The organism is Bacteroides sp. 43_46 (genome assembly GCF_001915455.1).
Taxonomy (GTDB): domain Bacteria; phylum Bacteroidota; class Bacteroidia; order Bacteroidales; family Bacteroidaceae; genus Bacteroides; species Bacteroides caccae.
The window spans coordinates 1-51470 of record NZ_MNQN01000101.1 but is presented as its reverse complement, the minus strand read 5'-3'; the positions used below and the strand labels follow the sequence as shown (position 1 = coordinate 51470).

The window sequence follows — 51470 nt, the reverse complement described above, 5'->3', positions numbered from 1 at the left end:
ACAGGTGAATCACCGCCTGAGAAAAATCAAGGAAAGGGAACGTGAAAAGCTCCTGTCACCGGAAGGTCTTAAATACCGCAGTCAGCGGCCACAGGATGTGGAAGCCGTATTTGGAAACCTCAAGAACAACAAGCACTTCAAGAGGTTCCACCTTCGTGGACTTAAGAAGGTGGAAATTGAGTTCGGCCTGCTGGCCATAGCACACAATCTTGCAAAAGTAGCCTCTTAGGAGGCTTATGGCAACGAAAAAAACTGTTTGAAAGAATGAAATCTTCAAAAAGAAGCTTGTAAACTCCTTTTTTTTGAGAAGAATCCAAATAACTTCAATCTGAAATGAAACAACAGAGGCCAGCTCAAGTTTATTTTGAGACGGCCTCTGTTTTGGAAATCTTTGTTGTGAGAGTATTGACCGCTTATTGTTTTATGAATGCTATTTGGCTAATCATTAGGTTACCTCCTTGTTTCGTATGGGTTTTGAGAACTATTTTTCCGTCATTTGTATCTTCCCGCATGATGAATAGTTTCACCCACCGTTCTTTTCCTTTCTGATTTTCTAAAATGGACTCTCGTCCTTCGATTGATAAGAGCCCTGCTCTATTTTGGTGATTCCAGTCTTCAAATTTTACATATAAGTCTCCAATAATACCTTCCGGAGTTTGTATTTCAATTGTCATATTTTTGCCTGTCCAGGCTGTCCCTTTCTCATCTTTCCAGATATTATCACAAGTAACTTTGTATTTACAACGTTCGTCTTGTATTTCAGTATGGTCGAGCGTGGCTGTCCAAGGAGCAGAACCGGAATTCTTCATTTGCTTCCCGCATGATATATAAAGAATTGAGTTTTCAAATCCTTTAGGAACGGAAACCATTGCTTTAGGAGTATATGCAAACATCTTCTTCAGTGTATCAATTTCCATTGAATAAGAAGGATTGAAGTTCGATTGTGTCATATAATGTAATAAGCTGTATTTTAGTTGTCGTGCTACCGGTGAATCCAAATTCAGGTTGTAACCGCAGACTAATAATTTGCCTTTGCTCACTTTACATTCGAAGATAGAAGCTAGTTTGTCGTTGATATGGAAGTCGCTTACCGGTTGTACAATGGGGTGTAATTGAGGGTGTTCGTTGATGATAAACGAACGGCCTTGTGTTATTTCTTTCCATTGCCAGTCAGTATAATTGTCGGTTGGAAATTGCGAGAATGCAGGGTGAGCTTTGTCTATCCATGCCCCTAGGGTGGTGTTGCTTTGACCGGGAAAGAAAGAAGTAGACCAGAACAAAGGTGTGAAGTAAAGAGGGGTGGAGTTATCCTTTTTCCCGAGTTGATCTGCCACTAACAATACTTTCTTTCCTTGTTCCAAGGCACTAATGACAGTCGAATCAAATTTGTCGTGGATGATGATATTGGTTTGTGGCATGTTATAAGGGGGATATACCCAAATACTCCAACGGTTGTGATAAGGTGTGCCGCTAATGGTGACATCGAGGTAATATTTTCCCGGTGATGTAATTTCGGAGAGATCGATAGATAAAGAATCTACCTGATTTACTTTTCCGGATGATAAGGGCACTTCTCTGCTGCCTTGCTGTTGCAGTTTGCCTGTTTCGTCGGTTAAAGTCCATATCGTAGGTGTAATTAGAGTTGTATCACTGTAGTTTGCCACTTGGATTTGAGCTTTGAACGTCTCGTCCGTTTGCCAGGTATATTTGTGGAAACGTGCCAGAGGGACAATGTCGTTGGAATAACATCGGAATTGTTCGGGCGTGATGATTCCTTTGGAATCCCAAAATGAATCTAACCAACCGACTAAAGCTTCTCCCTGTCCCGAATAATCAGTCATACTTAACATTTGGAATCCGGCACATGAGGGGGTACGCAGTAAATTTTCAATCAAACCTTTATATAAGATTGTTTGTAATGCTCCACTGGCTTCATGGAATTTTCTGTCCTGGTGTTCTATATGATTTTTTACGGCTTGTTGGCGTAAGCTTTCAAGATTTCTGGCTTCCAATACACCGGTATATTTATCTATCTCGTTCCAAAGAGGGTAAACTGGATATTGACCGACTTCATGGGCGATGACCGGGATTGTTGCCTTAGAGTAGATAGATTCTCGGTCATTGTCAGTGCCGGAACCGTTTATGCCATAAGTACCGCCTGTCTGGGGTATGTTGTGAGTGACCATATATTGATCTGCCGGCATAATCTTTCGGGCGGTAGAAATAGCGTAAAGTCTGCGTGGATCTTTTTCTTGCAAAGATTTAATCCATTGTTGCATGATATCAAAGTTTGAGTTGCCTAATTCATTTCCAATACAAAGCATAGTGAAAGAAGGGTGATTACCGTAAGCCTCAATCATACGTTGCAGTTCTTCCGGTACAAATTTATCTGCACTTGGATTATGCCCCAATCCTTTCGGCAGTCCGCGTGTGGTCATTTCAGGGCGCTCTTTTCTTACGACGGACATCCACCAGTCAATCCATAATACTTCTGCCTGAATATAAATACCAATCCGGTCGGCTGCCGTAAAAGCTGCCTCGGGAGGACACCATGAGTGGAAACGCACATGATTGAGTCCGTATGATTTGTAAATACGGAAAATACGTTCCCATTCCTGAATGTCGCAAGAGGGATAACCGGTAAGGGGAAAATGGAGGCAATCCAGATTACCTCGCATGAATACGGGTCGGTTGTTGATTAGAATCTTTGATCGGGAAGCAGTAACATTACGAAATCCGAAATCAACCGTTTTAAGTTGGGATTGTCCTTTTTGCGTGATACATATCTCCAACCGGTATAGGTTTGGGTGTAGGTCGTCCCAGTGTTTCACGGCTTGCCGGATATTCAATGTTTCCCGGTGATGTTGTATTCCTTTTTCTCCTTTTATTTCTTTTTTGTATGCGTATATTTTCTTTTTGCTTCCAATTTCTTTCAATGTATAGGAAACCTCTCCTTTCAATGTCTTATTTGAATGATTTTGTATATCGAAGGAAATATCCAAGCGATTGTCAGATGTATGGGGATATACTTTGATCCGGTCTATTGAAAGTGTGGGTGAAGATTGTAGTTCTATTTTTCCGAGGATACCATTCCAGATAATCTGAGTGTATTCTCCGTATGAATGGCCCTTATCACCTATATTGTATATCATGTCGTTGTTGATACGGATTGCTATTCGATGTTTTCCGGGATTTAAAGTTCCTAAACGATGATAATGTGGAGTTCCTAATCCTTCCTGTGTATCAATGAAACGTCCGTCAATCCAGACTTTTGACTCCCACAGCACACGTTCCAGATAAAGTGTTATTTCTTTTCCCTGCCAATTTTGAGGAATGACAAACTCACGTGTATACCAGGCCGGACCTATGTATTTGTGTCGGCGGGTGAGGATACCATAATCCGAACCGACTGTACGAGTTCCATAGCCGGCTTCATCAAGAGTTCCGGGTAGCTGAATCGGCATGGTTGTATGACCGGAATTGAAATAGTTGTGCTTTTCACCGATACTGTCCGGATCCAACTTTACACCCCATTGTCCGGTAAGAGATAGTATATCATCCTGAATGTCTTTATTTGCAATATTCTTGATTAGTGAGGACAAGTCATTGATTATATTATATTGGGGCAATTTGCTTGAAGGATGTGCTTGTGCTGTATAAAATAAAATACAGACTAAGGATGATAATAGATATTTGTTTATCATGGCGTTTATGGTTTTGTTTAATACACAATTTATTCGTTCGCAATTTCCTTTAAAGTTCAGTTATTTGGCTTGAATTGAACTATTTAAGCTGTCTTTATTACAATGACGATTGTGTATTGGGTTACTCCTCAGTTTTAACAAAAAAAGAGAATGAGTTATTGAGATTTTTTATGATAGTGTTCCATTTTTAATATTTTGATGAGAACTTATCGTTTCATAATCGGTGTACGTCGCTCCTTTTCTCACCAAGGAAGCTCTTCTTACTCGGTGAAAAGGAAAAAACAAGTGCTTTTTGAGCTGTTTTTTTCTATTTGATATCAAAAAACGGATAAGAAAGGAGTAGTAAAATGATAGTTTATATATCCAAATAGTGTTTATTAGTAAATAAAATATCTAGATGTGAATCATACTGATCGATAAAGTCGTTTAGTGTTGGAAATACGTATTTCTGTATTAGCAAATGCCTTCATTTTTTCTTTTTCCCTTATAAGCTGATATTAAATACAGCTCTTTTTATAATTTGAATGTCCCTTTTTTAAAAAAGGTATATCTTTAGTATTGAGTGATATGAAGAAGGTGAAAAAATGTAGTAAAAAGTGAGGAGTAATCAATTGTCTATTCGTCATAGTAATAGAACTGTTTTGGAGAGATGAATTGAAGAATTTCGATTCGCCGTCTAAAACGCAATATAAAGCAGCTTTATTTTATGAAAAGTCAACAAAAACAAGAATTGGATGGAATAATCGATAAAATCATCGGTTATTTTAGATTTCATGACCGTAAAGAACGGGATGATGAGACGGATATGTGGGAACGAATCAACCGTGAAATAAGACAACAGGAGAAGAAAACACGAGTAAGAGAATATATAAAAAGATTTTTAATACCTGTATCGGTAGCTGCTTGTTTGTTGTTGGCATATGTGATAGATAAAGGAGAGTTTTCGGATAACAGTTGGACTTTGGATGCCTATGTAGGCCAGTTGGCAGATGTAGCGGAAGCAAGTGGTCAAGTACAATTATTGCTTTCAGACAAGCGGAAAGTACAGATAGATAAGGACACAGTCGGTATTGTTTATTCTTCTAATGGAAAGATTCAAATAGAACAGGAAGAACATACTGTTAGTGAAACGAGTGAAAATACAGATGAGGCAAAAGGGTTTAATCAAATTATTGTTCCTAAAGGGAAATATAGTCAATTAACGCTTTCGGACGGAACACGGATGCATGTCAATTCCGGTACACGGGTAGTGTATCCGAGAGTCTTTGCCGATAACCGAAGAGAAATATATGTAGAAGGAGAAATTTATCTGGATGTAACTCCTGATAAAAGTAGACCATTTGTAGTAAAGACACATCAATTTAATGTAGAAGTATTGGGAACTTCCTTTAATGTCAATGCTTATAAAGGAAAAAAACAGTCAGAAGTAGTTTTGGTGGAAGGCTCTGTGAGGCTTAGCGACAAATATCAAAAAGAAGTTTTGATGAAGCCTGATAACCTGGTTGTTGTAAGTGAAGGACGTGCTAGCCGGATTAAGCGCGTGCGTGCAAAAGACTATACGGCTTGGATTAATGGTTTGCTTATCTTGCACAACGAACCATTGATGAGTGTGTTCGAGAGGCTGAACCGTTTCTATGATATCCCCATTGTTGTAGCACCCGCTATACAAACTGAAATTGTAGATGGAAAGTTGGATTTACGTTTACCCTTGTCCGAATTGGTTAGGATGATTTCAGTAGTGGTGCCGATTGATTGTCAGATAATTGATGGAACCTATTATATAAGTCCGAAGCGACAGCAATAAAAACGGATGGTACCGCAAATACCATCCGAATTGAAAAAAGGGATAATAACCAATTACCGATGATTAAAATCCTTAATAATACAAATTTATGGATAATTTATTAACCTGCAACGTGGATTGCAATAAAATAATAAGAGGTGGGTAGCTTTAAGTTTTTTTATGACACAAAATTATGGACAGTGCTTGGTAATTAATGGTTGGACTGTGGTCTATTGTTTATTTGTAAGTTTAAAGTTTATAAACCTATTGTTGTTATGAGAAAGATTATATTTGTTTTGTTATATGGTATCTTATGGGGAGTACTCCCCTTAAGGGCGCAGAAACTTGTTCCGGCTATCAAACCCAATGCAACGCAACAAGCGATGCAAAAGCGTGCTTATGGTATGTTTATTCACTTTGGTATTAATACATTTTGTCAGCAAGAGTGGTCCGACGGCAGTATACCAGCTTTGACTTATAATCCTACTAATCTAGATTGTGAGCAATGGGTTCGTGTGGCTCGGGATGCAGGCTTTCGCTATGTGTTGCTTGTAACAAAGCATCATGATGGTTTTTGTTTATGGGATAGTCCCTCTACGACATATGATGTTGCTTCTTCTTCTAACACGACAGATATTGTGGCTGAAGTTTCAAAAGCTTGCCGTAAGTATGGACTTCAGTTTGCTGTCTATTATTCGTTATGGGATCGTAAGGAGCCTTCATTCCATGACAAAGATAAGACAAAGTATATTGATTTTATGTGTAGTCAACTTACTGAACTTTTGACAAATTATGGTGAGGTATGTGAACTGTGGTTAGATGGAGGTTGGGCACGTAGTGTAAAGGACTGGGATTTACCACGTGTGTATAAGTTGGTAAAAGAACTGCAACCTTATTGTGCGGTAGGTGTCAATCATACCATTGAGACAAAGCCGAGAAGTAGGAAAAATGTGCTTCCGGACTCTATGACAATTGACAACTGTTATACATTTCACTATTTCCCTAGTGACTTCCGTTTGTGGGATCCGAAGATTGCTCATCAAAACGATGCCAAGCAATATTTGCATAACGGACAGTCCTATTATCTGCCATTTGAACATACGGTATGTTTGAGTAAGGCATGGAATTGGTTTCAGAAGCGTGAGTTGTTACCTGTACGGGATTTAGATGAACTGGAAGAATTATTTTATTGGTGTACGAGTAACGGGAATACGTTGGTCATAAATATACCACCCGACGAGTCTGGTCGCATACGTGAATATGAGGCAAATGCTGCCATTGAGTTGGGAAAACGTTTAGGGTTGAAGAAAGGAAAACCGCTGCCTAAAAATGGGACGTGTATTTCAATGAATCAGGTTGCTGAAGCGACATCAGTATCAGGTGACGATCCTCATTATGCTGCTGGTCATGCTATTGATGGTGGTATGCAGACTCGTTGGGCTGCTGCAGTGAATGATACATTGTCAACTCTTACTGTAACATTGGATAAGACAAAATCGTTTAATAAAATAACTATTTTTGAATATTGTGATTCTCACAGTGGGAATGATGGCTTTTCGAACTATCGGAAAAATAGAATCCAAGGCTATCAAATTGAGATTATACAAAAAGGTAAGTGGATACCTATCTATGTGAGCGATGAGCCAATGGGAGACTGTAAAGTTATTCGATTTCCATATAATTATTATACGTCAAGTATTCGACTGAAAGTCACTCGAGCTACCGCTCCTCCTTCTATTTACGAGTTTAATATAATCTATGAGCAAAATAAAAAAAGGTAATTACTCAGTTCTCTTGCATTAAAGTGAAAGAACGCTTGGTAGTTACGTTGGTCTGAAAACTATATAAATTTAAAAAAATCAGTCCCCTTTCTTATATAGAAAGTCGGGACTTTTTCGGAAAAAACTGTGGAGGAAGATATTAATTAATAGAAAAAAGCTACATTTGTAAACCTTATCATTAATTGCAAGCTATTTAAAAGACACATGACGGATATCGAGCTATGGACACGAATACTGAAAGGTGATAAAGTTGCTTTTGAGGAACTATATCATCGTTATTATTCTCCTTTGTTTGGGTATGCCCTTCGTCTGAACTTTGATGAAGAAACAATTAAAGATTGTTTGCAGGATATGTTTGTTAAAATATACGTAAGTCATTCTTCTCTTCCTACCTTATCTTATGTGAAGTCTTATCTATATCGTACTTTATTAAATGCTCTGTTAGATTCCTCCAAAGCTGCCCGTAACCGTAGCTTGCCATTGGATGAGTACGTTGATATTCCTATCGACGACACAGGCTTGATGCAGATTTTTGAGACAAATGATTCTGACCTAAAGAAGGTCCAATTATTGAAAAAGGGTTTTCAGCAACTGTCTTCCAAACAAAGAAATGCCATATATTTTCGATTTGTTCAAGAATTTTCGTGGGATGAACTAGCAGACATGTTTGAGATGTCTTCTCATTCGTGTATGAATCTGGTAGGACGCTCGGTAGCTAAATTGCGTCAGATCGTTTTGGCTGGAGGGCAATTTCACTAAAAAAATCTTTTGCACATTTTTTCCTGATAAATTGAGGAGTAATAAAGAGCTCGTTCGTCTTATCAATAGAATGAACGAGAAAAATAACTAATATTTATGAACTTATAAATGAGAAACACTATGGGACCATGATTTTTTATGTTTTTCCCTATTCGTTGATGATACCGCAAATATCATTCGGATGCAGAAAGGGGCTTAATACACAATTACCGATGTAACATTCTTAAACATTTAATTCTATGATTAACTTTATGGCTAAGGAGGATTCTGTAGCTAGGAAAAACGGCAAGTATCTCCTTCTATTTGTTTTTTGTTTTTTGGTCGCTGCTTTGCAGGCTAAATCTCCGGTTTATGGGCAGGCCAAAACGTTTACGGTATCGCTGAAAAATGTAACTTTGAAAGAAGTTATTTCTTATGTGGAAAAGAATAGCCAATATGTATTCTTTTTTAAGCCGGAAGTGATAAATCAGTCAACACAAATCAGTGTGAGTTTAAAAAATGCAACTGTTAAGCAACTGTTGGATAAGGTCTCGGAGCAAGCTAATATTGTATATGAAATGAAAGAACGCCAGATAGTTCTGAAAGAGAAAAAAGTATCAGAGCAAAGCGTTTCGCAGAAAAAACGTTTGCTTCAGGGGCTTGTGAAAGACGAACAAGGAAATCCGATTATTGGTGCCAGCATTCAGTTAAAAAATACGGGAACAGGGGTTATTACAGATCTAGATGGCTTATTTCAGATACAAGTAACCGATAAAAATTCCGTAATTGTCATATCTTATATAGGATATGTGACTCAGGAAATTTCAGTAGGAGATCGTTCTTCGATAACTGTTCAGTTGAAAGAAGATACGAAGTCACTAGAAGAAGTTGTAGTTACAGCATTTGGTGCTACACAGAAAAAAGAAACAATGGTTGGGTCTATCCAGCAAGTACGCCCTGCCGAATTGAAAGTTCCTTCTTCCAGTTTAAGTACCAGTTTTGCCGGACGTATGGCCGGTGTGATTGCTATACAACGTAGCGGACAGCCCGGTGCTGATGGAGCTGATTTTTGGATTCGTGGTAAATCGACCTTCGGCGATGCTACAGGCGTTTTAATTGTATTGGATGGGGTAGAAATCAGTTCGAGCGATTTGAATGCTTTGGATCCGGAAGTCATTGAAAGTTTTTCTATCTTGAAAGATGCTACGGCTACGGCTATGTATGGAACCCGCGGAGCAAATGGTGTGATGATTGTCACTACTAAATCCGGTCAGGACCTTTTAAAGCCGATAATTAATTTCCGCTTGGAAACGTCTATGTCCCAACTTACTTCTGTTCCCGAAATGGTAGGAGGAGTTGACTATATGAAGCTTTATAATGAAGCCTTGACAACTCGTGGCATCACAACCGGATTATATGATGATACTAAAATCAGGGCTACGGAACAAGGGTTGAATCCATTGGTTTATCCGAATGTAGACTGGTATAATGAAATGTTTAATAAGAATGCTTTTGCGCAGCGTTTTAATTTTAATATTCGTGGAGGTAAAAAGGCGGTTACCTATTTTATGAGTGCATCGGTGAAGCATGATGCTGGTAATCTGAAGTCATTGAGTAAGGATTATTTCTCATACAATAACAATATCAATGTGATGCGTTATGATTTTGTTAATAATCTGAGTATAAAAGCAACAAACACTACCAAAATATCATTGGGATTAAATGTAAGTTTACGGGATTGGAAAGGGCCTTCAGCAGGTGTTGATGGAATATTTTCTATGTCAAGAGAAGCTTCTCCCGTTGATTTTCCTATTGTATATCCGGCTCGTAATGATAAAGAGATTTATACGCTTTGGGGAGGTATGAGTGGTGGTATTTATAACAACGGTTACCGTAATCCGGTAGCTGAGTACGTTGTCGGTTATAAAAAGCAATTTGCCAGTACGGTAAATGCAAATATTCGTTTAGACCAGGATTTAAAAATGGTAACTAAAGGATTAAAACTCCATGTATTGGCTTCTTTTAAAAACTGGTCAAAGACGGAAACTACACGTAAAGCTGGTTATAATCAATTTGAGATTGATCAATACAATGAAGCTACGGGAGAATATACATTAAGTAGAGTGGGTAATGAACAAAAAACGGCTTTAAATACGGAGGGAGCTGCCACAGGTGACCGTAGAATATTTATTCAAGCCTATTTGGACTATAAAAGAAAGTTTGGCGTACATGATGTCAATGCAATGCTTTTATATAATCAGGATCAGTTAGACAATAATAAACCGGATAATCTCTTATCTTCTTTACCACGTCGGAAACAAGGAATTGCCGCACGTCTGTCTTATGCTTATGATGACCGTTATCTGGCTGAAGTCAATTTTGGATATAATGGTTCGGAGAACTTTGCGAAAAACAATCGTTTCGGTTTTTTCCCTTCAATAGCTTTGGGATATAACATCTCACAAGAAAAGTTCTGGGAACCGATTTCAAATGTGATATCTCATTTCAAATTGCGTGGTTCTTATGGCTTGGTTGGTAATGATGGTATCAATGAGCGTTATGCTTATTTGGAAGATATTGTTTTATCTAGTGATAAATGGAAATATACGACGGGAGTAAATCAGAATGTTAATTTACAGGGTCCCGTATGGAACCGTTATTATAATCCGAATTTAACTTGGGAGGTAGGGAAAAAACTGAATGTCGGATTTGATATGCAGTTATTTCATCAAGTCAATTTGAATTTTGATGTATTTAAAGAGATTCGTAGTAAGATCTATATGCAGAAAGTAAATACTCTTCCTGATTTCATAGGAACTGGTGAAACGAAAATTTATGAGAATAGCGGTAAGATGAAGAATGTCGGATTTGATATAGCGTTGGATTACAATAAACAGATAACAAAAGATTTCTTTTTATCATTTAAGGGGACACTTACTTATGCGCATAATACGATTTTGGAGCGTGACGAACCTCCGTTCCAGTTGTATCCTAATTTGTCCAGTGTAGGATATTCCAGAGGGCAGCATTTGGTTTATGTAGCGGATGGATTATTCCGTGACCAGGCTGATGTTGATTCACATGCCGAACAAACATTGGGGTATATTCCTCAGCCGGGCGATATTAAATATGTGGATCAACCAGATGCAAATGGCAATTGTGATGGGATTATTAATACCAATGACTGTGTTTATATGGGCTATCCGGAAGATCCTGAGATTGTATATGGTTTCGGTCCTTCAATGAAATATAAGAATTGGGATTTTTCATTTTTCTTCCAAGGGGCAGCTCGCACTTCTATTCTAATGTCGGGTTTTCATCCGTTTGGGAAAAATGCTACTCGTGGTGTTATGAAGTTTATCGCTGATGATTATTGGAGTGAAAGTAATCCGAACCCGAATGCAGCTTATCCACGCTTGACTCGTGATACCAATGCTAATAATACAGTAAATTCTTCATATTGGTTGCGGAATGGTGCTTTTCTTAAGTTGAAGAATGCAGAAATTGGCTATACATTCAAGATGTTCCGTGCTTATTTGAACGGTTCGAATCTTTTGACTTTCTCACCTTTTAAGCATTGGGACCCGGAAATGGGTGGTGGTAGTGGTATGAAATATCCTACTCAAAGAGTATTTAATATTGGAATTCAATTCACCTTTAAGTAAAAAGCTATGAAAAAGTTTGCAATTATATTATTAATGGGAGGAGTACTCCTTTCTGGATGTAATTATTTGGATATTGTTCCGGATGAGCGTAATACACCGGAAAACACTTATCAGAATCCTCAGGCAGCAAAGAATTATTTGTATTCTTGTTATTCAAAAATGCCTGATCCGCGAGTGAGTGAAGCGCTTGATAAATATTCGGCAGCGGAGATTATTAATGTGATCGAAAAAAGTGAATGGGTTACTTTTCCGCGTGGTTATTATTCACCGAGTTCGCCACAGTTGACAAAAGGATATTATGATAATATTTGGACAGGTTTGCATCAATGTTATCAGTTTTTGAGTGTGGTGGATTTTACACCTGACATAGAACCGGATGATTTACAGTATTATAAAGCAGAAGCTACCTTGTTGATTGCTTATTATCATTGGTTGTCTTTCCGAGCCTATGGTCCTTCGGTAATTATGAGAGAGAACATAGATCCGCTTACCCCTATTGAAGAACTTCCCGAGCGTTCGAGTGTAGATGAAGTAGTTCAATTTATTGATGAAAAGATTACTGAGGCGGAAACAATAGGGCTAGCTGAGAAACATGATGGAGATGATTACGGGCGTTTTACGAAGTATGTGGCAGAAGCTTTACGTGCGAAAGTACATTTGTATGCTGCTTCTCCTTTGTTTAATGGCAACTCTGATTTCTTTGCAGGCTTTAAAAGTCCGTTGGATGGCCGTTTTCTAATATCTCAGACGGTTGACATAGAAAAGTGGAAAACTGCAGAGACGGTGACACGTAAGGCAATTGCTGATTTGGAGAATGCCGGTTATCGTTTATATAATGAAGTAGGACATGATGATGCTGGTACTCCTTCGGCTAATAAACCGGGGCCCGTGAATAAAGCTCAACGTGCTGTACGTTATACTTTTATGGATAATGTAGGTGGCACAAATCCAGAAGTGATCATGGTTGATACTCGTAAAGAAGGGACGTATGCTCTTCAGAATCAGTCTACTCCAAAACAAAAGGCATCTAATGGATATAAAAATTCATGGGGTATTTTGGCTCCGACATTACAGACTGTTGAGATGTTCTACACAAAAAATGGTTTACCTATTGATGAGGATAAAGAATTCGATTATTCAGGGAGATATAAAATTGTGAATATGCCGGTAAATTATGATGGAAATAATTATTTTGCTCAATCAAATGGAAGAACTTTGAATTTACATTTAAACCGAGAGCCGCGTTTCTTTGCGTGGATTGCATTTCATAATGGAAATTATGAGATCATGAAATATAATGGAAAAGTAGTTAATACGAATAATGCAAAAAAGGCTATAGTAGTGAAATTCAGAAAAAATGATGCTAATGGCTGGGAAGATGGACAAACAGGTAATTACACAGGTACCGGATATCTGAATAAGAAGTTCGTTCATCCTGCGTTTCAGAATGGTCCGGTTCATTACCCCTATCCGGTGATTCGTATGGCAGAAATGTATTTGAATTTAGCTGAGATTTTAATAGAACTGGATGCTTTGGAGAATACGACGGGACGCTTGGAAGAAGCTAAAGATTTAATTGATAAAATTCGTGTTCGTGCAGGTATTCCTACTATTGATGAGGCATGGAAAAAGGCGAATCATCCGGAGAAAGCGAATACTGCTGAGGGACTTAGAGAGATAGTACGCAGAGAACGGCAGATAGAATTTTATTTGGAGAACCAACGTTTCTGGGATTTACGCCGTTGGAAAGATGCAGGCATTTTGGGTGAGAAAGTATGGGGTATGAATATTGAAGGAGATACAGATGAGACATTCTTTGTGCCAACTGAATTACAGAATATTCGTACTTTTAAACAGGCACAATATTTGATGCCTATTCCTATGACAGAAACCAATAAGGTTCCTCATATTGTCCAAAATCCGGGATATTAATCATAATTATTGTTTGAAGGAGGCTTATATTGATACTTCTTGGGTTCGTATAAGCCTCTTTTATTTATGTTTGTCTAGTTCTAGAAAGCATTACACCTTAAAAAGAGATTACTAAAAGTATGAACTTGCTAAAGTATATATGTCTTCCCGGATTGTTAGCTTCCGGCGACATTCAGACCGTCTCGGCGGTAGAAAGTAAAACTGATAAAAATCCGAATATATTGGTGATCTTGATTGATGATGCGGGTTATAATGACTTCGGATTTATGGGATCAAAAGAGATGCAAACTCCTAATATTGATGCTTTAACCAGTGAGGGAGTCGTATTTACCGATGCTCATGTGGCTGCGACAGTAAGCAGTCCCTCAAGAGCTTGTCTTATCACAGGGCGTTATGGACATCGGTTCGGCTATGAATGTAACTTATCGGACCGTACTAATGGCCTTCCTTTGGAAGAAGAAACGATTGCGGAAGTATTTAAAACGAATGGATATCGTACTGCTGCTATTGGTAAGTGGCATTTGGGAAGTAGGGATGAACAACATCCTAATAATCGTGGATTTGATTTGTTTTACGGTATGAAAGCGGGGGGACGTGATTATTTTTATAATGAAAAAAAGAGTGACCGTCCCGGTGATGAACGTAACCTGTTATTGAATGACAGGCAAGTGAAATTTGAGAAGTATTTGACTGATGCTTTCAGTGAAAAAGCGGTTGAGTTTATAAATGAAAGTTCTCAGCCTTTCATGATGTATTTGGCTTATAATGCGGTGCATACTCCAATGCAAGCAACCGATGAAGATATGGCTAAGTTTGAAGGGCATCCGAGACAAAAACTTGCTGCAATGACCTATGCACTCGACAGGGGCGTAGGCACTGTAATTCGTGGACTGAAAGATAGTGGGAAATTTGATAATACATTGATTTTTTTCTTAAGTGATAACGGAGGAGCCACTACCAATCAGTCTTCAAATTATCCTTTGAAGGGTTTTAAAGGAAATAAATTTGAAGGTGGACATCGTGTGCCTTATTTTGTAGTATGGAAGAATGGAATCCCTGCCGGCAAGCCTTATGATGGTTTGGTTTCTTCTTTGGATATTTTTGCGACAGCTATTGATGCGGCCAGTATATCGAAAACACGTAATAGATTGGACGGTGTATCATTACTACCTTACCTGAAAGGTAAAAAAGGGGAACCCCATAAAGTGTTATACTGGCGTAAAATGGATACACGTGCTATTCGTTCGGGAGATTATAAATTAATCATCACTCATGGGGTTGATTCTGTATTGTATAATATCCGAAGAGATCCTGAAGAGATGAATAATTTGATAAACAAAGAGCCGGATTTGTATCGTAAACTGGCGAAAAAATTGGCTAAATGGGAGAAAAATGAGTGTATTGAACCCTCATGGCTGGAAGAAGGCTGGCGAAAAATAACCAATAGGTATCATCAGCAGTTGATGCATAATGAGATTAAAACAGCTCAGGATTTATATAAGAAAAAATAGATAACTTATTAAGTATCCATAAAAAAAAGAGACGGATGAGACATTTATATTTTCCGATATTGGCTGGTGGGTGTATGTTTGTATCAGCCTTACATGCACAGAACGAACGTCCCAATATTGTATTTATCATGGCTGACGATTTGGGTTGGAATGATCTTGGCATAACCGGAAGTGATTATTATGAGACGCCTAATATTGATAAACTGGCTTCTGAAGGGGTTTTCTTTGATAATGCTTATGCAGCGGCAGCCAATTCGGCACCGAGCCGTGCCTGTTTTATGACAGGTCTCTATACTCCGAGACACGGAGTATATACTGTGAGTCCTTCAGCGAGAGGAGATAAAACCAAGCGTAAATTGATTCCTATTACAAATACGGAGGATGTGCGGACAGACCTTGTTACTTTGGGAGAGGCATTAAAACAGCAGGGATATGTGTGCGGGCATATCGGGAAATGGCATTTGGGTAGTGATCTTGATGGCAGTAAAACCGGTCCCCTATCACAGGGATTTGATTATAATATAGCCGGCGACAGGGCTGGTTCACCTTACTCTTATTTTTACCCTTATTGTAGAAAGCAAAAGTGCCATTTGGGATTGGATGAGGGGAGTGAGGGAGAGTACCTGACAGATCGTTTGACAAGTGAAGCTATTAAATTTGTAGAACAGACAAAAGACAAGCCTTTTTTCCTCTATATGGCGCATCATGCGGTTCATACGCCTTTAAAGGCTCCCCAGACTTTGGTCGATAAATATCAGAAAAAGACTAAGGGGAAGTATCAGACGAATGCAATTTATGCGGCTATGGTAGAAAATCTGGATTGGAATGTAGGCAGGTTATGTCATGCTATTGACTCATTAGGACTTTCGGAAAATACGCTTATTGTCTTTTATTCTGATAATGGAGGTGCTGCGGCAGCAACCAATAATTTCCGGCTTAGAGGAGCCAAAGGAATGCCTTATGAAGGAGGAATCAGAGTTCCGCTTATAATGAAATACCCTCGTAAGATAAAAGCGGGAACAGTAGTTTCAGAACCTGTAACAGGAGTTGATTTCTATCCTACTTTAGTAGCATTGACTGGTGGAATACCGGATAACGGGCTTGATGGCGAGAATATTTTTGATCGGATGAAGAAAGGTACATCGAAAGTTCAAAGAGCGCTTTTCTGGCATTTTCCTGCTTATTTGGAAGGTTATCAGGGGCTTGGTAAAGATTTTAGAGCAACTCCATATTCCATCATCCGTTCGGGAGACTGGAAACTGATTTATTATTATGAAGATAAGTCAATGGAGCTTTTTAATTTGAAAAATGATAGAATGGAAAGGAATAATTTAGTTAATTTGCAACCGACTCTCGCAAAAGAACTGTATACCAGACTGATGAAATGGCTTATAGATACCCGTGCAGATATTCCGACAGAACTGAATCCTGCATATATAAAGGCGAAAAAACAATAACCCAATAACAATTATATTATGAAGAACTTTGATTTATGGATGAGTATCAGCGGCTCTTTGTTGATCGCAGCGCCGATTCAGGCACAGAAGAAAGCAAAAGAAAAACAACCTAACGTAATCTTTATTATTGCTGATGATTTAGGCTATGGAGATATGAGTTGTTATGGTGCCCATCGCGTTCAGACTCCTCATGTAGATGCATTAGCCAGTAGTGGTATTCGTTTTACGGATGCGCATGCGGTAGCTTCAACGAGTACACCGTCACGTTATTCTTTATTCACCGGACATTATGCCTGGCGTAGAAATGATACGGGAATTGCCCGTGGTGATGCAGGTATGGTTATCCGACCGGAGCAAACTACGATTGCAGATATGTTTAAGTCTGCCGGATATACGACCGGAGCTATCGGGAAGTGGCATTTAGGCTTGGGGGATAAAACGGGTACGCAGGATTGGAACAAGAAAGTTAGTCCGGGGCCGGAAGATTTGGGATTTGACTACTCTTGCCTAATGGCTGCTACCGGTGACCGCGTGCCTTGTGTATGGATGGAAAATCAACAGGTGCTTAATTATGATCCATCGGCTCCTATTGAAGTAAGTTATACAAAGCCTTTTCCCGGTGAACCTACCGGAAAGAATAATCCGGAGTTATTGACAAATTTGAAACCGTCTCCGAATCATGGTCATAATCAGGCTATCGTTAATGGAATTTCCCGTATCGGATATATGAAGGGAGGAGGTAAAGCACTTTGGAAGGATGAAGACATTGCTGATACGATAATTGCGAAAACGGTAGGTTTTATCGAAAGAAATAGTGATAAACCTTTCTTCCTGTATGTAGGAACCAATGATGTACATGTCCCTCGTTTTCCGCATCCTCGTTTTGTAGGCAAAAGCGGAATGGGGTATCGGGGAGATGCCATTCTTCAGTTTGATTATACGGTAGGTAAGATTCTGGAGGCATTAGAGAAACAGGGATTGCGGGAAAATACTTTAATTGTATTGAGTAGTGATAATGGTCCGGTGGTGGATGATGGCTATCAGGATCAGGCGGTAGAACTGTTGGGCGACCATCGTCCTTGGGGAAACCTGCGTGGAGGTAAATATAGTAATTTTGAAGCAGGTACTCGCGTTCCGTTTATTGTCAGCTGGCCTGATAAGGTGAAAAAAGGTAAAACTTCGGATGCTTTGGTGTCTCAGATTGATTTATTTGCTTCAATGGCTGAATTGGTGGGACAAGAGATGCAGTCGGGTGCCGGAGTAGACAGTCAGAATCAGTTGAAAGCCTTTTTGGGAACTGATCGTAAGGGACGTGATTATGTGATCGAAGCTTCTGGTTCTTTGTCTGTTTCAGACGGAGCCTGGAAATATATTACTCCGAATAAAGGGGCAGCTTTTATGAAACTGACAAGGACTGAGACTGGTAATGCTCCGGTAGATCAACTATACAATCTGAAAAAGGACAGAGGTGAGAAAGAAAATCTGGCTGAAAAATATCCGGAGAAGGTGAAAGCTATGAAAGCCATATTGGAACGGGAAAAAGCGAATACTAAGTAAGATAGGATATTCGGATGTTTAGGGATATGGCAAGGTGTAGGTAGAGAACCGAATTTTAATCATTGAATGTAATTATGTTTTTATTAAATCTTTTAGTAGCAGCCTCGGGAACGGTAGCAGGTTATCAGGAACGTCCTAATATTATTGTTTTTCTGGTAGATGATATGGGACTTATGGATACTTCCGTTCCTTTTCTGACAGACGGGAGCGGAAATCGGGTGAGGCATTCTTTAAATAATTGGTATCATACTCCCAACATGGAGAGGATGGCCGAACAAGGGATCTGCTTTTCTACTTTTTATGCGCAAAGTGTGAGTTCCCCTTCCAGAGCCTCATTGTTGACGGGGCAAAACGCAACAAGACATCGCACTACGAACTGGATTAATGCGGAAAGTAATAACCGTACTCCTTTCGGGCCTCCTGATTGGAATTGGAAAGGGCTGACGAAGGATATTCCGACCATGCCGAAAGTTCTGCAACAGGCTGGATATAAGACGATTCATATAGGAAAAGCTCACTTCGGCTGTATGGATAGCGAGGGTGAAAATCCGTTGAATCTTGGTTTTGATGTCAACATTGCGGGGTCGGGAATAGGACATCCCGGCAGTTATTATGGTGAGTGGGGATACGGTCATATTAAAGGTTCGAAAGCCAGAGCAGTACCCGATCTGGAGAAATATCATGGTACGGATACTTTCCTGAGCGAAGCCCTGACGATAGAGGCTAACCGTGAGATAGCTAAAGCTGTGGAAGAAAAGCGTCCTTTTTATTTGAATATGGCTCATTATGCTGTCCATGCACCTTTCCAGGCCGACAAACGTTTTCTGTCCCGTTATACAGACCCAAATAAGAAGGAACAGGCCAAGGCCTTTGCTACATTGATAGAAGGCATGGATAAGTCTTTGGGGGACATCATGGACCAACTTGAAAAATTGGGAATTGCGGAAAACACTTTGATTTTCTTTTTGGGAGATAACGGTGGAGACGCACCTTTAGGAGAAGAACGGGGATATGGTTCTTCCGCGCCATTGAGAGGAAAAAAGGGTACGGAGTTTGAAGGTGGTATGCGTGTGCCTTTTATTGTGAGTTGGGCAAAGCCCCGGAAAGGTAATAAATTTCAGAAGCGGTTACCTATTGAAGCCGGAGGTATGCAAAGCCAACTGGGAACGATCATGGATATTTATCCGACAGTTTTATCGGTAGCCGGATGTAAACTGCCTGCCGATTATGCAATAGACGGATTCGATCTAAAGAAGCAGCTAAGTGGAAAAGTCAATAGAAAACGTCTTGAAACGTTCCTTATGCACTTCCCTCACGCTCATCGCGGCAATTACTTCACAGTATATCGCGAGGGAGATTGGAAGCTGATTTACTATTATTCGCCGGAGACTCCGAAGCAACCGAAAGCGGTACTTTATAATCTGAAAGAGGATCAGGAAGAGAAAAAAGAACTTTCTTCTGTATTTCCTGATAAATGTAGGGAGATGATTCGTAATATGTCGTCTCGGTTGGAAAAAGAAGGCGCTCTTTATCCTATTGATAAACAAGGAAATGAGCTGAAGCCTTTTGTTTATTTTTAAGATTCTCTTTTGTTTACCTCTAATTTTAAGTAAGTGAAAAATAATGAGTTATCGAAAGTTGTTGTTTGCTATATTGTTTCTATTGGCTATTGATTCATATGCTTCGGTAGTAACTGTTTCTACTCATGTGCATGATATGGAATTTCGAGACTTGGCAAGAAAATGGGATGAAGCAATACCGCTAGGAAATGCGACTATTGGTTCTTTAATCTGGCAAAAAGGAGAACGTTTGCGTATGTCCATAGATCGCAGTGATTTGTGGGACTTGCGGCATTCTAAAGAATTAGAAGGAGAAGGCTTCTCTTTTCATTGGTTGTACGAACAGCTTCAAAAAGGAGATTATACACCGGTACAGAGGCGGTTTGATAATCCATATAACGCTTATCCCGGCCCTTCAAAAATTCCGGGTGCGGGTTTGGAGTTTCCAATAGAACATTTTGGAAAGGTTGAAAAAGTGCATTTATATCAACGACAAGCTGTATGTGAAGTTGTATGGAAATCAGGAGTATCCTTACGCTGTTTTGTCCATGCCCAAAAACCTGTGGGTTGGTTTATATTTGAAGGGGTAGAAGCTGATTTTGAGCCATTATTAATTCCTCCTTCTTATAATGAAGAAGTAAGACATACCGCTGAAGATCATAGTCAACATAGTCTGTTCCGACTCGGATATGAACAAGGAAAAGTTGAACGGGCATTATCCGATAAATTTGTTTATAATCAACCTGGTTGGGGGGATTTTTCTTATTCGGTTGCAGTAAAATGGAAGCGGTTTGGAGAAAAAATAATAGGTGTATGGAGTGTTACCTCTTCTCTTGTAAAAGAAGAAGCATCACAAATTGTGGATGAGGCTATGAATGCCGGAATAGAGGCTTATTATCAGACTCACCAAAATTGGTGGAATATATTTTATAGCCGTTCGTCTGTCACATTGCCGGACAAGGTGATAGAAAAGCAATATTACAATGAAATTTATAAAATGGGGAGTATCTCTAGAAAAGACTCGTATCCGATATCTTTACAGTCTGTGTGGACAGCTGACAATGGGCAATTACCTCCTTGGAAAGGTGATTATCATCACGATTTGAATACACAATTGAGTTACTGGCCTTTTTATACTGGCAATTATCTGGAAGAAAGTTACGGATATTTACATACTTTGTGGAATCAACTGAAGGAAAATAAGAGATATACGAGAACCTATTTTGGAACTGAGGGGTTGAATGTTCCGGGAGTTTGTACTTTACTGGGACAACCGATGGGAGGATGGTGTCAATATTCATTAGGCCCAACTGTTTCCGCATGGCTTTCCCAGCATTTTTATTTATACTGGAAATATTCACAGGACCGTCAATTTTTAATAGACAGGTGTTATCCCTATTTGAAAGAAGTTGCTACTTATTTGGAGCAGTTTACTATAGTGAAAGATGGGATAAGAAGTTTACCTTTAAGTTCATCTCCGGAATTTAAAGATAATAGTATGGATGCTTGGTTTAGAGAGATGACGAATTTTGACCGTGCATTGGTTCGTTTTGCTTTTCGTGCAGCAGCTGAATTGGCTAGGGAATTAGGGCGGAAAGATGAAGCTGATCATTGGGAGAAACTGGAGGAAGAATTACCTGATTTTATTCTTGATGCTCAAGGGGGATTGTCTATTGCTGTAGGGCATCCATACGAACATTCTCATAGACATTTTTCTCATTTATTAGCAATTCATCCGTTAGGATTGCTTGATAAATCTTATGGAAAAAGCGATTCTCAAATTATTGATGTTAGTTTGAATACATTAGATAAATACGGGCCTGGCGGTTGGACCGGGTATTCGTATAGTTGGTTGGCAAATTTAAAGGCACGGGCTTTTGATGGCAACGGAGCTGCTAAGGCCTTACGTATATTTGCGGAGTGTTTTTGTTTAAGAAATGGTTTTCATGCAAATGGAGATCAAAGTAGAAGTGGTAAGTCCGGATTTACTTATCGTCCATTTACATTAGAAGGGAATATGGCTTTTGCCTCCGGAGTTCAGGAGATGTTATTACAAAGTCACAGTGGAGTTATCCGTGTTTTTCCTGCTATTCCGTCCGATTGGAAAGATGTTTCGTTTGATAAGCTACGTGCCATAGGAGCCTTTGTTGTAAGTGCCAGTTTAGAAAACGGAGATGTTTCTTTGGTTAAAGTTGTTTCTGAGAAAGGAGGCTTGTTGCGTTTGGTCAATCCTTTTAAAGGAAAATTTAGGATTGCTGGGAAAAAGAAGAAGATTACTGAAAAGAATGGAGTTCTTGAGTTAAAAACACGGGCGGGTGAAGAAATAACGTTAGAAAGAATTGGTTTGTGAAGGCTTTAATTTGAGGAATGCATGAAAAGAAGCTATAATATTAAAAGAACATCATTTGTATGTGTTGCTCTTTTGTTAGTAGCTTTGCCGGGTGTGGCAGAGAAGAAAAGAGAAGCAAGAGGCATATCTCAATGTTGTCGGAGATTATTTTAATGACTACAAAGAGGAAAAAATAGTAAATGAGAAATATCCGGAGGTCTTGCAGAGACTGAAAAACAACTTGAAAACATTTAAATAACTACATAAATAAATATGAAAAACTTGAATTTGACTTTTTATGCGTTCGCAGGCATTTCTTCGATGCCTGTTACCCTGTTGGCCGGACAGTTTCAACCGGAGAAGAAATCTATAGATAAACAACACCCCAATATAGTACTTATTGTTGCTGACGATCTGGGTTACGGAGATTTGAGTTGCTATGGGGCTGATGCAATACAAACTCCCGGTATGGACCGTATTGCTAATGAGGGTATTCGTTTTACTCAAGGATTTTGTACGGCGGCTACTTCTACCCCCAGTCGTTATTCGGTAATGACAGGCAGGTATCCCTGGACAAATCCGGATGCAAAGATATTGCCGGGGAATGCAAAGTTGATTATTGATACAGAGGCAATTACTTTGCCTAAGGTAATGAAACAGGCCGGATACATAACCGGTTCCGTAGGAAAATGGCATATCGGACTGGGGGATGGTAATGTGGACTGGAATAAAAGAGTATATCCGGGAGCCTCTGAGATTGGATATGATTATTCGTTTATTCAGGCAGCTACGAATGATCGGGTGCCTTGCGTTTTTTTAGAGAATAATAAAGTGATAGGGCTTGAGGCGGAAGACCCGCTTTATGTTGACTATCGGAAAAATTTTCCTGGAGAGCCTACGGGGAAAGATAATCCGGAATTATTAAGAATGCATCCCAGTGTTGGGCATGCCGGTTCGATAGTGAATGGAGTGCCCCGTATTGGTTTCCAAAAAGGGGGAAAGGCAGCACAATGGCGGGATGAGGATATGGCACAGTTATTTCTTCAAAAAGCGAAGCAATTTGTCGTAGATAATAAAGAGCGTCCTTTTTTTCTTTATTATGGCCTGCATCAGCCGCATGTGCCTAGAGTACCTAATGAACGTTTTATTGGCAAGTCGGGTATGGGGCCTCGCGGAGATGTTATTCTCGAAGCTGATTGGTGTGTTGATGAGTTTTTGAAAGAACTGGACCGGTTGGGACTGGCAGAAAATACGATTGTAATATTGACGAGCGATAACGGTCCTGTGTTGGATGATGGATATAAGGACCAGGCAGTAGAGTTGGTTGGTAAGCACCGTCCGGCAGGCCCTCTTCGCGGTTGGAAGACGACGATGTATGACGGAGGAGTACGTGTGCCGTTTATGTTGCGCTGGCCCGCTATGGTAAAACCAGGAGTATCCGACGCTTTTGTTTGTCAGATGGATCTGTTGGCTTCATTTGCCGGACTGTTGGGACAAACTTATCCGGATAAACTTGATAGTCGGAACACCTTGAAGGCTTTTCTGGGTAAAAGTAAAAAGGGTCGGGAAGAATTGGTAATTGAAGGTATGTTCAATTATGCCTATCGAAAAGGAGATTGGGCGTTAATACCTCCTTATCGTAAACAGACGGAATATCAACTTTATAATTTAAAAGAAGATATCGGGCAGAAGCATAACTTGGCTGATAAATATCCGAAAAAGGTAAAAGAGCTTACTGATGAGTTTGAAGCGCTGAAGCTGAGTACGGGTAAAAAAACTAGATTTTAATCGTTGAATATAAGTATGCTTTGATAAAAGATAAATAAGCTGAATCTTTATGTTTTTCTCTAAGTCGGTTCCTTTTTTGTATACCATTGTTTTCTTTGTTTAAGTTGGGCAAATAGTGAAAAAAAGTAATAAGAACAAAGAATATTTAAAAAAACGCCTTTTTGAATAGGGGTACAATGAACTGGTGTGTATTTATTATACATTAGCGAAATATTTCCGTAAATAAAGCGGAAGTATTGGAAAAACAAAAGTTGAGATAGAAATAAAAAGCAGTCTTATGTCTAATTCTAAATAAGTAAAACATGATTAAAAACCACTCTTTCTGTTTGCGAAAACTTAGATTTATCGCAGTGTTTTTACTCTTTTATCCGATTTCACTTCTTTCCATACAAGCATCTGAAAAGTCCGATATGAGTAATGTCGTTTCGAACACGGCTCAACAGACCTCGGGTATTCTTAGTGTGAAGAAAGTAAATCCGACAACAGTCGATGTGTTATTCTCCAATAATCAGCGGAGGACAATTGATTTTTACGGAGAGAATATCTTCCGTGTATTTCAGGATAATTCGGGAGGAATCATCCGTGACCCGGAAGCAAAACCTGAGGCACAGATACTTGTAGACCAGCCTCGTCGTCAAGTATCCAATCTGGCAATAGATGAAAAGGACGGCATTATAACATTGGCTACCGGAAAAGTCCGGGTCGAACTGAATAAACAGACAGGGCTGATGAAGGTCATCAATCTGGGAACAAATGCCTGTGTCATTGATGAAACTGCTCCTGTGGTATTCGAACCGAAGAAAGTAACTGTTACTTTGAAAGAGCAGCCGGATGAGTACTTCTACGGTGGCGGCGTACAGAACGGACGCTTCTCTCATAAAGGCAAAGTCATTGCTATCGAGAATCAGAATAGCTGGACCGACGGCAGCGTAGCATCCCCTACCCCTTTCTATTGGTCGACAAACGGCTACGGAATGATGTGGTATACATTTAAAAAAGGTGAGTATGACTTTGGCGCAACGGAAAAAAATGTTGTGAAACTATCTCACAATTCTTCCTACCTTGATATTTTTTATATGGTTAACGATGGAGCCGTTGCGTTGCTGAACGACTTCTATCAACTGACGGGAAATCCTGTTTTACTCCCCAAATTTGGTTTTTACGAAGGACATTTAAATGCCTACAACCGTGACTATTGGAAAGAAGATGAAAAAGGAATTCTTTTTGAAGATGGAAAACGCTACAAAGAAAGTCAGAAAGACAATGGTGGTATCAAAGAATCCCTGAACGGTGAAAAGAACAACTATCAGTTCTCCGCTCGTGCAGTGATCGACCGCTATAAGAGCCATGACATGCCCCTCGGCTGGCTGCTTCCCAACGACGGTTACGGTGCAGGATACGGACAGACCGAAACGCTGGACGGTAACATTGCCAACTTGAAAAGTCTGGGAGATTATGCCCGTCAAAACGGAGTGGAGATCGGACTTTGGACACAGTCAGACTTGCATCCGAAGGAAGGCGTAAGTGCTTTGCTGCAACGTGATATTGTGAAAGAGGTTCGTGATGCAGGCGTGCGTGTACTGAAAACAGACGTAGCGTGGGTAGGTGCCGGATACTCCTTCGGGTTGAACGGTGTGGCTGACGTAGGCCGTATTATGCCTTACTATGGAAATGATGCACGTCCTTTCATTATCTCTTTGGACGGTTGGGCAGGCACACAACGTTATGCCGGAATTTGGTCGGGCGACCAGACAGGCGGTGTGTGGGAATATATTCGTTTCCATATCCCTACTTATATAGGCTCCGGCCTTTCCGGTCAACCGAACATTTGTTCGGACATGGACGGAATCTTCGGTGGCAAGAATGAAACAGTCAATATACGTGATTTTCAATGGAAAACATTTAGTCCGATGCAATTGAATATGGACGGCTGGGGCGCCAATGAGAAGTACCCCCATGCTTTAGGCGAACCGGCCACATCCATAAACCGGATGTTCTTGAAGTTGAAATCCGAATTGATGCCTTACACATATAGTTTTGCCAAAGAGGCGGTAGACGGAATGCCTCTTATCCGTGCGATGTTCCTGGATTATCCCAGTGCTTATACGCATGGAACGGCTACCCAGTACCAGTATATGTATGGTACGGATTTCCTTGTAGCTCCCGTTTATCAGAAAACCCAGGCTGATGAGAAAGGCAATGATATCCGCGACGGTATTTATCTGCCCGCCGGCTCCTGGATTGATTATTTCAGTGGCGAGAAGTACGAAGGTAACTGTATTCTCAACAACTTCGATACTCCTATCTGGAAACTTCCCGTATTTGTGAAGAATGGCTCTATCATTCCGATGACCAACCCTCATAATAACGTTAGCGAGATAGACAAGTCTCTGCGTATTTATGAGTTCTACCCGAACGGGCACACTGAAACCATAGAGTATGATGATGACGGTGTAACGGAAGCTTACCGCCGGAATAAATCAGTATCTACCCTGATTGAATCGGACGTAAACGACAAGAAGAACCGTCTTACTATCACCATTCATCCGACAGCCGGAAACTTTGACGGTTTTGTGAAGGATAAAAAGACGGAATTGCGTATCAATGTTACCGAAAAACCGAAGAAACTTGTCGCTAAGGTGAACAAGAAAACGGTGAAACTTATGGAAGTAACTACGGCCGAAGATTTCCTGAAAGGCGAGAACGTCTACTGGTATGAAGCTACTCCCAACCTGAATAAATTCGCTACTAAAGGCAGTGAATTTGAGAAAGTGGTCATTACAAAGAATCCGCAACTACGCGTTAAACTGGCTTCTGCCGACATTACGGTCAGTCAGGTTGTGCTGAACGTAGACGGTTTCCGTTTTGCGCCTGCCGATCGTTACCGTGTGACTACCGGTACTTTGACCATGCCGCAGAATGCACAAGTGACCGAAGAAAACCGCGAAGCATACACCTTGAAACCGACATGGGATAAGGTCGCTAATGCAGATTTCTATGAAATCGAATTCGACGGTATGCTTTATACGACTATCCGCAATACTTATTTATTGTTTGAAGGGCTGAATGCAGAAACTCCGTACTCTTTCAAAGTACGTGCTGTCAATAAAGACGGCGTTTCCGACTGGGCAACTATTCAGGTAACGACGAAGGCCAATCCGTTGGAATTTGCTATTCACGGAATTGAAGGTGAATCAACTGCCGCTTCTCAGGGAGGATTCGGAGTGAACCGTTTGTTCGACTTTGCCGAATCGGGAGACAACTGGCATACGAAGTACCGTGTGAATGCAATGCCGCTTGATCTGATTATCGACCTCAAGACGGTGAACCAACTGGATAAGTTCCACTACTTGCCGCGTACTGATGCCGGTAACGGTACATTATTGAAAGGTACGGTATATTATAGCATGGATAAGGAACATTGGACAGAGGCGGGTGCATTCGATTGGAAACGCAACGGTGATGTGAAGATATTCAGCTTCGAGTCCCGTCCTACTGCACGCTATATCAAACTTGCCGTTACGGAAGGTGTAGGAAATTACGGTTCCGGCCGCGAATTGTACGTATTCAAAGTGCCTGGAACAGCCAGCTACTTGCAGGGAGATATCAACAATGACGGTAAGATCGACCGCAACGACTTGACTTCTTATATGAATTACACGGGCTTGCGCCGTGGAGATTCTGATTATGAAGGATATATCAGCAAAGGGGATATAAACATGAATGATCTGATAGACGCTTACGATATCAGCGTGGTAGCTACTCAGCTCGAAGGTGGTGTCGGTAGAAAAGATACGCTTAAAGTATCGGGCTCTTTATCAATCAGCACCCCGAAACGCCTCTATCAGAAGGATGAAATCGTTGAAATCCGCGTGAAGGGTAATGACCTGAAAGCTGTGAATGCACTTAGCTTTGCATTGCCTTACGATCAGAATGACTTTGAGTTCGTTGGTGTAGAGCCGCTGAATATGAAAGCAATGGAAAACCTGACTTACGACCGCTTGCATACCAATGGAGTGAAATCGCTCTATCCTACATTTGTCAATATAGGAAAGCAGGAAGCATTGAATGGTTCGGAAGAATTGTTTGTCCTGAAGCTGAAAGCGAAACATAAAGTGAAGTTTGAATTGACTTTGAAAGACGGAATATTGGTTGATAAGGAACTGAGAATGCATCAATTCTAGTGATAGAAGCAGCATTCCTGAATCATTCAATCTATTTTTTCTTGTAAAATGGTTAGGGGAGCAAATAGTAGAGGCTGGAAATAAAAATCCGACTCTACTGTTTGCTCTGTTTTTTTAGAAAAAATAGAATCGGCTCTTTATATCAGTCTAGGATTTATTTCGTAGTTTTACGGACGTATTAGCAAGGAGTGTAACCTCAAATAGTAAAGATTGTATGGAATGTAGAATACGTCGGTGGCGGATAGAAGATGCCAATGACATTGCAGAGACGCTGAATAACAAGAAAGTGCTTGATAATTTGAGAGACGGCATTCCTTTCCCCTATACGGCGGAGGATGCGAAAGAGTTCATACAAGCGATGAATGTTGCCGATCCGGAAACTACTTTTTCATTTGCCATTACTGTAGATGACAAGGCAATAGGAAGTATAGCCGCGTTCCGTCAGAGCAATATACATTCGAAAACGGCTGAAGTAGGTTATTATATTGCAGAACCCTATTGGGGAAAAGGACTTGGAACGAGTGCCATCAGACAGATATGTGAGTATATCTTTCGCAATACCGATATCATCCGGCTCTTTGCGGAGCCTTTCGCACATAATATCGGCTCTTGTCGTATCCTTGAGAAAAGCGGCTTTCAGTTGGAGGGAACGCTGAGAAAGAATGCGGTGAAGAATGGCGTCGTTGTGGATATGAAGATGTATTCAATCCTGAATTGTGATAAGGCATAATCTTATCGTTTTTCTAACGATCGTACCATTTATTGATCCAGTACTGTTGAGAGCGATGTATAAGCGCGGATTATTCTTGAAAGTCTGGTGAAATAATGTTTGATTTAAGTAGCTTGTATGCCGTGTGTGCTGGACATATAGATCCGGCACGTAGGCCATATATACCCAACGCATTGGATCTATATGTCCAATACGTTGGATCTATATGCCCGATATACACGATATATATATCCTGTAATTAGTTGATAAACATCGCTATTTTACAATGCTTTCCGCTCTTTCCAACGCTATATTTATGTTCGGGCAGATGTTTTCTTTTCCCAGTAGTTCATAGAAGCCGGATTTCTCCAGCACTTTATGTACCTTATCATTTACTCCGGAAAGGATAACAGTTGTTTTTTCTTTCTGCGACATTTCACAAAGCACGGTCAGGTTGTGTATGCCTGTGGAGTCAATGAACGGAACTTTTCTCATACGGATGATACGTACTTTCGGGCGGTCTCCCAGTTGTGCCATGGTGTCTTCAAACTTTGTAGCGATACCGAAGAAATAAGGGCCGTTGATCTCATATACCTCTACGCCTTTCGGGATGATGAGGTTCTCTTCGTGCACGGCAATGTCCGATTCTTTGTTCGGGTCAATCTCGTCGGTGATGACAGAGATTTCGGTTGTCTCCATTACGCGTTTCATAAAGAGAACGCAGGCAATAATTAATCCTACTTCGATAGCAACGGTCAAATCGAAAATGACCGTAAGGAAGAAAGTGATAAGCAACACAGTGACGTCTGATTTCGGGTTTTTCAGTAAAGCCTTGAATACGCGCCAGCCGCTCATGTTATAAGATACAATGACTAACACGCCGGCAAGGCATGCCATGGGGATGTATTGTGCCAGCGGCATCAGGAAAAGCAGAATCAGGAGCAGGATTACTGCATGAATAATTCCGGCTATCGGTGTCTTGCCACCGTTGTTGATGTTCGTCATGGTACGGGCGATAGCTCCGGTAGCGGGGATACCTCCGAACAGAGGGGCTACGATATTTGCCGCGCCTTGCGCGATAAGCTCTGTGTTGGAGTCGTGGCGGTCGCCAATCACACCGTCGGCTACCGTGGCGGACAGCAATGATTCGATAGCTCCCAATACGGCAATCGTGATAGCTACCGGAAATAATTCCCTGATAGCTTCCCAGTCTAGGGCGGGCACGATAGCGTCAGGCAATTCCGATTTGATAGTGAAACGGTCTCCTATCGTCTGGATGCAGTCGATTCCTCCGAAGGTTTTCATCAGATAGACGGCAGCAGTGACAACGACAATTGCTATCAGTGAGCCGGGAATTTTTTTTGAGAACTTGGGGGTAATGGCGATGATAATAATGCTGACAACGCTCACGATAGTGTTCCACCAGTTGACCGTATCGAAGTGACGGAAATAAATCATCCACTTCCCGACGAAATCTCCCGGCACTTTCTCCTCTCCAAAAGATAAACCGAAAATATCGGCAATCTGGGTAGTGAAAATAGTAACGGCGATACCGCTGGTAAATCCGACAATGATAGGATAAGGGATAAACTTGATGACTGCACCGAGTTTGAAGACTCCCAGTAATACAAGCAGTACACCTGCCATGAGCGTGGCTACAATCAGTCCGGCTTCACCGTATTGCTGGATAATGCCGTAGATGATAACGATGAAAGCACCTGTCGGGCCGCCGATCTGGACTTTGCTACCTCCCATTAGGGAGATGATAAATCCGGCGATGATAGCGGTGATAATACCTTTTTCGGGCGATACTCCCGAGGCGATACCGAAGGCGATAGCCAATGGAAGTGCCACGATACCTACGATGATGCCGGCCATTAGGTCCGCCATAAACGTTTCTTTCGAGTAATTCTTCAGACAAGAAACCAGCTTGGGTTTAAATTCAAATAGCTTCATTTTTATGAGTTGTTATACGTGTAATCTGACCTTTTTGCAAAGTAGAGGTTGCAAAATTATATAAAATAATCGAAATAAGTATGTTCTCCAGCATATTATTTGTCTGTTGATAGATTTCATCAATGAACTGATAGTTTTTATTCATAAAGAAAAGTCGGTTTATTACGAACAATTCGCTTATATTTGCGTTATAAATAGTACGACAAGTTACGTTTGGTAATTACCAATTTAAAATATAGATTAGAATTATGGCTAAAAGTATTAAAGGAACTCAGACAGAGAAGAATCTGTTGACTTCATTTGCAGGAGAATCACAAGCAAGAATGCGTTACACTTATTTCGCAAGTGTGGCTAAAAAGGAAGGTTACGAACAGATTTCTGCTATCTTCACTGAAACGGCTGATCAGGAAAAAGAACATGCAAAACGTATGTTTAAGTTTCTGGAAGGTGGTATGGTTGAAATTACTGCCAGCTATCCGGCCGGTGTAATCGGTACTACACTCGAAAATCTTCGCGCTGCCGCTGCCGGCGAGCATGAAGAATGGTCACTGGATTATCCTCACTTCGCAGATGTAGCAGAACAGGAAGGTTTCCCGATGATTGCTGCTATGTACCGCAACATCTCTATCGCTGAAAAAGGTCACGAAGAAAGATATCTGGCTTTCGTGAACAATATCGAAAATATGACTGTATTCGCTAAAGAAGGCGAAGTGGTATGGCAATGCCGTAACTGCGGTTACATCACCGTAGGTAAGGAAGCTCCTGAAGTTTGTCCGGCTTGCCTGCATCCGCAAGCATATTTCGAAGTGAAGAAAGAAAACTATTAATCTGCGTCTACCGGATTAATTGGATAAAGAAAAATGAGGCTGACTTGTTAATCAGCCTCATTTTCTATTTATTTCGGATACTGTCTTTGTAAATGGTAATTGTCCGTTCTCTTGTCGAATCATTCTTGATACTAGTTACATCTCCCCGTGTGGTGAAATATACATAGTTTCCCATATCAAAAAAACGGTAGACTTTTATTCCGTCGTGCTCAAACAGATAACTTACTTCGTAGGTTCTGTTGTTCTCGGATTTCCCACTTTTTAGCGGGATGCCTGTATAACAGGAAGCTAATCCTATCATACAGAACAAAGAAATAAAGAGTTGAGCTAATGTTTTCATAATTATTTCTTTGCGTGCGGATAATCTATCGTGTAATGCAATCCGCGGCTTTCCTTGCGTTCCATTGCCTGGCGCATAATCAGATAGCCGACATTCACCATATTGCGCAATTCACAGATTTCTCTGGAAGCGACACTACGTTTGAACAGGCTTTCAGTCTCTTCGTAGATAATGTCCAGTCTGTCCCAGGCACGTTTCAAGCGAAGGTCGCTGCGGACAATACCTACATACGTACTCATAATCTGATTCACTTCCTTCATGCTCTGTGTGATGAGTACCATTTCTTCCGGTGAGCGGGTACCTTCATCGTTCCATTCGGGGATGTTCTCGTTGTAGGAATATTGGTCGATGACTTGCAGACTGTGCTTGGCAGCTGCATCGGCATATACCACGGCTTCAATCAAAGAGTTGGAAGCCAGGCGGTTACCGCCGTGCAGTCCTGTGCAAGAACACTCTCCTACTGCGTATAGACGCTCGATAGAAGACTGTCCGTTCAGGTCTACCAGGATACCGCCGCAGAGATAATGGGCGGCCGGAGCTACCGGGATATAATCTTTAGTGATGTCGATGCCCAGACTCAGGCATTTCTCGTAGATATTGGGGAAATGTTTCTTTGTTTCTTCCGGATCTTTGTGGGTGACGTCCAAATAAACATGATCGTCTCCGCGATTCTTCATCTCGTTGTCAATGGCACGTGCCACGATGTCGCGCGGGGCAAGCGAGAGACGCGGGTCGTATTTCTGCATGAATTCCTTGCCGTCCATAGTACGGAGTACGCCACCGTAGCCGCGCATTGCTTCCGTAATCAGGAAAGAAGGACGGTCACCCGGATGATAAAGGGCGGTGGGGTGGAACTGTACAAATTCCATATCTTTCACCGTACCTTTGGCGCGGTAAACCATAGCGATGCCGTCTCCCGTGGCGACTAGCGGATTGGTTGTGGTCTTGTAGACGGCTCCTACTCCACCGGTGGCCATCAAAGTCACTTTGGCAAGATAGGTATCTACTTTTCCGGTCTTCGGATCGAGGATATAAGCACCGTAGCATTTGATGTCCGGTGTCTGGCGGGTAACGGTGACTCCCAGATGATGTTGGGTCAGGATTTCAATAGCAAACTGGTTCTCGATTACCGTGATATTGGGATGCCGTTGCACGGCTTTGATCAGGCTATCCTGTATTTCAGCTCCCGTATTGTCTTTGTGGTGAAGGATACGGAATTCAGAGTGTCCCCCTTCGCGGTGCAGGTCAAATTCGCCTTTCTCATTTTTGTCGAAGTCCACTCCCCACTTGATTAGTTCCTCAATTTGTGCGGGAGCTTCGCGCACTACTTTCTCCACTGCGGCACGGTCGCTGATCCAGTCGCCGGCGTTCATGGTGTCTTCAATGTGTTTGTCGAAATTGTCTACCAGCAGGTTGGTCACAGACGCTACCCCACCTTGTGCGAAGTACGTATTGGCCTCTTCCAGCCCACTTTTACAGATAAGAGCAACTTTACCTTTGTGCGCCACTTTCAGCGCAAAACTCATACCGGCAATTCCGGAGCCGATAACGAGGAAATCGAATTTTCTTACCATAATTTTGTTATTTCTCACCGCAAAGCTACAAAATAAGTTACTTCGTTGTACTTTTCGTTGTCACTAATTCATAAAATTGCTACCTTGCAGGCAAAAATCTGACAAAATGAATCGAATTTTTCATGCCCGCATCGCCTGGTACCAGTATTTCCTCTTGGCAGTGCTTACTGTAAATGCCGTCGGTGCTTTGTGGTGTAAATATATCTTGCCGGCTGTGCTGTTTATGCTCATGCTGATTGTAGTGATCGAACAGATTATACATACCGCCTATACGGTCACTACGAACGGAAATATTGAAATATCCCGTGGACGCTTTATCCGTAAGAAGGTAATTCCTATTTCCGAAATTACGACTATACAAAGGTACCGTTCTATGAAATTCGGGAGTTTCTCGGTGACCGATTACATATTGATAGAGTATGGGAAAGACAAGTTTGCTTCCGTCATGCCTGTCAAAGAACGGGAATTTGTTGAACTGATTGAAAAGAAAATGAACTAAATAATTTATTTACTATGAAATACCAAGTGATTATTATCGGCGGTGGTCCTGCGGGATATACGGCTGCCGAATCTGCCGGCAAAGCCGGTTTGAGTGTATTATTGATTGAAAAGAACAATCTGGGCGGTGTCTGTCTGAACGAGGGATGCATCCCGACTAAGACTCTGCTCTATTCGGCAAAAACTTATGATAGTGCAAAGCACGCGTCGAAGTATGCGATAAACGTATCCGAAGTCTCTTTTGATTTATCCAAGATTATTGTCCGTAAGAGCAAAGTGGTGCGTAAACTGGTATTGGGGGTGAAGGCGAAGTTGGCTTCGAACAATGTCGCGATAGTATCGGGAGAAGCGCAAATCATAGATAAGAATACAGTCCGCTGCGGTGAGGAGACTTACGAAGGTGAGAACCTGATACTTTGCACCGGTTCGGAAACCTTTATTCCCCCTATTCCCGGAGTGGAAACGGTGAATTACTGGACGCACCGGGACGCGTTGGATAATAAAGAACTGCCCGCTTCTCTGGCCATTGTCGGTGGCGGAGTGATAGGAATGGAGTTCGCTTCTTTCTTCAATAGCTTGGGCGTGCAAGTGACGGTAGTCGAAATGCTGGATGAGATTCTCGGCGGAATGGATAAGGAACTTTCTGCTCTGTTGCGTGCGGAATATGCAAAGCGAGGCATTAAATTCCTGCTTAGTACGAAAGTTGTCGGCCTGTCGCAGACGGAAGGAGGTGCTGTTGTCTCTTATGAGAATGCGGAAGGAAGTGGCAATGTGGTAGCGGAGAAGCTGTTGATGAGTGTCGGCCGTCGTCCTGTGACAAAAGGTTTCGGGCTCGAAAACCTGAATTTGGAAAAGACAGAACGTGGGGCTGTCAAAGTGGATGAAAAGATGCAGACCTCCGTGCCTGGTGTTTATGTTTGCGGTGACCTGACCGGATTCTCCTTGCTGGCTCATACAGCCGTTCGTGAAGCAGAGGTGGCCGTGCATTCTATTTTGGGAAAAGAAGACACTATGAGCTATCGTGCCATTCCGGGGGTTGTCTATACCAATCCGGAGATTGCCGGGGTAGGTGAAACGGAAGAATCTGCTTCAGCAAAAGGCATTACTTGTCAAGTCATAAAGCTCCCAATGGCTTATTCCGGTCGTTTTGTAGCAGAGAACGAAGGAGTGAACGGGGTTTGCAAGGTGTTGCTGGATGAACAGGAGCGGGTGATTGGAGCGCACGTGTTGGGTAACCCGGCTTCAGAGATAATAACCCTTGCAGGAACGGCCATTGAACTTGGGTTGACGGCGGCGCAATGGAAGAAGATTGTCTTCCCTCATCCAACGGTGGGTGAGATATTCCGGGAAGCATTGTAATCCGGTACATACCATAAAAAGATATATATGAGAAAATATATAATTGTTCCGGTTTTATTGGCGGTGGTGCTGGTGATGATGTGTCATTGTACATCCGACCGGAAAGCAACAGTTCCGGCAAACGAATATTTGATTCAGGGAGAGCTGGCAAATCTTTTGGATAGTATAGTGATAGGGCTGTATGTGGATGAAGGAAACATTTTCAACCTTGTGGCGAGAGATACGCTTCTGAATGGCAAGTTTTCTTTCCGGGATACTGTCTCTGTTACAAAGAAAATGCTGATAATGTCTGATAATAAGGGATTCCCGGGCACATGGCTGGAAGTATGGATAGCGCCGGGGGAGTATATAGAAATCAAAGGAGAGGACAAATTACTGAAAACTTGGGAAGTGGTGAGCGATATCCCCGAACAGGCGGAAGAAAATCGCTTTACGGCTTGTGCAATGGCTCAGCAAAAAGAACTGATGCAGCATTTGGCGGCCGAATATGACTGGCAGCGGATGATGTTTCTAGACCATGCAGGCGATCAGGAATTTGAAAAGAAAGGCTGGGCAAAGATAGACTCTATCCGGAAGTTGACAACGCCTTTACGGCAAGAAATCTGGAAAAAGGAACTTGAATATATGAAAGAGGCGCCTATCTCTAAAGTGTGGATAGATAAGCTGCTGCTATATGCTTCTATGATGAAATACGAAACTGTCATGCCTTATAAGGAAGAAGTGAAGAGTTTGTATGCTCGAATGCCGGAAACCGAGAAGCAAACGGATGCCGGACAGGAGATTACGGCCTATATTTATCCTCCTTCTGTGGCAGGAATAGGAGATATGATGGTTGACGGAGAACTATATGACGTGAATGACTCTCTCCGCCATATATCCGAATTTGCGGGACGATTCATTTTGCTGGATTTCTGGAGTAGCGGATGTGGTCCTTGTGTGGAGTCGATCCCGGAAATGGAGAAGGTCATAGAAACTTATAAGGATAGAATGACCGTGATTAGTATCAGTGAAGACCCGAAAGCACGCTGGAAAGAATATGTTAAGACGAAAGGAATGGGTGGCAACCAGTGGAATGAACTTCGCAGAGGCCGTACGGGACTTGCTGTGAGTTATCAGGTGAAAGGGATTCCTCATTATGTGCTTATTGCTCCTAGCGGGAAGATACAAGATATGTGGTCCGGTTATGGTTCCGGTTCACTTCTGGAAAAGGTGAAGAAGAATCTGAAATAGTAGAAAAGAGACTGACTAAAAAGTCAATAGTATCTCCATTCTCCTCCTTCTGGAAGGAGGAGTACCCGTAGGGGGAGGTGGTAGGTAGATGCATAAATTATTTATTATCAGCATTGTGCATCCACCTGTCACCCCAGCTTTCAGATACCCTCTTTTGTTTTTTGTCAGATTTTAGACTTATTCAGTTGGGAAGTGCTATATTTGCGGGTGTGGTTCGATTCATAACCTGTATTGTATGAAAAAAGTTCTTTTATTAGTTGCGTTGTCCGTCTGTCTGTTGCCGTTGTGGGGACAGCGGGATTTCTCCCAAATAGATTCACTTATCAAAAAGATGCTTCCCGAAGCGTCCGAAGTCGGCATATCCGTTTATGACCTGACGGCGAAGAAGCCGTTGTATAGCTACCGTGCAGACAAGTTCTCCCGGCCTGCCTCTACCATGAAACTGTTGACGGCCATTACCGCTCTCTCCCGTCCTGATGCGGATGAGCCTTTCCGCACGGAAGTATGGCACGATGGTGTGATAGAGCACGATACACTGCAAGGCAACCTGTATGTAGTAGGGGGATTTGACCCCGAATTTGACAGTCAGGCAATGGATTCGTTGATAGAGGAAGTGATGACTTTTCCTTTCTCCGTGATTAACGGGCAGGTGTATGGCGACGTTTCGATGAAAGACTCGCTCTATTGGGGGCATGGCTGGGCTTGGGACGATACTCCTGCAGGTTATCAGCCTTACTTGTCTCCGTTGATGTTTTGTAAAGGCACGGTACAGATTTCCGTGTTTCCTTCCGCTGTGCAGGGAGATACGGCAAGCATATCCTGTAAACCGGTTTCCTCCTATTATACCCTGACGAACCGGACAAAGACACGTACTTCCTCTGCCGGAAAGTTCTTCTTCTCAAGAGATTGGTTGAGGAATGGAAATAATCTGGTTGTTTCGGGCAATGTTACCTCCATTAGAAAGGATGATATAAACATCTATGATTCTTCCGCTTTCTTTATGTACACTTTCCTCGAGCGTCTTCGGGGGAAAGGTATTACGGCTCCCCAATCATACGGATTCGCCGAATTACCCCGTGACAGTGTGCAAGTGGAACGGATAGCCTGTTGGAATACTTCCGTGCAGGAAGTCTTGAACCAACTAATGAAAGAGAGCGATAACCTGAATGCCGAAGCATTCCTCTGCCGCCTTGGCGCGCAGGCGACAGGGAAGAAGCAGGTGGCTGCCGAAGACGGAATCGTCGAGATCATGCAGCTCATCCGCCAGCTGGGACACAACCCGAAAGAGTATAAGATTGCGGACGGTTGCGGACTCTCCAATTACAACTACCTCTCCCCCGCCCTGTTGGTTGACTTCCTGAAATATGCATATTCCCGGACAGAAGTGTTCCGTATGCTATACAAGTCTCTTCCCGTAGGCGGCATAGACGGTACGTTGAAAAACAGGATGAAAAGCGCAGCCACATTCCGGAATGTTCATGCCAAGACGGGCTCGTTCACAGCTATCAATACACTTGCAGGCTATCTGAAGATGAAGAACGGACATGAAGTGGCCTTTGCCATAATGAACCAGAATGTGCTTTCGGCTGCAAAGGCCAGAGCCTTTCAGGATAAGGTGTGCGAGGTGATTATCAGGCGTTAGGCGTTCTCTCTGCCATCGGCTTATAATGTCACCTCAATGGCGGCAGGATAGATGCGCTGCGGATCAAAGAATGCGGCACAACTGTTCACCATATTCTTCAGGTCCGGCTTTACCTTTCCCTGAAAAGCCTGTTTCCCATTCACTGTAACAGTGATTTCCTTCTTCAAGTCAACCAGCTCATCACAGAGATAAATAATCACTTTCCCTTTGGCGGCAGGCGTGTAATTCTTCCTGAACTTCATTTCAATGCCCCACCTCGGATCTTTCTGAACGGTCTCATAAACGACATTATCCACATTCAGTGTGATGTGGTTGTCCGTAATGCTCATTTCGTAGCGGGTACGGGTATTGATATCGTCATTCGGGCGCTCTTTGACAAAGAGATTGTAGAATCCTTTGCGGTGCAAGCCGTCCATTTCAAAGTCTTCCCAGTAGACATATTTCGGATAAGGGTTGCGGGTATACTGTTTCAGCCACGGAGTGGTGGGACGATAGTCGATAGAATGCCCTTTGCCGGGGATTAGCTCTATGTGATGCTTGTATAGTCCGGGATGCAGACCTTGCAGCCGTTCAAATTCCTCCTTCACGTAGCCGGTGAGGATGTTCCGGTAGAAGCCGCGGTCGTCGGCACCGGTCCGCAGGGAGAAGGCGATGTGAGCGCAGTTTTCGGCAGGGGCGTTCTTCAAAGGTTCTCCGCCTGCCATGGGACCTGCCCCGGCCAGGTAGTCGGCGTAGAAAGAGGCAAGACGCTGGCTGCCGTATCCACCTTCGGATATTCCGAAGATAAACAGTTTATCCGGATTGACGTGCCCGGATACTAGTGCCTGGCGGAACAGTTTCTCCCAAGCGTATTGCTTGGCTTTCTGCCACCAGCGATAGTAACCTCCTTCGTTGGGGATTTGCGGGATAAAGTAGACGGAAGGAGCGTCGTCGAAACGCGAACAGATGTTCAGGCCGGTTTTCCATTCCGCCTGTTTGGGACCGGAACCGTGTATGTAGAGATACATCGGATAACCGTCTGCGGGTTTTTCCGCGCCCTTGCTCCCCCAATAATAGGGCATGATAGCGTTGGGTTCCAGTTCTTTGGGGAGGTGCCATTTTCCCTTGCTGGAAGCGGATAATGTATCCAGGGCGATTAGCTTTTCTTCGTCCAGCTCATCGTTGGCTGTTTTCCAAGCTTCCCATACCAATTGGCGGTAGGCCGATGCTTTGAGAAGACTGAATGACTGGTGCTTTTCATATAAAGGCGTTTCTCCACGGAGATAGTCGTTGAAATAGCATTCGATATTTTTCCGGATTTTATCAGCAGGACCGGCTACTGCTTGCAGCCTGCCGCTCCCTAATATAATAAGGAGAAGCAGACTGTGTACAGCTATCTTTTTCATATTCTTTTTATATTCAGACTTAGGTGAATAGAAAATCGGAATATTATCGGGCGTATTCGGCCCAGTTAGTGTTCTTCATATCACCGCTCTTGGCAAGTTCTGCGTGCATGCCCAGTGCAGCCTGAATAGCGTGCGGAGTCTGTGCCTTGCCGCCGGCCAGTTTGAGGTAATCCCAAAGTAACTGTTTGTAGTCGGGATGTGCACAGTTTTCGATAATGGCCTGTGCACGTTCTTTCGGGCTCTTGCCACGAAGGTCGGCAACACCTTGTTCGGTGATAACGATATTCACGGAGTGTTCGCTGTGGTCGAGGTGGGAAACCATTGGCACGATAGCGCTGATCTTACCTTCCTTAGCTACTGACGGGCAGGTAAAGATAGAGATATAAGCATTGCGTGTAAAGTCGCCTGAACCGCCGATACCGTTCATCATCTTCGTACCGCCGATATGAGTTGAGTTTACGTTGCCGTACAGGTCGACTTCGATTGCGGTATTGATAGAGATAACACCGAGACGGCGTACTACTTCCGGGTTGTTTGAGATTTCCGACGGGCGGAGCACCAGTTTGTCGCGGAAGAAATCCATGTCATTGTAGATACCTTCCAGACAGTCGTTGGTGACAGTCAGCGAGCAGGCGCTGCCGAATTTGATACGTCCTTCACGAATCAAACCGATCACGGAGTTCTGAATAACTTCAGTGTACATTTCGAATGCGGGAATCGTTTTGTCACGTCCCAGCGCACCGAGTACGGCGTTGGCGATGTTTCCTACGCCCGACTGCAACGGCAGGAAGGTCGACGGGATGATACCGCGTTTCATGTCTGCGGCAAGGAAGTCGGCAACATTCTGTCCGATTTTGTCGGTCAACGGGTCGGCAGCGGCGAAAGAGCGCGCTTCGTCCGGCCAGTTAGTCTCTACCACGCCTACGATTTTCTTCGGATCCACTTGGATGTAAGGCAGTCCGATGCGGTCGCTCGGCTTGTAGATAGGTATTTCGCGGCGGTAAGGCGGGTCGAGTGGTTCGTACACATCGTGCAATCCCATGCAGGATTTGCTGTGCGCGCTGTTCAGCTCAACGATGATCTGGTCTGCCAAACGGCAGATAGTCGGAGAGATACCGCCGGCAGCCGTCAGATAGATTTTGCCGTCCGGAGTCAGTTCGCAGGCTTCGATAATGGCTACGTTCACTTTCCCCATGAAGCCGTAACGCACTTCCTGTGCCATTTGTGAGAGGTGTATGTCGTTGTAGGCAATTTCTCCGTTGTTGACAGCTTTGCGGAAATCGGAATTGGTAGTGTAAGGAGCACGGTAACGAATGGCTTTGGCACGTGCCAGTACGCCGTCACAAGATTCACCGGTCGATGCACCTGTAAAGATACCTACCTGAAAAGGGTTTCCCTTGGCATGTTCTGCTTCAGCTATTTTTGCTAGCTCGGCTGTGACAGCCTTGGCCGTTCCGGCGGGAGTAAATCCGCTCAGGCCGATATTGTAGCCATGTTTGATAAGGCTTGCAGCTTCTGCTGCTGAAATACGATTGAATGACATAAATAGTACAATTTCGTGTTAAATACAGTTGATATTTAATTGGTTAATAATTCGCTCAATATGTTGACATTCAGGGCGGAACCTGATACTCGAATCGTAATGCTCAATGTTTAATACCTGACACAGTTGATATCTAATACTTTACACCTGACACTTGTCAATACTTCCGTTGAAGGATTTCTCCCCAGATAATAGCGCGCCGGGCTTCTTCAGCAGAATGAATGGTGAAGTCTTCTTTGTTGTCATGTGAATCGTGGGAAGTGTTATAGTGGGCACCTTGCCGGCTGTTTCGTTCATCCTGTGCGGCACTGTTGGCGATAGAGGCGGCAACGGATACTTCTTCTTTTTTCTTTTTCGGTTTCGACTCCTGCTGCCTTACTTTCGGTTTGCGCGTCCGCTGCTCTGCGGGAATCGGCTGAAACAGTTCTTCCAGCGACCTGGGTCTGCCCCAGGCTTCGGGCATAGGAGTGGCGTCGGGAGCTACTTCGACGGGAGAGGGTGTCGGCGGGACGGGGCGGTTATTTTTAGCTTTCTTCGATTTGCTATTTTTATTCACCTCTTTGAATATTCCCACGAGAATGACACCTGCTATCAAGAGAAATTTCAAAAAATCTTCCATTTTGCTTCACTTCTAAATAGTTGTCCGCCAAAGGTAGGCATTTTATCTGGTTTGAGCTAACATTTAGTTATGGCAGCTTCACAGCTCCCCTTAATTTTTTTAACCTAAACCTTAACTATGAAAAAATCTAATGTTTCTTTCATTGCACAAATGTGAAAAATAAAATTAAATTTGCCAAGAAACTGACCGGAAAATGTTTATTCTCTTAACATTAATTGCAAGTTAGCCCGCCAGACTATAAGTTTTTGCGTTATTTTTGTATCAATTCACCACTTATTAAAAACCGAAGCCGTATCTTTGCAGTCGAATTTTTAAATAAGATTTGAATATGAACGAATTAACGGGAGCGGACTTTAAATCCGCAACTGCTGATGACAACAAGAAGTTGTTTATCGAAACCTACGGCTGCCAGATGAATGTGGCCGACAGTGAGGTGATCGCCTCGGTGATGCAAATGGCGGGGTACTCCGTAGCTGAAACGCTGGAGGAGGCTGATGCCGTGTTTATGAACACCTGTTCGATCCGCGACAATGCGGAACAGAAGATTCTGAATCGCCTGGAGTTTTTCCACTCGCTGAAGAAAAAGAAGAAGCGTCTCATCGTGGGGGTACTGGGCTGCATGGCCGAGCGAGTGAAGGATGATCTGATAACGAATCATCATGTCGATCTTGTGGTCGGTCCGGACGCTTACTTGACGTTGCCCGATCTGATTGCCGCCGTAGAAGCCGGCGAGAAGGCAATCAACGTTGAACTTTCCACCACCGAAACCTATCGGGATGTGATTCCTTCACGTATCTGCGGCAATCATATCTCCGGATTCGTGTCTATCATGCGTGGCTGTAACAATTTCTGTACCTACTGTATCGTGCCCTACACCCGTGGACGCGAGCGCAGCCGTGACGTGGAAAGTATCCTCAACGAAGTGTCGGACTTGGTGGCAAAAGGCTACAAGGAAGTCACACTTTTGGGGCAGAACGTCAATTCCTACCGTTTTGAGAAGCCGACAGGTGAAATCGTCACCTTCCCGATGTTGCTCCGCACGGTGGCCGAAGCTGCTCCGGGAGTACGCATCCGTTTCACTACCTCTCATCCGAAGGATATGAGTGACGAAACGCTGGAAGTGATCGCGCAAGTGCCCAATGTGTGCAAGCATATTCACCTACCCGTGCAAAGCGGCAGCTCCCGTATCCTGAAACTGATGAACCGCAAATATACCCGAGAATGGTATCTGGACCGTGTGGCCGCTATCAAACGTATCATTCCCGATTGCGGACTGACAACGGATATATTCTCCGGTTTCCACTCCGAAACGGAGGAAGACCACGCTCTCTCGCTCTCCCTGATGGAAGAGTGCGGATACGATGCTGCTTTCATGTTCAAATATTCCGAACGTCCGGGAACGTATGCTTCCAAACATCTCGAAGACAATGTGCCCGAAGATGTGAAAGTCCGCCGCCTGAATGAGATTATCGCTTTGCAGAATCGCCTGTCGGCTGAGTCCAACCAGCGTTGCATCGGAAAAACTTACGAAGTGCTTGTGGAAGGAGTCTCCAAGCGTTCGCGCGACCAACTGTTCGGTCGCACGGAGCAAAACCGCGTCGTAGTGTTCGATAGGGGTACGCATCGTGTCGGTGATTTCGTCAACGTGCGTGTCACGGAAGCCAGTTCGGCTACGTTGAAAGGGGAGGAAGTGTAAGTTTTAAATTTGTGTACCTGCGCGTATGCAATGTTTGTAGGGTGATTATATCGTGGGTAATGTTGCAAAAAATGGTTGGTGATAAGTTATAATGATTTTAAAGTAATGGCGTTGCGGTACCGCAACGCCATTACTTTTTGTCATCTTGTTCCTGAAGTAAAGATACCATTTGACATAGTTTTGATAATGACATGGACAAGTTTTATGTAGGTTACATAGTCGAAATATTTGATGATTCTATTCTTTTATATTCGTATAATGAGGATGGCAAAGAAGATGGGGATCTTTTAATTCGGTTGGTTGATATGAAGAAAAGAATCTTCTTAAACTTCTTAAAGCAAGCGTCCTACCCTGACGTAAATAACTGTCTTGCTCTGTTATATAGATTTTAGTTTATACAACTTATATCAGAGCAAGGTCAGTTTGTATTATTAAAAGTCCTTAACAAAAGCCCATTACATCACTTTTTATTTGTTTCTTTGCACCAAATTCGGGTATAGTGTTGTCTTGTGGTTTGAGGCAGCACTTAATTTTGCTTAGAAATTAATGGAGAAACTCAGTATAAATGCTTGTCCGGTGTGTGGCAGTACGCACTTGAAACGCGTCATGACTTGTACGGATTTTTATGCTTCGGGCGAACAGTTTGAACTGTATTCGTGTGAAGATTGCGGATTTACGTTCACGCAAGGTGTTCCCGTAGAGGCTGAGATAGGTAAGTATTATGAGACTCCTGATTATATCTCCCACACTGATACGCGCAAAGGCGCGATGAATTCCGTTTATCACTATGTACGTTCCTATATGCTGGGCCGCAAGGCGCGGCTGGTAGCTAAGGAGGCGCATCGCAAGACGGGGCGTTTGCTCGATATAGGTACGGGCACCGGTTATTTTGCCGATACGATGGTGCGTCGTGGCTGGAAAGTGGAGGCGGTGGAGAAGAATCCGCAGGCACGTGAGTTTGCAAAGGAACATTTCGGACTGGAGGTGAAACCCGAATCGGCTCTGCAAGAGTTTGCTCCCGGCAGTTTTGATGTCATTACCCTTTGGCACGTTATGGAACATCTTGAACACCTCGGCGAGGTGTGGCAACAGCTTCATGAGATGTTGACGGAAAAAGGACTGCTAATTGTGGCAGTGCCCAACTGTTCCTCTTATGATGCGCAACGTTACGGCGAGTATTGGGCGGCTTATGATGTCCCGCGACATCTTTGGCATTTCACACCGGGCACTATCCAACAGTTGGCTTCCCGGCATGGCTTTATCATGGCGGCACGTCACCCGATGCCTTTTGACGCTTTTTACGTATCCATGCTAAGTGAGAAACATCGGGGTAGTTCATGTAGTTTCCTGAAAGGGATGTATGTCGGAACATTGGCATGGTTCAGCGCTTTGGGACGGAAGGAGCGGAGCAGTTCCATGATTTACGTTTTTCGGAAAAAGAGGTAGAGGATGGGAAATAAAAGCAGATATAAGTCAAGTTCGATTTTCGATATGCAGTTTATTACGTCGAGTATCAGTACCACGCTGGTGTTGCTACTGTTGGGGCTGGTTGTGTTCTTCGTGCTTACGGCGCACAATCTTTCCGTATATGTCCGCGAGAATATCAGTTTCTCCATTCTCATTAGCGACGATATGAAAGAGGCGGATATCCTGAAACTGCAGAAGAAGCTGAATCAGGAACCTTTCGTGAAACAATCCGAATATATCTCTAAAAAACAGGCATTGAAGGAGCAGACCGAAGCTATGGGAACTGATCCTGAAGAGTTTCTGGGTTATAATCCTTTCACCGCTTCTATTGAAATAAAGCTCCATTCCGATTATGCTAACTCCGACAGTATTGCGAAGATTGAGAAAATGGTCAAACGGAACAGTAATATACAGGATGTGCTCTACCGGAAGGAGCTGATTGATGCTGTGAATGATAACATACGGAATATCAGTCTGGTATTACTGGCTTTGGCGGTAGTGCTTACTTTTATCTCCTTTGCTTTGATAAACAATACGATAAGGCTTGCTATATACTCCAAGCGCTTCCTCATCCATACAATGAAACTGGTGGGGGCGAGCTGGAGCTTCATTCGGCGACCGTTTCTCCGAAGGAATGTGTGGAGTGGCGTGCTGGCTGCCGTAGTTGCCGATGCCATATTAATGGGGACGGCCTATTGGGCAGTGACATACGAGCAGGAATTGCTTCAGGTAATCACTCCCGAAGTCATGCTTATCGTTTGTGCGAGTGTGTTGGTGTTTGGAATGGTGATTACGTGGCTGTGTGCCTACATTTCCATTAACAAATACTTGAGAATGAGGGCCAATACCTTGTATTATATTTAGTAGAGAATAGATAGTAAATAGGTATAGCGAACTGTGATTCGCGACTTTAATTTTGAATTTATAATTAAACAAACTATGTCTGACAAGCAGAAATTTGCCTTTGATAAAGTGAACTTTATCTTGCTAGCGGTAGGAATGGCGATTGTTATTATCGGGTTTCTATTGATGACAGGACCTTCGTCGTCCGAAACGATCTTTGAACCTGATATTTTCAGTGCACGTAGAATTAAGGTGGCGCCTGTCGTTTGCCTGTTCGGTTTCTTGTCGATGATTTATGCGGTATTGCGCAAACCTAAAACTAAAATAGAATAAAGATAAGTTATGAGTTGGTTGGAAGCATTAATCCTTGGACTGATTCAGGGATTGACAGAATATTTGCCTGTAAGTAGCAGTGGGCATTTGGCTATCGGGTCGGCATTGTTTGGGATACAGGGTGAAGAGAATTTGGCATTTACAATTGTAGTGCATGTGGCTACGGTATGCAGTACATTGGTGATTCTTTGGAAAGAGATAGATTGGATTTTCCGCGGGTTATTCAAGTTCCGGATGAACGAGGAGACGCGCTACGTGATTAATATATTGATCTCAATGATACCAATCGGTATTGTGGGAGTATTCTTTAAAGACTATGTAGAAGAAATATTTGGCTCGGGACTGCTGATTGTGGGCTGTATGTTGTTGTTGACGGCTGCCCTGCTGACTTTCTCGTACTATTACAAGCCGCGTCAAAAAGAAAAAATCTCGATGAAAGATGCGCTTATTATCGGTATTGCCCAGGCTTGTGCAGTAATGCCGGGATTGTCCCGTTCGGGTTCTACCATCGCTACGGGATTACTGTTGGGAGACAACAAAGCGAAGTTGGCGCAATTCTCTTTCCTTATGGTTATTCCGCCCATTCTGGGTGAGGCATTGCTTGACGGTATGAAGATGATGAAAGGGGAGGACGTAGTGGGAGACATTCCTGCATTGTCGTTGATTGTAGGTTTTATGGCTGCTTTCATAGCCGGTTGCCTGGCTTGTAAGTGGATGATAAACATAGTGAAGAAAGGAAAGCTGATCTATTTCGCAATCTATTGTGCGATAGCAGGATTGGTAACGATTATATTGAGCTGATGAATTTTAAAAAAGGCGAAGTACTGTTTTTTAATAAACCTCTTGGCTGGACTTCATTTAAGGTGGTAGGGCACGCCCGCTATCATATCTGTCGCCGGATAGGGGTGAAAAAACTAAAGGTCGGCCATGCCGGCACGTTGGACCCTCTTGCAACGGGGGTGATGATTGTATGCACAGGCAAGGCTACAAAGCGGATTGAAGAGTTTCAATATCACACGAAGGAGTACGTTGCGACACTCCGGTTGGGTGCTACTACCCCGTCGTATGATTTGGAGCATGAGATAGATGCCACCTACCCTACCGGACATATCACGAGGGAACTGGTGGAAAAAGTGTTGACGCACTTTATCGGAACGATAGAACAAGTACCTCCTGCCTTTTCCGCCTGTATGGTGGACGGCAAGCGTGCTTACGAGCTGGCACGTAAAGGTGAGGAAGTCGAACTAAAGGCGAAACAGCTTGTTATCGACGAGATTGAATTGTTGGAATGCCGTTTGGAAGAACCGGAACCGATGATTCGGATTCGTGTGGTATGCAGCAAGGGGACTTATATCCGCGCACTGGCACGCGACATTGGCGAGGCGCTCCATAGCGGGGCTCATCTCACAGGGTTGATTCGTACCCGTGTAGGCGATGTCCGTTTGGAAGACTGTTTGGATCCCGCACTTTTTAAAAACGTAATAAGGAATAGATATGAAGCTATCACAATTCAAATTTAAGTTACCCGAGGATAAAATCGCTTTGCATCCTACGAAGTATAGAGATGAGTCGCGTTTGATGGTATTGCATCGTAATACAGGTAAAATTGAACACAGGATGTTCAAGGATGTATTGGACTACTTTGATGATAAAGATGTGTTTATATTCAACGATACAAAGGTGTTCCCCGCTCGTTTGTACGGTAATAAAGAAAAGACAGGTGCTCGTATTGAAGTATTCTTATTGCGTGAGTTGAACGAAGAACTCCGTCTGTGGGATGTGCTCGTAGACCCAGCGCGTAAAATCCGTATTGGTAATAAATTGTATTTCGGTCCGGATGATTCAATGGTGGCCGAAGTAATTGATAATACCACTTCTCGTGGTCGTACGCTTCGTTTCCTGTATGACGGACCGCATGATGAATTTAAGAAGGCTTTGTATGCTTTGGGCGAAACTCCGCTCCCCCACTCTATTATCAATCGTCCTGTAGAACCGGAAGATGCCGAACGTTTCCAGTCTATCTTCGCGAAGAAAGAAGGCGCGGTGACTGCCCCGACAGCTAGCTTGCACTTCAGTCGTGAATTGATGAAACGTCTGGAAATTAAGGGAATAGACTTTGCCTATATCACCTTACATGCCGGCCTGGGCAACTTCCGTGACATTGATGTAGAAGACTTGACGAAGCACAAAATGGACTCGGAACAGATGCTTGTGGACGAAGCGGCGGTGAAAACTGTCAATCGTGCCAAGGATACCGGTAGAAACGTATGTGCGGTAGGTACTACGGTGATGCGGGCTATCGAGAGTGCAGTCAGCACCGACGGACATTTGAAAGAATTTGAAGGTTGGACAAATAAGTTCATCTTCCCGCCGTACGAATTTACTGTGGCTAACTCGATGATTTCCAATTTTCATATGCCTCTTTCTACACTCCTGATGATTGTAGCCGCTTTCGGCGGATACGAGCAGGTAATGGACGCTTATCACGTAGCATTGAAAGAAGGTTACCGTTTCGGTACTTATGGCGATGCAATGCTGATTTTGGACAAATAATGGCGGAAGTATATGTAGGACTCGGTACTAACCTGGGTGATAAAGAACAGAATCTCCGGGATGCCGTGCAGAAAATAGAAGAGCAGATAGGGAAAGTTGTTTCCCTGTCTGCTTTTTACGTTACTGCTCCGTGGGGCTTTGCTTCTGAAAACAGTTTCCTGAATGCTGCCGCTTGTGTAGACACGGATTTATCTCCTTTAGAGGTATTGCGGGAGACGCAACTAATTGAACGGGAGTTAGGGCGCACCAAGAAGTCTGTTGACGGAGTATATAGCGACCGTCTGATTGATATTGACCTCTTGCTTTACGATGATCTGGTGCTCTCTGTTACTTCTCCTTCCGGGGCAGCACTGAATCTCCCCCACCCTCTAATGACGGAGCGCGATTTTGTGATGCGGCCACTGGCAGAAATTGCGCCGGACGTGGTACACCCGGTATTGGGAAGGACGATAAAAGAGCTCATTTCTTCTTCCTGTCGGCAATAAATCGTGGCAGATAAGCCAGACAGCCTATCAATATGGCATAAAGCAGGTGAATGTCTTGAAACTCACGGTGGATGAAATGACAGACAATGGCGTAAATCGCAATCGTAAATCCGATATAGAGCGCCAGTGCGAAAAGCGTTCTTACTTTCTTATTTAGAATCATTTTAAATCTATTATTGTGTTAAATACCGCCCAAAGATACTCATAATCTCCGAAATCTCTTTATCTTTGCAACCGAAATGAAAGTGTGGACAGATTTGAGTAGCTTGCAACCACAGAAAAAAATGCTAAAACACGACTCGTTGATGTCTTTCGGCATATATTTGCACTACTCACCTCTCCTGCTCTATCATCTTTTAATTCTTATTTTTTAATTCTTAATTTAAGAAAGATGGGATACTTATTTACATCCGAATCGGTGTCAGAAGGACACCCCGACAAGGTAGCCGATCAGATATCGGACGCCGTGCTTGACAAACTGTTGGCTTACGACCCCAGTTCGAAAGTAGCTTGCGAAACACTAGTAACTACCGGACAAGTAGTATTAGCGGGTGAAGTGAAAACAAAAGCGTACGTTGACCTACAACTCATCGCACGCGAGGTGATTAAGAAAATCGGTTATACCAAAGGAGAGTACATGTTCGAAAGTAACTCTTGCGGTGTACTTTCCGCTATTCACGAGCAGAGTCCCGATATTAACCGTGGTGTAGAACGTCAGGATCCGATGGAACAGGGTGCAGGCGACCAAGGTATGATGTTCGGTTATGCAACGAACGAAACGGAAAACTACATGCCGCTTTCTCTTGATCTGGCACACCGTATTCTGCAAGTGCTGGCCGACATCCGTCGCGAAGGCAAGGTAATGACTTACCTCCGTCCCGACGCCAAGAGTCAGGTTACTATTGAATATGACGATAACGGAACTCCTGTTCGCATTGATACAATTGTTGTCTCTACACAGCATGATGATTTTATTCAGCCGGAGAATGACTCGGAAGCCGCTCAGTTGAAAGCTGACGAAGAAATGCTGTCTATCATTCGTCGTGATGTGATTGAAATTCTGATGCCTCGCGTGATTGCTTCTATTCATCACGATAAAGTGCTGGCTCTGTTCAATGACAAGATTGTCTATCATGTTAACCCGACCGGAAAGTTTGTCATCGGTGGTCCTCACGGAGATACCGGTCTGACCGGACGTAAGATTATCGTTGATACCTACGGCGGTAAAGGTGCTCACGGTGGTGGCGCTTTCTCCGGAAAAGACCCTAGTAAGGTGGACCGTAGCGCAGCTTATGCAGCTCGTCATATCGCTAAGAATATGGTTGCAGCAGGTGTGGCAGACGAAATGCTTGTACAGGTAAGTTATGCTATCGGTGTGGCTCGTCCGATTAATATTTTTGTGGATACTTACGGCCGTTCTCATGTGAACATGACTGATGGCGAGATTGCACGCGTTATCGACCAGCTGTTCGATCTTCGTCCGAAAGCAATCGAGGAACGTCTGAAACTTCGTAACCCGATTTATCAGGAAACGGCAGCTTATGGTCACATGGGACGCGAACCACAAGTGGTAACGAAGAAGTTTTCTTCTCGTTATGAAGGTGACAAAACAGTGGAAGTGGAACTCTTTACATGGGAGAAACTCGACTACGTTGATAAGATTAAAGCAGCTTTCGGTCTGTAAGCTAGTCTGAAAGAGGGTTTATACGATAAGAGCCGCAATCTCACTTCCGTTTTATGGAATTTGGGATTGCGGCTCTTTATTTCTACTAGAAATCACTACCTTTGTTCCATTAAGAAGTAAAACAAGCCGTGAGATGAAAAAGAAATACGACTATTTTATATATTACTTTCCACTATTCGCCTTTTTGTTTATCGGTATGGGTAGTATTTTACTATCTGTTTCTCTATCCTCTTGTTCTTCTTCTGTGAAGAATCCGTTACTGCTCTGTGCCGACTCGTTAATGGAGGTAAGTCCTGATAGTGCGTTATCTATTTTGGAGTCAATTTCCTCACCACAGAAGCTGTCACGTGCTGATAGAGCGCTTTATGCATTGTTGCTTACACAGGCACGGCATAAGAATTATGTACCTTTAGATGATGATTCGCTGATAAAGGCGGCTGTCGATTATTATGGCGACAGAGATAAGAGTTTACGCGCTGCACAGGCTCATTATTATTGGGGCGCCACTTATCGGGATATGGGACGTACCTCCTTTGCGGTAGAAGAATATTTGAAAGCGATTCGACTAATGCCTGAACAAAATGAGTTCTTGGCAATGATATATGATAATTTGGCGGAATGCTATGAGGAAGAAGATTTGGATGATGTAGCAATGGAGGCTTATCGTAAAGCTTATCAGATATTGAAAGGAGGTGTAGAACAAATATATCCATTAAGGGGTATGGCACGTGTTTTTTTG

36 protein-coding genes and 1 pseudogene are annotated in these 51470 nt (G+C 42.8%); 29 read left to right on the top strand and 8 right to left on the bottom strand.

Going from position 1 to position 51470, the window contains the following annotated elements:
* The coding region (locus tag BHV72_RS09015) for a transposase (RefSeq protein ID WP_286855611.1) at positions 1–229 on the top strand (229 nt) is incomplete at its 5' end.
* Positions 230–413: 184 nt separating this feature from the next.
* On the opposite strand, the gene BHV72_RS09010 is transcribed toward BHV72_RS09015, so the two are convergent.
* Positions 414–3704 (bottom strand): DUF8487 domain-containing protein, encoded by a 3291-nt coding sequence (locus BHV72_RS09010; RefSeq protein ID WP_286855610.1) that lies wholly within the window; start codon positions 3702–3704, stop codon positions 414–416.
* A 706-nt stretch (positions 3705–4410) separates the two neighbouring features.
* Here BHV72_RS09010 and BHV72_RS09005 point away from each other — a divergent pair.
* The 13 genes from BHV72_RS09005 to BHV72_RS08945 all read left to right on the top strand — a co-directional run bounded on the left by BHV72_RS09005 (position 4411) and on the right by BHV72_RS08945 (position 28718).
* A complete protein-coding gene (locus BHV72_RS09005; RefSeq protein WP_005676784.1) occupies positions 4411–5508 on the top strand; it encodes a FecR family protein in 1098 nt (365 codons plus the stop codon).
* 254 nt (positions 5509–5762) lie between these two features.
* Positions 5763–7268, top strand: a complete 1506-nt coding sequence (locus tag BHV72_RS09000) for an alpha-L-fucosidase (protein ID WP_286855609.1) — start codon at positions 5763–5765, stop codon at positions 7266–7268.
* Positions 7269–7472: 204 nt separating this feature from the next.
* A complete protein-coding gene (locus BHV72_RS08995; RefSeq protein WP_055169475.1) occupies positions 7473–8027 on the top strand; it encodes an RNA polymerase sigma factor in 555 nt (184 codons plus the stop codon).
* A gap of 239 nt (positions 8028–8266) precedes the next feature.
* Complete coding sequence (locus BHV72_RS08990; protein WP_286855608.1) at positions 8267–11671, top strand: TonB-dependent receptor; 3405 nt, start codon at positions 8267–8269, stop codon at positions 11669–11671.
* 6 nt (positions 11672–11677) lie between these two features.
* The gene (locus BHV72_RS08985) at positions 11678–13603 is read left to right on the top strand and encodes a RagB/SusD family nutrient uptake outer membrane protein (RefSeq protein WP_286855607.1); all 1926 of its coding nucleotides are present in this window, start codon (positions 11678–11680) and stop codon (positions 13601–13603) included.
* A 119-nt stretch (positions 13604–13722) separates the two neighbouring features.
* Positions 13723–15114 carry a sulfatase family protein gene (locus tag BHV72_RS08980; protein ID WP_250539278.1) on the top strand — a complete coding sequence of 464 codons (1392 nt, stop codon included), beginning with the start codon at positions 13723–13725 and terminating at the stop codon, positions 15112–15114.
* A gap of 74 nt (positions 15115–15188) precedes the next feature.
* Positions 15189–16571, top strand: coding sequence for a sulfatase (locus tag BHV72_RS08975; RefSeq protein ID WP_286855613.1), 1383 nt, complete (start codon positions 15189–15191; stop codon positions 16569–16571).
* 18 nt (positions 16572–16589) lie between these two features.
* Positions 16590–18128, top strand: a complete 1539-nt coding sequence (locus BHV72_RS08970) for a sulfatase family protein (protein ID WP_005676794.1) — start codon at positions 16590–16592, stop codon at positions 18126–18128.
* Between the two features lie 74 nt (positions 18129–18202).
* The gene (locus BHV72_RS08965; RefSeq protein ID WP_286855606.1) at positions 18203–19708 is read left to right on the top strand and encodes a sulfatase; all 1506 of its coding nucleotides are present in this window, start codon (positions 18203–18205) and stop codon (positions 19706–19708) included.
* Between the two features lie 43 nt (positions 19709–19751).
* A complete protein-coding gene (locus BHV72_RS08960; protein ID WP_286855605.1) occupies positions 19752–22037 on the top strand; it encodes a glycosyl hydrolase family 95 catalytic domain-containing protein in 2286 nt (761 codons plus the stop codon).
* Positions 22038–22289: 252 nt separating this feature from the next.
* On the top strand, positions 22290–23804 hold the full coding sequence (locus BHV72_RS08955; protein ID WP_005676798.1) for a sulfatase family protein: 1515 nt from the start codon (positions 22290–22292) through the stop codon (positions 23802–23804).
* A gap of 302 nt (positions 23805–24106) precedes the next feature.
* Positions 24107–27988 (top strand): TIM-barrel domain-containing protein, encoded by a 3882-nt coding sequence (locus BHV72_RS08950; RefSeq protein WP_286855604.1) that lies wholly within the window; start codon positions 24107–24109, stop codon positions 27986–27988.
* 214 nt (positions 27989–28202) lie between these two features.
* The gene (locus tag BHV72_RS08945) at positions 28203–28718 is read left to right on the top strand and encodes a GNAT family N-acetyltransferase (protein ID WP_122118859.1); all 516 of its coding nucleotides are present in this window, start codon (positions 28203–28205) and stop codon (positions 28716–28718) included.
* Between the two features lie 255 nt (positions 28719–28973).
* Here the strand turns inward: BHV72_RS08945 and BHV72_RS08940 are convergent, their stop codons facing one another.
* Positions 28974–30653, bottom strand: coding sequence for a SulP family inorganic anion transporter (locus tag BHV72_RS08940; protein WP_122265057.1), 1680 nt, complete (start codon positions 30651–30653; stop codon positions 28974–28976).
* Between the two features lie 248 nt (positions 30654–30901).
* Here BHV72_RS08940 and rbr point away from each other — a divergent pair, with 248 nt between their 5' ends.
* Entirely contained in the window at positions 30902–31480 is a 579-nt protein-coding gene (gene rbr, locus BHV72_RS08935) for a rubrerythrin (protein ID WP_005676804.1), read from the top strand.
* A gap of 64 nt (positions 31481–31544) precedes the next feature.
* Here the strand turns inward: rbr and BHV72_RS08930 are convergent, their stop codons facing one another.
* Together BHV72_RS08930 and nadB are read right to left on the bottom strand one after the other, a co-directional pair.
* The gene (locus BHV72_RS08930; protein WP_122295586.1) at positions 31545–31820 is read right to left on the bottom strand and encodes a DUF4884 domain-containing protein; all 276 of its coding nucleotides are present in this window, start codon (positions 31818–31820) and stop codon (positions 31545–31547) included.
* A gap of 2 nt (positions 31821–31822) precedes the next feature.
* Positions 31823–33394 carry an L-aspartate oxidase gene (nadB, locus tag BHV72_RS08925; protein ID WP_005676806.1) on the bottom strand — a complete coding sequence of 524 codons (1572 nt, stop codon included), beginning with the start codon at positions 33392–33394 and terminating at the stop codon, positions 31823–31825.
* 106 nt (positions 33395–33500) lie between these two features.
* On the opposite strand from nadB, the gene BHV72_RS08920 reads away from it, so the two are divergent.
* The 4 genes from BHV72_RS08920 (at position 33501) to dacB (ending at position 38123) form a co-directional block, all read left to right on the top strand.
* Entirely contained in the window at positions 33501–33893 is a 393-nt protein-coding gene (locus BHV72_RS08920) for a PH domain-containing protein (RefSeq protein WP_005676807.1), read from the top strand.
* Between the two features lie 14 nt (positions 33894–33907).
* Complete coding sequence (gene lpdA, locus BHV72_RS08915) at positions 33908–35251, top strand: dihydrolipoyl dehydrogenase (protein WP_122295587.1); 1344 nt, start codon at positions 33908–33910, stop codon at positions 35249–35251.
* A 27-nt stretch (positions 35252–35278) separates the two neighbouring features.
* The gene (locus BHV72_RS08910; protein ID WP_122295588.1) at positions 35279–36481 is read left to right on the top strand and encodes a TlpA disulfide reductase family protein; all 1203 of its coding nucleotides are present in this window, start codon (positions 35279–35281) and stop codon (positions 36479–36481) included.
* 235 nt (positions 36482–36716) lie between these two features.
* Positions 36717–38123, top strand: coding sequence for a D-alanyl-D-alanine carboxypeptidase/D-alanyl-D-alanine endopeptidase (dacB, locus tag BHV72_RS08905; protein WP_286855603.1), 1407 nt, complete (start codon positions 36717–36719; stop codon positions 38121–38123).
* Between the two features lie 20 nt (positions 38124–38143).
* Here the strand turns inward: dacB and BHV72_RS08900 are convergent, their stop codons facing one another.
* From BHV72_RS08900 to BHV72_RS08890, 3 genes are all read right to left on the bottom strand, one after another.
* On the bottom strand, positions 38144–39508 hold the full coding sequence (locus BHV72_RS08900; RefSeq protein WP_269096920.1) for a hypothetical protein: 1365 nt from the start codon (positions 39506–39508) through the stop codon (positions 38144–38146).
* A gap of 43 nt (positions 39509–39551) precedes the next feature.
* Complete coding sequence (locus BHV72_RS08895) at positions 39552–41051, bottom strand: butyryl-CoA:acetate CoA transferase (protein ID WP_005676812.1); 1500 nt, start codon at positions 41049–41051, stop codon at positions 39552–39554.
* A 157-nt stretch (positions 41052–41208) separates the two neighbouring features.
* Positions 41209–41670 carry a hypothetical protein gene (locus BHV72_RS08890; RefSeq protein ID WP_005676813.1) on the bottom strand — a complete coding sequence of 154 codons (462 nt, stop codon included), beginning with the start codon at positions 41668–41670 and terminating at the stop codon, positions 41209–41211.
* 328 nt (positions 41671–41998) lie between these two features.
* Here BHV72_RS08890 and miaB point away from each other — a divergent pair, with 328 nt between their 5' ends.
* From miaB to folK, 8 genes are all read left to right on the top strand, one after another.
* Complete coding sequence (gene miaB / locus BHV72_RS08885) at positions 41999–43366, top strand: tRNA (N6-isopentenyl adenosine(37)-C2)-methylthiotransferase MiaB (RefSeq protein WP_005676814.1); 1368 nt, start codon at positions 41999–42001, stop codon at positions 43364–43366.
* Positions 43367–43912: 546 nt separating this feature from the next.
* Complete coding sequence (locus tag BHV72_RS08880; RefSeq protein ID WP_005676815.1) at positions 43913–44812, top strand: methyltransferase domain-containing protein; 900 nt, start codon at positions 43913–43915, stop codon at positions 44810–44812.
* A 3-nt stretch (positions 44813–44815) separates the two neighbouring features.
* The gene (locus BHV72_RS08875; protein WP_005676816.1) at positions 44816–45697 is read left to right on the top strand and encodes a cell division protein FtsX; all 882 of its coding nucleotides are present in this window, start codon (positions 44816–44818) and stop codon (positions 45695–45697) included.
* Between the two features lie 75 nt (positions 45698–45772).
* Positions 45773–46009 carry a DUF3098 domain-containing protein gene (locus BHV72_RS08870; protein ID WP_022043214.1) on the top strand — a complete coding sequence of 79 codons (237 nt, stop codon included), beginning with the start codon at positions 45773–45775 and terminating at the stop codon, positions 46007–46009.
* Positions 46010–46018: 9 nt separating this feature from the next.
* A complete protein-coding gene (locus BHV72_RS08865; RefSeq protein WP_005676818.1) occupies positions 46019–46810 on the top strand; it encodes an undecaprenyl-diphosphate phosphatase in 792 nt (263 codons plus the stop codon).
* Entirely contained in the window at positions 46810–47529 is a 720-nt protein-coding gene (truB, locus tag BHV72_RS08860; protein ID WP_286855602.1) for a tRNA pseudouridine(55) synthase TruB, read from the top strand. The genes BHV72_RS08865 and truB overlap by 1 nt, the downstream gene beginning before the upstream one ends.
* Positions 47504–48562: a tRNA preQ1(34) S-adenosylmethionine ribosyltransferase-isomerase QueA gene (gene queA, locus BHV72_RS08855; RefSeq protein WP_005676821.1), complete on the top strand. Its 1059-nt coding sequence runs from the start codon at positions 47504–47506 to the stop codon at positions 48560–48562. Before truB ends, queA begins: the two co-directional genes overlap by 26 nt.
* Positions 48562–49047, top strand: a complete 486-nt coding sequence (gene folK / locus BHV72_RS08850; RefSeq protein WP_005682541.1) for a 2-amino-4-hydroxy-6-hydroxymethyldihydropteridine diphosphokinase — start codon at positions 48562–48564, stop codon at positions 49045–49047. Before queA ends, folK begins: the two co-directional genes overlap by 1 nt.
* On the opposite strand, the gene BHV72_RS08845 is transcribed toward folK, so the two are convergent.
* Positions 49022–49210 carry a hypothetical protein gene (locus BHV72_RS08845; RefSeq protein ID WP_005676824.1) on the bottom strand — a complete coding sequence of 63 codons (189 nt, stop codon included), beginning with the start codon at positions 49208–49210 and terminating at the stop codon, positions 49022–49024. The two genes, folK and BHV72_RS08845, sit on opposite strands and share 26 nt — an antisense overlap.
* Positions 49211–49438: 228 nt before the next feature.
* Here BHV72_RS08845 and metK point away from each other — a divergent pair, with 228 nt between their 5' ends.
* Together metK and BHV72_RS08835 are read left to right on the top strand one after the other, a co-directional pair.
* Positions 49439–50731, top strand: coding sequence for a methionine adenosyltransferase (metK, locus tag BHV72_RS08840; RefSeq protein WP_055169803.1), 1293 nt, complete (start codon positions 49439–49441; stop codon positions 50729–50731).
* Between the two features lie 133 nt (positions 50732–50864).
* A pseudogene (locus tag BHV72_RS08835) lies at positions 50865–51470 on the top strand (tetratricopeptide repeat protein); the annotation flags it as partial.

Bases quoted from the DNA above. Each gene is read 5' to 3' on its own strand.
- BHV72_RS09010 (WP_286855610.1), bottom strand. From the start codon at position 3,704: ATGATAAACAAATATCTATTATCATCCTTAGTCTGTATTTTATTTTAT.
- BHV72_RS09005 (WP_005676784.1), top strand. From the start codon at position 4,411: ATGAAAAGTCAACAAAAACAAGAATTGGATGGAATAATCGATAAAATC.
- BHV72_RS09000 (WP_286855609.1), top strand. From the start codon at position 5,763: ATGAGAAAGATTATATTTGTTTTGTTATATGGTATCTTATGGGGAGTA.
- BHV72_RS08995 (WP_055169475.1), top strand. From the start codon at position 7,473: ATGACGGATATCGAGCTATGGACACGAATACTGAAAGGTGATAAAGTT.
- BHV72_RS08990 (WP_286855608.1), top strand. From the start codon at position 8,267: ATGATTAACTTTATGGCTAAGGAGGATTCTGTAGCTAGGAAAAACGGC.
- BHV72_RS08985 (WP_286855607.1), top strand. From the start codon at position 11,678: ATGAAAAAGTTTGCAATTATATTATTAATGGGAGGAGTACTCCTTTCT.
- BHV72_RS08980 (WP_250539278.1), top strand. From the start codon at position 13,723: ATGAACTTGCTAAAGTATATATGTCTTCCCGGATTGTTAGCTTCCGGC.
- BHV72_RS08975 (WP_286855613.1), top strand. From the start codon at position 15,189: ATGTTTGTATCAGCCTTACATGCACAGAACGAACGTCCCAATATTGTA.
- BHV72_RS08970 (WP_005676794.1), top strand. From the start codon at position 16,590: ATGAAGAACTTTGATTTATGGATGAGTATCAGCGGCTCTTTGTTGATC.
- BHV72_RS08965 (WP_286855606.1), top strand. From the start codon at position 18,203: ATGTTTTTATTAAATCTTTTAGTAGCAGCCTCGGGAACGGTAGCAGGT.
- BHV72_RS08960 (WP_286855605.1), top strand. From the start codon at position 19,752: ATGAGTTATCGAAAGTTGTTGTTTGCTATATTGTTTCTATTGGCTATT.
- BHV72_RS08955 (WP_005676798.1), top strand. From the start codon at position 22,290: ATGAAAAACTTGAATTTGACTTTTTATGCGTTCGCAGGCATTTCTTCG.
- BHV72_RS08950 (WP_286855604.1), top strand. From the start codon at position 24,107: ATGATTAAAAACCACTCTTTCTGTTTGCGAAAACTTAGATTTATCGCA.
- BHV72_RS08945 (WP_122118859.1), top strand. From the start codon at position 28,203: ATGGAATGTAGAATACGTCGGTGGCGGATAGAAGATGCCAATGACATT.
- BHV72_RS08940 (WP_122265057.1), bottom strand. From the start codon at position 30,653: ATGAAGCTATTTGAATTTAAACCCAAGCTGGTTTCTTGTCTGAAGAAT.
- rbr (WP_005676804.1), top strand. From the start codon at position 30,902: ATGGCTAAAAGTATTAAAGGAACTCAGACAGAGAAGAATCTGTTGACT.
- BHV72_RS08930 (WP_122295586.1), bottom strand. From the start codon at position 31,820: ATGAAAACATTAGCTCAACTCTTTATTTCTTTGTTCTGTATGATAGGA.
- nadB (WP_005676806.1), bottom strand. From the start codon at position 33,394: ATGGTAAGAAAATTCGATTTCCTCGTTATCGGCTCCGGAATTGCCGGT.
- BHV72_RS08920 (WP_005676807.1), top strand. From the start codon at position 33,501: ATGAATCGAATTTTTCATGCCCGCATCGCCTGGTACCAGTATTTCCTC.
- lpdA (WP_122295587.1), top strand. From the start codon at position 33,908: ATGAAATACCAAGTGATTATTATCGGCGGTGGTCCTGCGGGATATACG.
- BHV72_RS08910 (WP_122295588.1), top strand. From the start codon at position 35,279: ATGAGAAAATATATAATTGTTCCGGTTTTATTGGCGGTGGTGCTGGTG.
- dacB (WP_286855603.1), top strand. From the start codon at position 36,717: ATGAAAAAAGTTCTTTTATTAGTTGCGTTGTCCGTCTGTCTGTTGCCG.
- BHV72_RS08900 (WP_269096920.1), bottom strand. From the start codon at position 39,508: ATGAAAAAGATAGCTGTACACAGTCTGCTTCTCCTTATTATATTAGGG.
- BHV72_RS08895 (WP_005676812.1), bottom strand. From the start codon at position 41,051: ATGTCATTCAATCGTATTTCAGCAGCAGAAGCTGCAAGCCTTATCAAA.
- BHV72_RS08890 (WP_005676813.1), bottom strand. From the start codon at position 41,670: ATGGAAGATTTTTTGAAATTTCTCTTGATAGCAGGTGTCATTCTCGTG.
- miaB (WP_005676814.1), top strand. From the start codon at position 41,999: ATGAACGAATTAACGGGAGCGGACTTTAAATCCGCAACTGCTGATGAC.
- BHV72_RS08880 (WP_005676815.1), top strand. From the start codon at position 43,913: ATGGAGAAACTCAGTATAAATGCTTGTCCGGTGTGTGGCAGTACGCAC.
- BHV72_RS08875 (WP_005676816.1), top strand. From the start codon at position 44,816: ATGGGAAATAAAAGCAGATATAAGTCAAGTTCGATTTTCGATATGCAG.
- BHV72_RS08870 (WP_022043214.1), top strand. From the start codon at position 45,773: ATGTCTGACAAGCAGAAATTTGCCTTTGATAAAGTGAACTTTATCTTG.
- BHV72_RS08865 (WP_005676818.1), top strand. From the start codon at position 46,019: ATGAGTTGGTTGGAAGCATTAATCCTTGGACTGATTCAGGGATTGACA.
- truB (WP_286855602.1), top strand. From the start codon at position 46,810: ATGAATTTTAAAAAAGGCGAAGTACTGTTTTTTAATAAACCTCTTGGC.
- queA (WP_005676821.1), top strand. From the start codon at position 47,504: ATGAAGCTATCACAATTCAAATTTAAGTTACCCGAGGATAAAATCGCT.
- folK (WP_005682541.1), top strand. From the start codon at position 48,562: ATGGCGGAAGTATATGTAGGACTCGGTACTAACCTGGGTGATAAAGAA.
- BHV72_RS08845 (WP_005676824.1), bottom strand. From the start codon at position 49,210: ATGATTCTAAATAAGAAAGTAAGAACGCTTTTCGCACTGGCGCTCTAT.
- metK (WP_055169803.1), top strand. From the start codon at position 49,439: ATGGGATACTTATTTACATCCGAATCGGTGTCAGAAGGACACCCCGAC.